At 60.5% G+C, this 57,408-nt stretch carries 52 protein-coding genes and 1 pseudogene (2 of these 53 running past the window's edge); 34 read left to right on the plus strand and 19 right to left on the minus strand.

The genetic code is table 11. From position 1 onward, the window contains the following. The 4 genes from HU762_RS08425 to gap all read right to left on the minus strand — a co-directional run. Positions 1–2,305 carry the 5' portion of a TonB-dependent receptor gene (locus HU762_RS08425; RefSeq protein WP_186635301.1) on the minus strand. The gene continues 287 nt to the left of window position 1, outside the view, so the window shows 2,305 of its 2,592 coding nt (coding positions 1–2,305); it begins with the start codon at positions 2,303–2,305; the stop codon falls past the left edge of the window. Between the two features lie 119 nt (positions 2,306–2,424). Then, the gene (locus tag HU762_RS08430; protein WP_186635303.1) at positions 2,425–3,387 is read right to left on the minus strand and encodes a FecR domain-containing protein; all 963 of its coding nucleotides are present in this window, start codon (positions 3,385–3,387) and stop codon (positions 2,425–2,427) included. 115 nt (positions 3,388–3,502) lie between these two features. Further along, a complete protein-coding gene (locus HU762_RS08435; RefSeq protein ID WP_186635306.1) occupies positions 3,503–4,021 on the minus strand; it encodes a sigma-70 family RNA polymerase sigma factor in 519 nt (172 codons plus the stop codon). 132 nt (positions 4,022–4,153) lie between these two features. Further along, entirely contained in the window at positions 4,154–5,155 is a 1,002-nt protein-coding gene (gene gap / locus HU762_RS08440; RefSeq protein ID WP_186635309.1) for a type I glyceraldehyde-3-phosphate dehydrogenase, read from the minus strand. 230 nt (positions 5,156–5,385) lie between these two features. Here gap and edd point away from each other — a divergent pair, with 230 nt between their 5' ends. From edd to HU762_RS08495, 11 genes are all read left to right on the plus strand, one after another. Beyond that, positions 5,386–7,212, plus strand: a complete 1,827-nt coding sequence (gene edd, locus HU762_RS08445; protein WP_186635312.1) for a phosphogluconate dehydratase — start codon at positions 5,386–5,388, stop codon at positions 7,210–7,212. Then, a complete protein-coding gene (locus HU762_RS08450; RefSeq protein ID WP_186635314.1) occupies positions 7,209–8,174 on the plus strand; it encodes a glucokinase in 966 nt (321 codons plus the stop codon). The genes edd and HU762_RS08450 overlap by 4 nt, the downstream gene beginning before the upstream one ends. Positions 8,175–8,283: 109 nt before the next feature. Next, positions 8,284–9,015 (plus strand): response regulator transcription factor, encoded by a 732-nt coding sequence (locus HU762_RS08455; protein WP_186635317.1) that lies wholly within the window; start codon positions 8,284–8,286, stop codon positions 9,013–9,015. Next, positions 9,005–10,474, plus strand: a complete 1,470-nt coding sequence (locus HU762_RS08460) for an ATP-binding protein (protein WP_186613585.1) — start codon at positions 9,005–9,007, stop codon at positions 10,472–10,474. Before HU762_RS08455 ends, HU762_RS08460 begins: the two co-directional genes overlap by 11 nt. A gap of 153 nt (positions 10,475–10,627) precedes the next feature. Next, entirely contained in the window at positions 10,628–11,887 is a 1,260-nt protein-coding gene (locus HU762_RS08465) for an AGE family epimerase/isomerase (protein WP_186635321.1), read from the plus strand. Positions 11,888–12,003: 116 nt separating this feature from the next. Further along, positions 12,004–13,305, plus strand: coding sequence for an ABC transporter substrate-binding protein (locus HU762_RS08470; RefSeq protein WP_186635324.1), 1,302 nt, complete (start codon positions 12,004–12,006; stop codon positions 13,303–13,305). Positions 13,306–13,398: 93 nt separating this feature from the next. Beyond that, the gene (locus HU762_RS08475) at positions 13,399–14,307 is read left to right on the plus strand and encodes a sugar ABC transporter permease (protein WP_030139360.1); all 909 of its coding nucleotides are present in this window, start codon (positions 13,399–13,401) and stop codon (positions 14,305–14,307) included. Continuing rightward, the gene (locus HU762_RS08480) at positions 14,300–15,145 is read left to right on the plus strand and encodes a carbohydrate ABC transporter permease (protein WP_186635327.1); all 846 of its coding nucleotides are present in this window, start codon (positions 14,300–14,302) and stop codon (positions 15,143–15,145) included. Before HU762_RS08475 ends, HU762_RS08480 begins: the two co-directional genes overlap by 8 nt. 2 nt (positions 15,146–15,147) lie before the next feature. After that, positions 15,148–16,308: a sn-glycerol-3-phosphate ABC transporter ATP-binding protein UgpC gene (gene ugpC / locus HU762_RS08485; protein ID WP_186613579.1), complete on the plus strand. Its 1,161-nt coding sequence runs from the start codon at positions 15,148–15,150 to the stop codon at positions 16,306–16,308. A 130-nt stretch (positions 16,309–16,438) separates the two neighbouring features. Further along, positions 16,439–17,785, plus strand: coding sequence for a carbohydrate porin (locus HU762_RS08490; protein ID WP_186635330.1), 1,347 nt, complete (start codon positions 16,439–16,441; stop codon positions 17,783–17,785). A 282-nt stretch (positions 17,786–18,067) separates the two neighbouring features. Next, positions 18,068–18,922 (plus strand): D-hexose-6-phosphate mutarotase, encoded by an 855-nt coding sequence (locus tag HU762_RS08495; RefSeq protein ID WP_186635332.1) that lies wholly within the window; start codon positions 18,068–18,070, stop codon positions 18,920–18,922. A 46-nt stretch (positions 18,923–18,968) separates the two neighbouring features. Here HU762_RS08495 and HU762_RS08500 read toward each other — a convergent pair whose 3' ends face one another. Continuing rightward, positions 18,969–19,829 carry a MurR/RpiR family transcriptional regulator gene (locus HU762_RS08500; RefSeq protein WP_171061416.1) on the minus strand — a complete coding sequence of 287 codons (861 nt, stop codon included), beginning with the start codon at positions 19,827–19,829 and terminating at the stop codon, positions 18,969–18,971. A 196-nt stretch (positions 19,830–20,025) separates the two neighbouring features. On the opposite strand from HU762_RS08500, the gene zwf reads away from it, so the two are divergent. The 3 genes from zwf to HU762_RS08515 are packed head-to-tail and all read left to right on the plus strand — an operon-like array spanning position 20,026 to position 22,881. Beyond that, entirely contained in the window at positions 20,026–21,498 is a 1,473-nt protein-coding gene (gene zwf / locus HU762_RS08505) for a glucose-6-phosphate dehydrogenase (protein ID WP_186613573.1), read from the plus strand. Next, on the plus strand, positions 21,485–22,198 hold the full coding sequence (pgl, locus tag HU762_RS08510) for a 6-phosphogluconolactonase (RefSeq protein WP_186635335.1): 714 nt from the start codon (positions 21,485–21,487) through the stop codon (positions 22,196–22,198). Before zwf ends, pgl begins: the two co-directional genes overlap by 14 nt. A 17-nt stretch (positions 22,199–22,215) precedes the next feature. After that, the gene (locus HU762_RS08515; protein WP_186635338.1) at positions 22,216–22,881 is read left to right on the plus strand and encodes a bifunctional 4-hydroxy-2-oxoglutarate aldolase/2-dehydro-3-deoxy-phosphogluconate aldolase; all 666 of its coding nucleotides are present in this window, start codon (positions 22,216–22,218) and stop codon (positions 22,879–22,881) included. Positions 22,882–22,969: 88 nt separating this feature from the next. Here HU762_RS08515 and HU762_RS08520 read toward each other — a convergent pair. Both HU762_RS08520 and HU762_RS08525 read right to left on the minus strand, forming a co-directional pair. Further along, positions 22,970–24,158 (minus strand): annotated as a pseudogene (locus tag HU762_RS08520) (aminotransferase class V-fold PLP-dependent enzyme). A gap of 24 nt (positions 24,159–24,182) precedes the next feature. Next, a complete protein-coding gene (locus HU762_RS08525) occupies positions 24,183–24,419 on the minus strand; it encodes a DUF3820 family protein (protein WP_053119117.1) in 237 nt (78 codons plus the stop codon). Positions 24,420–24,623: 204 nt separating this feature from the next. Here HU762_RS08525 and HU762_RS08530 point away from each other — a divergent pair, with 204 nt between their 5' ends. From HU762_RS08530 to HU762_RS08545, 4 genes are all read left to right on the plus strand, one after another. Further along, positions 24,624–25,091, plus strand: coding sequence for a PA2169 family four-helix-bundle protein (locus HU762_RS08530; protein WP_186635342.1), 468 nt, complete (start codon positions 24,624–24,626; stop codon positions 25,089–25,091). Between the two features lie 195 nt (positions 25,092–25,286). Continuing rightward, positions 25,287–27,287, plus strand: coding sequence for an FUSC family protein (locus HU762_RS08535; RefSeq protein ID WP_186635345.1), 2,001 nt, complete (start codon positions 25,287–25,289; stop codon positions 27,285–27,287). Continuing rightward, positions 27,274–27,480, plus strand: coding sequence for a DUF1656 domain-containing protein (locus HU762_RS08540; protein WP_186635348.1), 207 nt, complete (start codon positions 27,274–27,276; stop codon positions 27,478–27,480). Before HU762_RS08535 ends, HU762_RS08540 begins: the two co-directional genes overlap by 14 nt. A gap of 10 nt (positions 27,481–27,490) precedes the next feature. Continuing rightward, positions 27,491–28,354: an HlyD family secretion protein gene (locus HU762_RS08545; RefSeq protein WP_186635351.1), complete on the plus strand. Its 864-nt coding sequence runs from the start codon at positions 27,491–27,493 to the stop codon at positions 28,352–28,354. A 184-nt stretch (positions 28,355–28,538) separates the two neighbouring features. On the opposite strand, the gene HU762_RS08550 is transcribed toward HU762_RS08545, so the two are convergent. Together HU762_RS08550 and HU762_RS08555 are read right to left on the minus strand one after the other, a co-directional pair. Continuing rightward, the gene (locus HU762_RS08550; protein WP_186635354.1) at positions 28,539–29,009 is read right to left on the minus strand and encodes a MaoC family dehydratase; all 471 of its coding nucleotides are present in this window, start codon (positions 29,007–29,009) and stop codon (positions 28,539–28,541) included. Positions 29,010–29,047: 38 nt separating this feature from the next. Next, positions 29,048–29,992 carry an alpha/beta hydrolase gene (locus HU762_RS08555; protein ID WP_186635359.1) on the minus strand — a complete coding sequence of 315 codons (945 nt, stop codon included), beginning with the start codon at positions 29,990–29,992 and terminating at the stop codon, positions 29,048–29,050. A 224-nt stretch (positions 29,993–30,216) separates the two neighbouring features. On the opposite strand from HU762_RS08555, the gene fadD2 reads away from it, so the two are divergent. After that, positions 30,217–31,905 carry a long-chain-fatty-acid--CoA ligase FadD2 gene (gene fadD2 / locus HU762_RS08560; protein WP_186635362.1) on the plus strand — a complete coding sequence of 563 codons (1,689 nt, stop codon included), beginning with the start codon at positions 30,217–30,219 and terminating at the stop codon, positions 31,903–31,905. A 303-nt stretch (positions 31,906–32,208) separates the two neighbouring features. Next, positions 32,209–33,900, plus strand: a complete 1,692-nt coding sequence (gene fadD1, locus HU762_RS08565; protein ID WP_186635365.1) for a long-chain-fatty-acid--CoA ligase FadD1 — start codon at positions 32,209–32,211, stop codon at positions 33,898–33,900. An 84-nt stretch (positions 33,901–33,984) separates the two neighbouring features. Here fadD1 and HU762_RS08570 read toward each other — a convergent pair whose 3' ends face one another. Further along, a complete protein-coding gene (locus HU762_RS08570; RefSeq protein ID WP_186613553.1) occupies positions 33,985–34,362 on the minus strand; it encodes a hypothetical protein in 378 nt (125 codons plus the stop codon). 195 nt (positions 34,363–34,557) lie between these two features. Between HU762_RS08570 and HU762_RS08575 the strand changes: the two genes are divergently transcribed. From HU762_RS08575 to def, 3 genes are all read left to right on the plus strand, one after another. Beyond that, the gene (locus HU762_RS08575) at positions 34,558–34,749 is read left to right on the plus strand and encodes a CsbD family protein (RefSeq protein ID WP_186635368.1); all 192 of its coding nucleotides are present in this window, start codon (positions 34,558–34,560) and stop codon (positions 34,747–34,749) included. Positions 34,750–34,924: 175 nt separating this feature from the next. After that, entirely contained in the window at positions 34,925–35,878 is a 954-nt protein-coding gene (locus HU762_RS08580; RefSeq protein WP_186635371.1) for a YihY/virulence factor BrkB family protein, read from the plus strand. Then, positions 35,875–36,414 (plus strand): peptide deformylase, encoded by a 540-nt coding sequence (gene def, locus HU762_RS08585; protein ID WP_186613547.1) that lies wholly within the window; start codon positions 35,875–35,877, stop codon positions 36,412–36,414. The genes HU762_RS08580 and def overlap by 4 nt, the downstream gene beginning before the upstream one ends. Before the next feature lie 3 nt (positions 36,415–36,417). Here the strand turns inward: def and HU762_RS08590 are convergent, their stop codons facing one another. Next, a complete protein-coding gene (locus tag HU762_RS08590; RefSeq protein WP_186635374.1) occupies positions 36,418–36,837 on the minus strand; it encodes a GNAT family N-acetyltransferase in 420 nt (139 codons plus the stop codon). A gap of 315 nt (positions 36,838–37,152) precedes the next feature. Next, positions 37,153–38,184: a LacI family DNA-binding transcriptional regulator gene (locus HU762_RS08595; RefSeq protein WP_186635375.1), complete on the minus strand. Its 1,032-nt coding sequence runs from the start codon at positions 38,182–38,184 to the stop codon at positions 37,153–37,155. A gap of 215 nt (positions 38,185–38,399) precedes the next feature. On the opposite strand from HU762_RS08595, the gene HU762_RS08600 reads away from it, so the two are divergent. Beyond that, positions 38,400–38,933 (plus strand): gluconokinase, encoded by a 534-nt coding sequence (locus tag HU762_RS08600; RefSeq protein WP_186635378.1) that lies wholly within the window; start codon positions 38,400–38,402, stop codon positions 38,931–38,933. A 92-nt stretch (positions 38,934–39,025) separates the two neighbouring features. Beyond that, positions 39,026–40,378: a GntP family permease gene (locus tag HU762_RS08605; RefSeq protein WP_186635381.1), complete on the plus strand. Its 1,353-nt coding sequence runs from the start codon at positions 39,026–39,028 to the stop codon at positions 40,376–40,378. Positions 40,379–40,444: 66 nt separating this feature from the next. On the opposite strand, the gene alaC is transcribed toward HU762_RS08605, so the two are convergent. Then, positions 40,445–41,659 carry an alanine transaminase gene (gene alaC, locus HU762_RS08610; RefSeq protein WP_186635384.1) on the minus strand — a complete coding sequence of 405 codons (1,215 nt, stop codon included), beginning with the start codon at positions 41,657–41,659 and terminating at the stop codon, positions 40,445–40,447. A 207-nt stretch (positions 41,660–41,866) separates the two neighbouring features. On the opposite strand from alaC, the gene HU762_RS08615 reads away from it, so the two are divergent. Together HU762_RS08615 and HU762_RS08620 are read left to right on the plus strand one after the other, a co-directional pair. Continuing rightward, on the plus strand, positions 41,867–42,529 hold the full coding sequence (locus HU762_RS08615; RefSeq protein ID WP_186635387.1) for a LysE family translocator: 663 nt from the start codon (positions 41,867–41,869) through the stop codon (positions 42,527–42,529). Between the two features lie 79 nt (positions 42,530–42,608). Beyond that, on the plus strand, positions 42,609–43,097 hold the full coding sequence (locus tag HU762_RS08620; RefSeq protein WP_186635390.1) for a GyrI-like domain-containing protein: 489 nt from the start codon (positions 42,609–42,611) through the stop codon (positions 43,095–43,097). Here HU762_RS08620 and HU762_RS08625 read toward each other — a convergent pair. Next, positions 43,084–43,599 (minus strand): GNAT family N-acetyltransferase, encoded by a 516-nt coding sequence (locus HU762_RS08625; RefSeq protein WP_186635393.1) that lies wholly within the window; start codon positions 43,597–43,599, stop codon positions 43,084–43,086. The two genes, HU762_RS08620 and HU762_RS08625, sit on opposite strands and share 14 nt — an antisense overlap. Before the next feature lie 141 nt (positions 43,600–43,740). Between HU762_RS08625 and HU762_RS08630 the strand changes: the two genes are divergently transcribed. From HU762_RS08630 to HU762_RS08640, 3 genes are all read left to right on the plus strand, one after another. Then, a complete protein-coding gene (locus HU762_RS08630) occupies positions 43,741–44,175 on the plus strand; it encodes a nuclear transport factor 2 family protein (protein WP_186635396.1) in 435 nt (144 codons plus the stop codon). Positions 44,176–44,231: 56 nt separating this feature from the next. Next, a complete protein-coding gene (locus HU762_RS08635) occupies positions 44,232–44,576 on the plus strand; it encodes a YciI family protein (protein WP_186635399.1) in 345 nt (114 codons plus the stop codon). A gap of 104 nt (positions 44,577–44,680) precedes the next feature. Next, on the plus strand, positions 44,681–45,916 hold the full coding sequence (locus HU762_RS08640) for an RNA polymerase sigma factor (RefSeq protein WP_186635402.1): 1,236 nt from the start codon (positions 44,681–44,683) through the stop codon (positions 45,914–45,916). Positions 45,917–46,006: 90 nt separating this feature from the next. Here the strand turns inward: HU762_RS08640 and HU762_RS08645 are convergent, their stop codons facing one another. From HU762_RS08645 to HU762_RS08660, 4 genes are all read right to left on the minus strand, one after another. Further along, a complete protein-coding gene (locus tag HU762_RS08645; RefSeq protein WP_186635405.1) occupies positions 46,007–47,350 on the minus strand; it encodes an imelysin family protein in 1,344 nt (447 codons plus the stop codon). Between the two features lie 206 nt (positions 47,351–47,556). After that, positions 47,557–49,608 carry a bifunctional diguanylate cyclase/phosphodiesterase gene (locus tag HU762_RS08650; RefSeq protein ID WP_186635408.1) on the minus strand — a complete coding sequence of 684 codons (2,052 nt, stop codon included), beginning with the start codon at positions 49,606–49,608 and terminating at the stop codon, positions 47,557–47,559. Between the two features lie 310 nt (positions 49,609–49,918). Continuing rightward, on the minus strand, positions 49,919–50,515 hold the full coding sequence (locus tag HU762_RS08655; protein WP_186635411.1) for a Fe-Mn family superoxide dismutase: 597 nt from the start codon (positions 50,513–50,515) through the stop codon (positions 49,919–49,921). Between the two features lie 174 nt (positions 50,516–50,689). After that, the gene (locus HU762_RS08660) at positions 50,690–51,292 is read right to left on the minus strand and encodes a LysE/ArgO family amino acid transporter (RefSeq protein WP_186635414.1); all 603 of its coding nucleotides are present in this window, start codon (positions 51,290–51,292) and stop codon (positions 50,690–50,692) included. A gap of 90 nt (positions 51,293–51,382) precedes the next feature. Between HU762_RS08660 and HU762_RS08665 the strand changes: the two genes are divergently transcribed. The 4 genes from HU762_RS08665 to HU762_RS08680 all read left to right on the plus strand — a co-directional run bounded on the left by HU762_RS08665 (position 51,383) and on the right by HU762_RS08680 (position 55,293). Then, a complete protein-coding gene (locus HU762_RS08665) occupies positions 51,383–52,282 on the plus strand; it encodes a LysR family transcriptional regulator ArgP (RefSeq protein WP_186635507.1) in 900 nt (299 codons plus the stop codon). Between the two features lie 57 nt (positions 52,283–52,339). Then, entirely contained in the window at positions 52,340–53,332 is a 993-nt protein-coding gene (locus HU762_RS08670; RefSeq protein WP_186635417.1) for an NAD(P)-dependent oxidoreductase, read from the plus strand. Between the two features lie 107 nt (positions 53,333–53,439). Continuing rightward, the gene (locus tag HU762_RS08675; RefSeq protein WP_186635420.1) at positions 53,440–54,321 is read left to right on the plus strand and encodes an ATPase; all 882 of its coding nucleotides are present in this window, start codon (positions 53,440–53,442) and stop codon (positions 54,319–54,321) included. Positions 54,322–54,453: 132 nt separating this feature from the next. Continuing rightward, positions 54,454–55,293 carry a cache domain-containing protein gene (locus HU762_RS08680; RefSeq protein WP_186635423.1) on the plus strand — a complete coding sequence of 280 codons (840 nt, stop codon included), beginning with the start codon at positions 54,454–54,456 and terminating at the stop codon, positions 55,291–55,293. A gap of 86 nt (positions 55,294–55,379) precedes the next feature. Here HU762_RS08680 and rapA read toward each other — a convergent pair whose 3' ends face one another. Beyond that, positions 55,380–57,408, minus strand: partial view of an RNA polymerase-associated protein RapA gene (gene rapA / locus HU762_RS08685; RefSeq protein WP_186635426.1) — the 3' portion only. The gene runs 818 nt beyond the window's last position; 2,029 of the gene's 2,847 nt are visible here — the last part of the coding sequence; the start codon falls outside the window, past its right edge; its stop codon occupies positions 55,380–55,382.

Consider the following 57,408-nt stretch of genomic DNA (forward strand, 5'->3'; position numbering starts at 1 on the left):
TCTTCACCAAGGTCCAGCTGAGCAAAGTGCCGAACTGCTCCTGGTCGTAGCCAAGGCCGAACACGCCGGTGAGCGGGTTGATGCTGTTGAGCGGTTCGCCGGTGTCGTTGTTGCGGCCATGGAGATAGCTGACCGAACCTTGGGTGTAGAGGCCCTGTGGTGCGCCGAACACGTCCAGGTCCAGGCGTCCCTTGGCCTCGACGCCCTTGATGGTGGCGTGCTTGATGTTGTTGCTCTGGAAAGTCAACTGGTCGGCGCCAGGGGTAATGGCGTCTTCGTTGATGAAGTCGCGGTACTTGTTGTAGAACACCGCCACGTCGAACGAGCCCGAATCGAAACGACCGCGCAGGCCGGTCTCATAGCCTTGGCTTTTTTCCGGTTCCAGATCGGGATTGGGCTTCACGCTGTAGCCCACCCCAGCGTTATCGAAACGACCGTACAAGGCCTTGGCGGTCGGGGTGCGGAACCCCTCGGCATACTGGCCGTACCAGGTGTATTGATCGGTGAGGGCATAGGTCAGGCCGAATTTGGGCGAGACGCGATGCCAGGTCTTGTTGTCGTCGCTGACCGTGCCGCCAGCGGTAGGGGCCACGGTGCGGAGGAACTCATCGGTCAGGTGCGGCTTGAGCCGGGTGTAGTCGTAGCGCAGCGCTGGCGTGAAGGTCCATTTGTCCCAGCTGATCTGGTCCTGGGCGAACAGGCTGTAGGTGTTGATCGTCGGGTCCGGGAAGTCACTGGCTTTTGCCAATACGTCTCGTGTGCTGATTGCGCCAACGGCGGGACAACCCACGCCGACCGCCAGGCACACGCCGTTGCCGCTGCGCGAACCGGTGACCTTTTGTTGCTTGAGGGTAGTGCCGTAGGTCAGCGCGTGATCGGTGTCGGCAATTCTGAAAGCCTTGTCCAACTGCGCGTCGAAGACCCACTGCTTTTCTTCATAGAGTGTTTCCCGGGTGCGCAATACCTGGCGGGTGATCGGGAAATAGAACTCGGCGGTGCTCTGGTCGGTCTTGGCGACCTGATGGTTCAGGCTCCACTTGATGCTATCGGCGAACAGGCTATCCAAGGCGAAGCTGTGTTCCAGGCCGAAACGCTCGCGGGTAATGGTGTCGTTGCCGGTGCGCCATTGGTACATGCCGCCGGGCAGGATCGACCCGGGAATGGCCGGTTGGCCGTTGGCGTAGGGGCCGCCGTAGGCGCTCTTCAGGTCGGTATCGCGATCATCCTTGTACTTCTCATAGACCAGGGACAGGCGCGCATCATCGCTGTAGTTCCAGCCGAGTTTGGCCAGCACGTTATGGGCGCGCACGTCTTCCGGGTTGGCCGCGGTGCGGCCCAGGCCGGTGCCGTTGTTACTGCCGTAGGATTCGGTTTCGTGACCGTCGCGCTGGCTGTAGTGGAGCAGCCCATCAAACGGTCCGCTGCGACCGGCGACGGTGCCGGATTTAAGCCAGCTTTCATCGACGGAGCTGTAGCCGGTCTTGAGCCGGGCGCCGACGTCCTTGCCGGGCTTGATGATGTCGTCCGGGTCGAGCGTGTAATAACTGACGACGCCGCCAATGGCATTGCTGCCGTACAGCACCGAGGCCGGCCCGCGCAGGATCTCCACGCGCTTGATGATTTCCGGGTCGACATAATTGCGCTGGGTCTTGGCGTAGGGACCGTTGAAAAAACCGCCGGGGACTTCCACGCCATCGATCTGGGTCAGGATCCGATTGCCGTCGATGCCACGGATGTTGTAGCCGCTGATGCCGCCACGCTGGCCCGCGCCGCCCACTGACACGCCGGGCTCGTAGCGCACCAGGTCCTTGATGGTGTTGACGTTGTTGCGGTCCAGCTCCTGGCGATCATGAATCGAAACGGTGCTCGGCACGCTGGTGATGTCCTGTTCCTGGCGGGTGGCGCTGATGGTCACCTGCTGCAGGTCCAACACGTTGCCGGCGCTGCGCTTTTCCAGAACGATGTTGTTATTGCCCAGCTTGCGGTAGCTCAGGTTGGTCCCCACCAACAGGCGCTCCAGGGCTTTTTCCGGTGGCAGCGAGCCATTGACGCCTGGCGACGCGACCCCTTCGGCCAATTCGGCGGGCAGCCCAACCTGCCAGCCCGTGACGGCGGTAAAGGCATTCAAGGCCGAGACCAGCGGCTGCCGGGCAATCGAAAACGTGTAGTCGCCCATGTTGCGGGCCGGCGGTTGCTCGGCGTTGGCGGCGAGGGCGGCCGGTGCTATGCCGGCCATCAAGATGGCGGCGGTCAGCAGTGACAGCGTGCTAGGGGCAAGGAATCGGCAAGTAAAGCGAGAGGACATCGATAGTGCTCCGTGTCGCATCTGTTATAGGTGCAGATCGGCATCGCGAGATGCGAATCAATTGCATTGGCTATAACGAGACGAACCAGCGAAGCCTATCGAGTAAAAATAATTCTCATTTAGTTCAAGATCACCAGCGCTGGAAATTCCCTCAGGCGCGCGGAGGTTATGTGGGCCAGGGAGCGCACCACATCGAGGGGTTGATCGAGGCGGTAGTTGCCGGTGACCGCGACGTTGGCCAGCCGGTCGTTGCTGGTGATGATCCAACCGGGGTAGTAGCGCCGCAATTCGGCAAGGACCTGGCTCAGCGGCCGATTCTCGAACACCAGTCGTCCTTGGACCCAGGCCAGGTCGGTGCCGACGTCGAGCCGTGCCGGGCGGTCGAAACCGTTGGGGCCGATGCGGATGCTCTCGCCGGCCGAGAGCCGGACATGGGTGTCATAACGGGTTGCCCTCAGGTCGATATCGCCGCGTTGCACCTGGACCTGCGCGACGCCATCCAGGTAACGCACCGCGAATGTGGTATCGCTGACGCTGGCGGTGACCGGGCCGGCGTCCAGCTCCAGCGGCAGGGTGCGGCTGGCTGGCACTTCGAAAAACGCCTCGCCCTTGTACAGCCGGGCCACGTGCCGGTGTTCGTCGAAGGAACTGGAAAAAGCCGAATTGGTGTTGAGCAGGACCTTGGAACCGTCTTCCAGTTGCAGGCGTTGGCGTTCGCCAACCACGGTCAGGTGATCGGCCTGGAATTGCAGCGGCAGGTCGCTGAAATTGAACAATCCCAATAACAGCACGGCTGCCGTGGCTAATGGTTTCCAATGGCTGCGCAGGCGCGACAGTGCGCTGACCTTGGGGCGGTCCTGCAGCTGCCGGGCGCTTTCGATGATTTGCGGGCCGTTCCAGATCGCCTGGGCCCGGGCGAACGCTTCGCCGTGGCGCGGGTCGGCCGCCAGCCAGGCCTGGAACTGTCGGCGCTGTTCCTCGCTGGGGTTATCGAGCAGGATCAGCCAGTCCAGCGCCTGGTCCATGGCATGGGCGGTGTGCCGTGCCTCGGCGGTTTCAGGGGGGCGATGGTTGTCCGTCACGGTGTTTCCTCTGCAGTGTCTATGCACGGCTGTTTCGTTTCTGGCGACCAAGACTAGCAGGCTCGCCAGCCAACACAATTGGACGAAGGTGCTGGCTGCGGATGTCTCTGCAGGCTCACTCGGTGTCCAGGCGTTCGGCCACGCCCATGCAGATCGCCATGATCAATTTCAGTTCCTTTTGCACGGTACTCAACGACACGCCCAAGCGCTCGGCGATGTCCTGGTAGCTGTGGCCGTGCAGGCGGCTGAGGATAAAAATCTGCTGCTGGCGCGAGCTCAGCGATTGCAAGCGCACATTCAGTCGCTCAAGCATTTGCTCGGCGTGGGCGGCGTCTTCGGCGCTGCTTTGGGGCGCGACGACACTATTCACTACGTCCAACGGAACGTCGTCGAGCACGGTTCGCGACTGGATCCGCCGCGCGCGCAAATGGTCCAACGCCAAGTTGCGGGCGGTCTGGAAGACAAAGGGCTCAAGATGATCGACCGTGCGTTCGGCCAACGCGCGGGTGACGCGCAGATAGGTTTCCTGCAGCAGGTCTTCGGCGGTGCTCGGGTTGTTGACCATGCGCTCGAGGGTGCGCAGCAACGGTGTGCGCTGGGCAAGAAAGACGTGGTGAAAGCGCGATTGACTCACGGTAGGGCCCGATCCGATTTGAGTAGATGATAATGCTTATCATCTGCGCGGATGGTCAAGCCCTGATTTCCTGCGGCAGAGCCGTTGTGGGAGCGCGCTCCCACGATTGGCTCGCCTTGACGTCGCGCTGAGTTACTCGGCGTTACACAACGCCAGGCAGTTATCAAGCATGCGGTTGGAGAAACCCCATTCGTTGTCATACCAGGCCAATACCTTGAGCAGCTTGCCGCTGGCCTTGGTGTGGTTGGCGTCGAAGATCGACGACAGCGGGTTGTGGTTGAAATCGCTGGAGACCAGCGGCAGGGTGTTGTAGCCGAGGATTTTCGAATGCTGGCTGGCATGGCGCAGCAGTTCGTTGACTTCTTCGGCCGACGCTTCGCGCTTGAGCTGTACGGTCAGGTCCACCAGGGACACATTGATCACCGGTACACGCACGGCCATGCCGGTCAGTTTGCCAGCCAGTTCCGGCAGCACCAGGCCCACCGCTTCGGCGGCGCCGGTCTTGCTCGGGATCATGTTCTGGGTGGCCGAGCGGGCGCGGTACGGATCGCTGTGATAGACGTCGGTCAGGTTCTGGTCGTTGGTGTAGGCATGGATCGTGGTCATCAGGCCGCTTTCGATGCCCAGCTCGCGGTGCAGCACTTGGGCCACCGGGGCCAGGCAGTTGGTGGTGCACGAAGCGTTGGAAATGATCTGGTGGGACTGGCGCAGGATATCGTGGTTAACGCCATACACCACGGTGGCATCGGCGCCCTTGGCCGGGGCCGAGATGATTACCTTGCGCGCGCCGGCGTTGATATGCGCGGCGGCCTTGGCACGGTCGGTGAACAGCCCGGTGCACTCGAACACCACGTCGATTTTCTCGGCGGCCCAAGGCAGTTCGGCCGGGTTGCGGATGGCGCTGACCGAGATGCGGTCGCCATTGACCGTCAGGCTCTCATGGTCGTGCTGTACGTCAGCATCGAAGGTGCCATGGACGGTGTCGAACTTGAGCAGGTGAGCATTGATTGCACTGTCGCCCAGGTCGTTGATGGCGACGATCTGCAAGTCGCGACGGTAGCCTTGGGTATACAGTGCACGGAGGACGTTGCGGCCGATGCGGCCAAAACCATTGATTGCAATTCGAAGAGTCATTAACTGCGCCGCCGTCGATTTGTTGTTGGAATTACAAGATTATTCGCATAAAAATAGAAAACAAGCCTTTTTAGTGGCAATATTTTGTTTTATCTACAACGAGTGACCTGAATCAACTGGTCCGATTGGTCAGAAACCGTTTGTCGCCCGGTCTTTCCTGCGGTGCGCAAGGGGCTTTGAACCAGCATAGACAATCAGGTCGCCATACCCGTTAGCCTGGAGTTCTACACATGCATCCCCGCGTACTTGAGGTCACCGAACGGCTCATCGCCCGCAGTCGCGCTACACGCGAGGCTTACCTTGAACTGATTCGCGGTGCAGCCAGCGACGGTCCGATGCGCGGCAAGTTGCAGTGCGCCAACTTCGCCCACGGCGTGGCCGGTTGCGGCACCGAAGACAAGCATCACTTGCGGATGATGAACGCCGCCAACATCGCCATTGTGTCGTCCTATAACGACATGCTTTCGGCGCACCAGCCCTACGAAACCTTCCCTGAACAAATCAAGAAAGCCCTGCGCGAGATCGGCTCGGTCGGCCAGTTCGCCGGCGGCACGCCCGCCATGTGCGACGGCGTGACCCAGGGCGAGGCGGGGATGGAACTGAGCCTGCCGAGCCGTGAAGTGATCGCGCTGTCCACGGCGGTGGCGTTGTCTCACAACATGTTCGATGGCGCGCTGATGCTCGGTATCTGCGACAAGATCGTCCCGGGCCTGATGATGGGCGCGCTGCGCTTCGGTCACTTGCCGACGATCTTCGTGCCAGGCGGGCCGATGGTGTCGGGCATTTCCAACAAGGAAAAAGCCGACGTACGCCAGCGCTACGCCGAAGGCAAGGCCACCCGCGAAGAGCTGCTGGAATCGGAGATGAAGTCCTACCACAGCCCCGGCACTTGCACCTTCTACGGCACCGCCAACACCAACCAGTTGCTGATGGAAGTCATGGGCCTGCACCTGCCGGGCGCTTCGTTCGTCAACCCGAACACGCCGCTGCGCGATGCCCTGACCCGCGAAGCGGCGTTCCAGGTGACGCGCCTGACCAAGCAGAGCGGTAATTTCATGCCCATCGGCGAAATCGTCGACGAGCGTTCGCTGGTCAACTCCATCGTCGCGCTCCACGCCACCGGCGGTTCCACCAACCACACCTTGCACATGCCGGCCATCGCCATGGCGGCGGGCATCCAGTTGACCTGGCAGGACATGGCCGATCTCTCCGAGGTGGTGCCGACCCTGAGCCACGTCTACCCGAACGGCAAGGCTGACATCAACCACTTCCAGGCGGCGGGCGGCATGTCGTTCCTGATCCGCGAACTGCTGGAAGCCGGTCTGCTTCATGAGAACGTCAACACCGTGCTCGGTCATGGCTTGAGTCGCTACACCCAGGAACCGTTCCTGGAAGACGGCGAGCTGGTGTGGCGCGACGGCCCGACCGAAAGTCTCGACGAAAACATCCTGCGCCCGGTGGCCCGTGCTTTCTCGCCGGAAGGCGGGTTGCGGGTGATGGAAGGCAACCTGGGCCGTGGCGTGATGAAGGTTTCGGCCGTGGCCCTGGAAAATCAGGTCGTCGAAGCCCCGGCCATGGTCTTCCAGGATCAACAGGACCTGGCCGATGCGTTCAAGGCCGGTTTGCTGGAGAAGGATTTTGTCGCGGTGATGCGCTTCCAGGGCCCGCGCTCCAATGGCATGCCGGAACTGCACAAGATGACGCCGTTCCTCGGCGTGCTGCAGGATCGCGGCTTCAAAGTGGCACTGGTGACCGACGGGCGCATGTCCGGCGCGTCGGGGAAAATCCCGGCGGCAATCCATGTCAGCCCCGAAGCGTATGTCGGTGGTGCGTTGGCTCGGGTGCGGGAGGGCGATATCATCCGCGTCGATGGCGTCAAAGGCACCTTGGAATTGAAGGTGGACGCCGATGAGTTCGCCGCGCGCGAGCCGGCCAAAGGCCTGTTGGGCAACAACATCGGCACCGGTCGCGAGCTGTTCGGTTTCATGCGCATGGCCTTCAGCTCGGCGGAGCAGGGCGCCAGCGCGTTCACTTCTGCCCTGGAGACGCTTAATTGAAACTGGCTTTGGTCGGTGACATCGGTGGGACCAACGCACGTTTCGCGTTGTGGAAGAACCACAACCTGGAAAACATCCAGGTGCTGGCGACGGCGGATTACGCCTGCCCGGAAGATGCCATCAAGGTGTATTTGAGCGGCATGGGCATGGCGCCGGGGGCGATTGGCTCGGTGTGCCTGTCGGTGGCCGGCCCAGTGAGCGGCGATGAGTTTCGCTTCACCAACAATCATTGGCGACTGAGCAACCTGGCCTTCTGCAAGACCTTGCAGGTGGACATGCTTATGCTGGTCAACGACTTCTCCGCCATGGCCCTGGGCATGACCTGTTTGCGTCCCGATGAATATCGGGTCGTCTGCCAGGGCACGCCCGAGCCGATGCGCCCGGCGGTGGTGATTGGTCCGGGCACCGGGCTGGGCGTCGGTACGCTGCTGGACCTGGGCGAGGGCCGTTTCGCGGCGTTGCCGGGAGAGGGCGGTCATGTCGACCTGCCAATGAGCAGTCCGCGCGAGACTCAACTCTGGCAACACATCTACAACGAGATCGGCCACGTCAGCGCCGAAACGGCCCTGAGCGGCAGTGGCCTGCCTCGCGTCTATCGGGCGATCTGCGCGGTGGACGGCCATGTGCCGGTGCTCGATACCCCCGAGTCGATCACCGCAGCTGGCCTCGCCGGCGACCCCATCGCGCTGGAAGTCCTGGAGCAATTCTGCCGCTGGCTGGGGCGCGTGGCGGGCAACAACGTGTTGACGGTCGGTGGGCGTGGCGGCGTTTACATTGTTGGCGGGGTAGTCCCTCGGTTCGCCGATTTCTTCCTCGAAAGCGGCTTCGCCAAATGCTTCGCCGACAAAGGTTGTATGAGCGATTATTTCAACGGTATTCCGGTCTGGCTGGTGACCGCGCCGTACTCTGGGCTGATGGGCGCGGGCGTGGCGTTGGAGCAATCGGCGTCGGCCTTCGTCTGAAATAGGCTACCTGTGGGAGCGGGCTCGCTCGCCTCGCAGGTTGTGGTGTTTGCAGGTTCCGTCCATCAGGCATAATCCGCCCCAACCTAAACAGCAAGGACGATGCCCCGTGAGTTCAGTGAACAAATCGATTTTGTTGGTCGACGACGACCAAGAGATTCGCGAGCTGCTGGACACTTACCTCAGCCGTGCGGGGTTCCAGGTGCGCACCACGCCTGATGGCGCCGGGTTTCGCCAGGCCTTGAACGAGGCACCGAGCGACCTGGTGATCCTCGACGTGATGCTGCCGGATGAAGACGGCTTCAGCCTCTGCCGCTGGGTTCGCCAGCACCCGCGCCAGGCGCACGTGCCGATCATCATGCTCACCGCCAGTTCCGACGAGGCCGACCGGGTCATTGGGTTGGAGTTGGGTGCCGATGATTACCTGGGTAAACCTTTCAGCCCCCGTGAATTGCAGGCGCGCATCAAGGCGCTGCTGCGCAGGGCGCAGTTCGGCCAGGAACGCACCGGCGGCGAGGTGCTGGCTTTTGACGAGTGGCGCCTGGACATGGTCAGCCACCGGCTGTTCCACGCCGATGGCGAAGAAGTGATTCTGTCTGGCGCCGACTTTGCCCTGCTCAAACTGTTTCTCGACCATCCCCAGGAAATCCTCGACCGCGACACCATCGGCAACGCCACCCGGGGACGTGAACTCATGCCGCTGGACCGGATTGTCGACATGGCGGTGAGTCGCCTGCGCCAGCGCTTGCGCGACACTGATAAGCCGCCGCGATTGATCCGTACGGTGCGCGGCAGCGGTTATCAACTGGCGGCCACTGTGGTTGCCAGCAATGGTCATTGACGGGATCAAAAAACTGGCAAGGCGAGTGCCCGTGCCGCGCTCGCTGTTGGGGCGCATGCTGCTGCTGACCTTGTTGGTGGTGCTGTTCGCCCAGACGTTGTCCAGCCTGATCTGGGTTTCGCAACTGCGCGCGACCCAGCTCGAAGGCCTGGTCACCAGCGCGCGCAGCCTGGCTCACTCGATGACCGCCACCGTCAGCTACCTGCGTTCGCTGCCGGTGGCGTATCGTCCCTTGGTGCTGGACCAGTTGCGCAGCATGGGCGGTACGCGATTCGTCGTCACGCTCAACGACAAACCCCTGGGCATGGACGTGCTGCCGGTCACGCCGCGCAAGCTGGCAGTGCTCAAGGCCGTGGACGAAGTGCTGCGTCGTTCCCTGGGCAACAACGCCGACATTTCCGTCAAGTTCGTCAGCCCCGAGGACCTGCGGATTTTCAACGGCGGACTCAAGCTCGATGAGTTGCCCCGCTCTTGGGCCCATTACGCCTTGACCCTTGAACCGGTAAACCCGCCGGTGCTGGTCACGCAGATCCAGATGGCACCGGGCGAATGGCTGTACATCGCCTCGCTGCTGCCCGAACCCTATACCAGCCTCGAAGAACAGGACCTGCCCAAGCAACAGGTCGGTTTCATCGTGCTCACCAGTAGCTTGTTGTTGCTGTTCATCGGCTTGCTGGTGCATTGGCAGAGCCGGCCGCTCAAGCGCTTGGCGCGGGCGGCGCGGGACATGTCCCTGGGCGCCGAAGTGGAGCCCGTGGCCGAGGGCGGCGGCAGTGAAGTGGTGGAAGTGGGGCGCGCCTTCAACGCCATGCGCGAGCGCATCAGCCGCTACCTGACCGAGCGCAGCCAGTTGTTCAGCGCGATTTCCCACGACTTGCGCACACCGATCACCCGGCTGCGACTGCGGGTGGAGCTGCTGGAGGACGAAAACCTGCAAGCCAAGTTCGGCCGTGACCTGGACGAGTTGGAGCTGCTGGTCAAGGGCGCGCTGCAATGCGTCAAGGACACCGATATCCATGAAAACATCGAGCCAGTGGACCTCAACCATGTGCTCGATTGCCTGGTGGAGCCTTATCTCGCGCCCAACGGCAACGGCCGGGTTACACAGGATGGTCGGGCGCTGGCCCCGTATCCCGGCAAGCCGCTGGCCCTCAAGCGTTGTATCGGCAACCTGATCGACAACGCCTTGAAATACGGGCAGAAGGCCCATCTGCACATCGACGACGACGAAACGGCGTTCGTCCTGCACGTTGACGATGAAGGCCCGGGCGTGCCGGAGCAGCGCCTGGAGCAAGTCTTCGAGCCGCACTTTCGCTTGGCCGGGCAACAGCAGGGATATGGCCTGGGGCTGGGCATCGCACGCAATATTGCCCACAGCCATGGCGGCGAAGTGAGCCTGCAAAACCTGCGCGAGGGTGGGTTGCGGGTGACGTTGCAATTGCCGCGCAGCCAGGATTAGCCGGGCTGTGTCGACTGATCGTTCCTGCGCAGAGCGTGGGAACGTTCATTATCAATGTCACGGATCGGTGACATAACTCGTCCCTTTCGTTACCTGTCGCTTGCCTTCCCTTGTTTAGACTCCCCGGGTCAGAACAACAAAAAAGGGACCTCGATGGATACCTTCCAACCGGCGTTCAGCAGTTGGCTGAATGCACCTGCCCACCAGCAATGGCTCGCCGCCGAAGGCTTGCGCCTGTTGGCGTTCGCCAAGGCCTCGAAACTGCCCGACGGTTTCGGCAATCTGGATGAGCTGGGTCGCCTGCCGGCCAATGCGCGGGCCGAGACCATGAACACCGCGCGCATGACCCACAGCTTCGCCATGGCCCACATCCAGGGCCTGCCAGGGTTCGCCGAGCTGGTGGATCATGGCGTCCAGGCGCTTATGGGGCCGCTACGTGATGCGGAATATGGCGGCTGGTTTGCCACGACCCATCCCGATGAGGACGGCACCGGCAAAGCCGCTTACCTGCATGCATTCGTTGCCTTGGCCGCCAGCTCCGCGGTGGTGGCCCAGCGTCCCGGTGCCGAGGCATTGCTCAAGGAGGCGATACGGGTCATCGACGAGCATTTCTGGAGCGAAGAAGAGGGCGCCCTGCGCGAATCCTTCAACCGCGACTGGAGCGAGGAAGAAGCCTATCGCGGCGCCAACAGCAACATGCACGCCACCGAAGCCTTTCTCGCCTTGGCCGATGCCACCGACGACCCGCGCTGGCTGGCCCGTGCGCTGCACATCGTCGAACGGGTGATCCATGTCCATGCCGCCGCCAACGACCACATGGTCGTGGAACATTTCGACCGCGACTGGCAACCGTTGCGTGAGTACAACCACGACAACCCAGCCGACGGTTTCCGCCCATATGGCACCACGCCGGGCCATGGTTTCGAATGGGCGCGGCTGCTGCTGCACCTTGAAGCCGCGCGGGTTCGGATCGGCATGCTGACGCCGGGCTGGCTGGTCCAGGATGCGCAAAAACTCTTCGAGCAAAACTGCCGCCATGGTTGGCAGATCGATGGTGCGCCGGGCATTGTCTACACCTTGGACTGGGACAACCGTGCCGTGGTCCGCCATCGCTTGCACTGGGTGCATGCCGAAGCGGCAGCGGCGGCCAGTGCCTTGCTCAAGCGCACCGACGAGGTCCAATACGAGACCTGGTACCGGCGCTTTTGGGAATTTTGTGACAAACATTTCATCGACCGCTGCAACGGCAGCTGGCACCACGAGCTCGACCCGCAAAACCGCCCCAGTGCCGACATCTGGCCGGGCAAACCGGATCTTTATCACGCCTGGCAGGCGGTGCTGATACCTCGCCTCCCGCTGGCGCCCAGCATGGCGTCGGCCCTGGCACGGTTATCCGAGCCTGCGCCTGTGTAACCATGTCGTGACATACACGCGTCCCTTCGTTACCTGCGAAGGGATATCCCCTGATTAGAATCCATGCAGCGCAAGCACCAGACTTGCATGCATAACAACAAGAAAGGTACTTCTAGATGAATGCGATTTCTCGCCTCGCTACTGTCATTTCTCTTGCTTCCTTGCTTCCCGTCGCAGCATTCCCTGTCAGCGCCCTTGCCGCCGAATCGAAAGGTTCCGTGGAAGTCGTCCATTGGTGGACATCGGGTGGTGAGAAAGCCGCGGTCGATGTGCTCAAGGCCCAAGTAGAAAAAGACGGCTTTACCTGGAAGGACGGCGCTGTCGCCGGCGGTGGCGGCTCCACTGCCATGACCGTGCTCAAGAGCCGCGCCGTGGCCGGCAACCCTCCGGGCGTAGCCCAGATCAAGGGTCCTGACATCCAGGAATGGGCGACTACCGGCCTGCTCGACACCGACGTCCTGAAAGATGTCGCCAAGGAAGAAAAGTGGGACAGCCTGCTCGACAAGAAAGTCTCGGACACCGTGAAGTACGAAGGTGACTACGTGGCCGTGCCGGTGAACATCCACCGCGTCAACTGGCTGTGGATCAACCCGGAAGTCTTCAAGAAAGCCGGCATCACCAAGAACCCGACCACCCTTGAAGAATTCTACGCAGCCGGTGACAAGCTCAAGGCCGCGGGCTTCATTCCCCTGGCCCACGGTGGCCAACCTTGGCAGGACAGCACCGTGTTCGAAGCCGTGGTGCTTTCGGTCATGGGTGCCGATGGCTACAAGAAGGCACTGGTCGACCTGGACAACAAGGCACTGACCGGTCCTGAAATGGTCAAGGCGCTGACCGAGCTGAAGAAAGTCGCGACCTACATGGACCCTGATGGCAAGGGCCAGGACTGGAACCTGGAAGCGGCCAAGGTCATCAATGGCAAGGCCGGCATGCAGATCATGGGTGACTGGGCCAAGAGTGAATGGACCGCCGCGAAGAAAGTCGCCGGCAAGGACTACGAATGCGTAGCCTTCCCGGGTACTGACAAGGCCTTCACCTACAACATCGACTCCCTGGCGGTGTTCAAGCAGAAAGACCAAGGCACCGCCGCCGGCCAGAAAGATATTGCCAAGGTCGTGCTGGGTGAAAACTTCCAGAAAGTCTTCAGCATCAACAAAGGCTCGATCCCGGTGCGCAACGACATGCTGGGCGACATGGCCAAGTACGGTTTCGACTCCTGCGCCCAGACCGCTGCCAAGGACTTCCTGGCGGACGCCAAGTCCGGCGGCCTGCAACCAAGCATGGCGCACAACATGGCGACCACGCTGGCGGTACAGGGCGCGTTCTTTGACGTGGTGACGAACTACATCAACGACCCGAAAGCCGACCCTGCCGATGCCGCCAAGAAGCTTGGCGCAGCGGTTCAGTCGGCCAAGTAAAGCGGCTACAAGCGACGAGCTGCAAGCAGGCACTTTGCTGGGCTTGCAGCTTGCAGCTGCCCTTAGTCCTTATTCTCTGTTTTGGATTTCCCCATGAGTTCTGTTGCTGTATTCAGCAAGGCCTCGCCGTTCGATGCATTGCAGCGCTGGCTACCAAAACTGGTGCTGGCGCCGAGCATGTTCATCGTGCTGGTGGGCTTCTATGGCTACATCTTGTGGACGTTCGTCCTGTCGTTCACCACGTCGACTTTCCTGCCGACTTACAAGTGGGCGGGCCTGGCGCAATACGCGCGGCTGTGGGACAACGACCGCTGGTGGGTAGCGAGCAAGAACCTCGCGGTCTTCGGCGGCATGTTCATCGGGATCACCCTGGTGATTGGGGTGCTGCTGGCGGTGTTTCTTGACCAGCGTATCCGTCGCGAAGGCTTTATCCGCACCATTTACCTGTACCCGATGGCGCTCTCGATGATCGTCACCGGTACCGCTTGGAAGTGGTTGCTCAACCCGGGCATGGGCCTGGACAAATTGTTGCGCGACTGGGGTTGGGAAGGCTTCCGCCTGGACTGGCTGATCGACCCTGATCGTGTGGTGTACTGCCTGGTGATCGCAGCGGTCTGGCAGGCCTCGGGTTTCATCATGGCGATGTTCCTGGCCGGCCTGCGGGGCGTCGATCAATCGATCATCCGCGCCGCGCAGATCGACGGTGCGAGCATGCCGCGCATCTACTGGAAAGTGGTGCTGCCAAGCCTGCGTCCGGTGTTCTTCAGCGCCGTAATGATCCTGGCGCACATCGCGATCAAGAGCTTCGACCTGGTAGCGGCCATGACGGCCGGTGGACCGGGTTACTCCTCGGACCTGCCAGCCATGTTCATGTATTCCTTCACATTCAGTCGCGGCCAGATGGGCATGGGCTCGGCCAGTGCCATCCTGATGCTCGGTGCGATTCTCGCCATCATCGTGCCTTATCTGTATTCCGAGCTGAGGGCCAAGCGTCATGACTAGTCTCGCTGCCAAACCCTCCATCAGCCTGAGCCGCATCGCGATCTACGCGGTGCTGATCGTCGCGGTATTGCTTTACCTGGTGCCGCTGGTGGTCATGCTGTTGACCAGCTTCAAGACTCCGGAAGACATCAGCACCGGCAACCTGTTGAGCTGGCCGACCGTGGTCAGTGGTATTGGCTGGGTCAAGGCCTGGGCCACGGTCAATGGCTATTTCTGGAACTCGATCAAGATCACCGTTCCGGCCGTGTTGATCTCCACCGCCATCGGCGCGCTGAACGGCTATGTGTTGTCGATGTGGCGTTTCCGTGGCTCGCAGCTGTTCTTCGGCCTGTTGCTGTTCGGTTGCTTCCTGCCGTTCCAGACCGTGCTGCTGCCGGCCTCGTTCACCCTCGGCAAGATGGGCCTGGCCAGCACCACTACTGGCCTGGTGTTTGTCCACGTGGTCTACGGGCTGGCGTTTACCACGCTGTTTTTCCGTAACTACTACGTGAGCATCCCGGACGCGCTGGTGAAGGCCGCACGCCTGGATGGTGCGGGCTTCTTCACGATCTTCCGCCGGATCATCCTGCCGATGTCGACGCCAATCATCATGGTCTGCCTGATCTGGCAATTCACCCAGATATGGAATGACTTCCTGTTTGGCGTGGTGTTCTCCAGCGGCGACTCCCAGCCCATCACGGTGGCGCTGAACAACCTGGTCAACACCAGCACCGGGGCCAAGGAATATAACGTGGATATGGCGGCGGCGATGATCGCCGGGTTGCCGACCCTGCTGGTCTATGTGATCGCAGGCAAGTATTTCGTGCGCGGCCTCACGGCTGGCGCGGTCAAGGGGTAATCATGGCTACGCTTGAACTTCGCAATGTAAACAAGACCTATGGCGCGGGCCTGCCCGACACCTTGAAAGACATCCAATTGTCGATCAAGGAAGGTGAGTTCCTGATCCTGGTCGGCCCTTCGGGCTGCGGCAAATCCACACTGATGAACTGCATCGCCGGCCTCGAGACTATCACCGGCGGCGCGATCATGATCGGCGACCAGGATGTCAGCGGCATGAGCCCCAAGGATCGTGACATCGCCATGGTGTTCCAGTCCTACGCGCTGTATCCGACCATGAGCGTGCGCGAGAACATCGAGTTCGGCCTGAAGATTCGCAAGATGAAACAGGCGGACATCAACGAAGAAGTCGCGCGTGTTGCCAAGCTGTTGCAGATCGAACACCTGCTGAACCGCAAGCCCGGCCAGCTCTCCGGCGGCCAGCAGCAGCGCGTTGCCATGGGCCGGGCCCTGGCGCGGCGGCCGAAGATCTATCTGTTCGACGAACCGCTGTCCAACCTCGACGCCAAGCTGCGGGTCGAGATGCGCACCGAAATGAAACTGATGCACCAGCGCCTGAAAACCACCACGGTCTACGTCACTCACGACCAGATCGAAGCCATGACCCTGGGCGATAAGGTGGCGGTAATGAAGGACGGCATCATCCAGCAGTTCGGCACGCCAAAAGACATCTACAACAACCCGGCCAACCTGTTCGTGGCGAGTTTCATCGGTTCTCCACCGATGAACTTCATTCCCCTGCGCCTGCAACGCAAGGACGGTCGCCTGCTGGCTTTGCTCGACAGCGGTCAGGCCCGTTGCGAGTTGCCGATGGGCATGCAAGACGCCGGCCTCGAAGATCGCGAAGTGATCCTGGGCCTGCGCCCGGAGCAGATCGTGTTGGCCGGAAACGAGCCGAACGGTTTGCCGACCATTCGGGCAGAAGTCCAGGTCACCGAGCCCACCGGTCCGGACACCCTGGTGTTCGTCAACCTCAACGACACCAAGGTCTGCTGCCGCCTCGCACCGGACGTTGCGCCAGCGCCGGGCGAAACCCTGACGCTGCAATTCGACCCGTCGAAAGTGCTGCTGTTCGACGCCAAGTCTGGCGAGCGCCTGGGCGTGGCCGGCCAGCCGCAAGCGCAAGCCCGAACCGACAATGTCGCGCAGTTCAAAGGCCGATGAGTAATAGAAGACGGAGCGGGCTTGCTCGCTCTCGACAGGAGTCTGCGGCGAGTGGGGGACCTCCCGTCGCAATCGTTGTAAACCGCGTTAGATAAAAACAGTTAATAACAATAAAGACGAGGATGTAGGGATGAAGAAGAAGAACAATGCCCAGCTTATCTGCCAGTTGTCAGCCGTTGCGGCGATGATGCTGGCCGGTAGCGCCCATGCGGCCGACGCGTTCAGCGCCGACTCGAAGTGGATGACGGGCGACTGGGGCGGTGAACGGACCAAGCTGATCGAGCAGGGTATCGACATCAAGGCTGACTTCGTCGGTGAGATGGGTGCCAACCTCGACGGCGGCTACAACGATGACAAGACCGCGCGTTGGTCCCAACAGTTTGGCTTGGGCGTAGCCCTCGACCTGGAAAAACTGCTGGGCTGGAATGAAACGGAAGCCAAGATCCAATTCACTCGCCGTGATGGTCGCAACATCTCCAACGACCGTATCGGTGACCCGCGTGCCGGCACCCTCAGCTCCTCCCAGGAAGTCTGGGGTCGCGGGCAGACTACCCGTCTGACCCAGTTGTGGATCAAGCAGAAATACTTCGACAGCAAGCTGGATGTCAAAGCCGGTTACTACGGCGTGGGCGAAGACTTCAACACCTTCCCTTGCGAGTTCCAGAACCTGGCCTTCTGCGGTTCCCAGGCAGGCAACTGGGCCACCGGCATCTGGTACAACTGGCCAATCATGCAGGCAGCGATCCGGTTCAAATACAACATTACGCCTGAGCTGTATGCGCAAATCGGCGCCTACAACCAGAACCCTTCGCAGCTGGAAAACAACAACCGCTACAAGCTCAGCGGCAGCGGCACCCAGGGCACCTTGATTCCGGTCGAATTGGTCTGGTCGCCGAAGATCAACAACTTGCCGGGCGAGTACCGTGTGGGCTACTACAAAAGCACCGCCAAGGCTGATGACGTCCGCGAAGACGACAATGGCAATGACGCTGCGACCACCGGCAACGCCTACCGTAGCCACAGCAGCAAGGACGGCTACTGGTTCGTCCTGCAGCAGCAGCTCACCGCGCACAATGGTGACGCTACGCGCGGCCTGAACATCGCGGCCAACGCCACCTTCCATGACAAGGAAACCAACGTCGTCGACAATTACCAGTCGCTGATGTTTGTGTACAAGGGGCCGTTCGATGCGCGTCCTAAAGATGACGTCGGGATCGGTTTCTCGCGCATCCATGTCAACGAAGACGTGAAGAAAAACGCCGAGCTGACCAACGTTGCCAATGGTGTAAGCGACTACGACAATCCGCTGTTCTCGCCGTTGCGCAGCACTGAATACAACTACGAAATCAACTACGGCTTCCATGTCACCAACTGGCTGACCGTGCGTCCTAACTTGCAATACGTGACTCACCCAGGCGGTGTCAACGAAGTCGATGACGCGCTGGTGGCCGGTCTGAAAATTCAGTCGGTGTTCTAACGCTGTTGCGATAAGCTCCTCTCTATGTGCGCATATTTGCGGACAGCCAAGGCTGTCCGCTTTTTTTTGCGGAGTGCGTTTGGTTGCGCGCAGAACCTGTGGCGAGGGAGCTTGCTCCCGCTGGGTTGCGAAGCGACCCGAAAGCCATTCACTGCGGTGCTTCAGCCAGACCGCATTTGTCCGGTTTACGACTGCTTCGCAGCCGAGCGGGAGCAAGCTCCCTCGCCACAAAAGAAGAGTCGTACACAGTTGAGTATCGAATGATTTCCAGGACTGCGGCCCATGCATGAGCATCCGCTACAACGCTTTTTCAGATCCTTGCGCGAGCGTCCGGTATTTGCCTGGGAGCGCTATCAGCAGCGCGATGTATTGGTGATCGATCACCCGTTGTGCCAGGCGGTGTTCAGTCGCCAGGGTGCGCAGTTGTTGCACTTTCAGCCGCGCGGCCAGAAACCCTGGCTGTGGTGCGCGGCCAAGTGGCCACAAGTCGGCGCCATACGGGGTGGCGTCCCGGTGTGCTGGCCTTGGTATGGCCGTCACCCGAGCGAAAATGCCTGGCCGTCCCATGGTTGGGCGCGTCTGATCGACTGGAAGCTGCTGGAGAGCAGCAGCGATCACGATGGCGTGCACTTGCACTGGCAGTTGCAGCTGTGCGACTGGCAAGTCGATCTGTATGCCGACTTGGGCGAGGGCATGGAGCTGCGCTTGAGCACCGAGCATCACGACAGCCTGCCTTGCCAGTTGAGCCAAGCCTTGCATGCCTATTGGCGTATTGGTGACGTCGGCGAGGTAGCGCTGTCTGGGCTCGAAGGCGCGCACGGTTACGACCAGTTGAACCGTGCGGTTTGCCAACAGGAAGGCGAGTTGCGGGTCGACGGTGGCTGTCAGCGGGTGTTCCAGCATGAGGGAGAATTGCAACTCAAGGATCACGCCTGGCAGCGCGAGTTGTGCATCGATACCGGTGATAGCGCCGACACGGTGGTGTGGCACCCCGGTGCCAGGCCATTGCTGGGGGTGAGCTGGGATGAAGTCAGTGAGTTCGTTTGCGTCGAAGCGGCCAGTGGCGGCACCGAGAGCCTATGCCTGGCACCCGGGGAGCAGGCGCATTTGAGTTTGCAGGCGCGGGCGGGAGTTTAGCTCTGGATGACCTTTCCCACGCTCTGCGTGAGAAAGGTCAGGATGGTCAGTTGAACTCATCCCCCACCGGATACCGGCTGGCGTTCAGGCTTTCCTTGATCTTGCGCAGGTGCGGCTGGAAATCCACGCCTCGGCGCAAGGTCATGCCGGTGGCCAGCACGTCCAGTACGGTGAGTTGGATGATGCGCGAAGTCATAGGCATGTAGATATCGGTGTCTTCCGGCAGCGGAATGTTCAGGCTCAAGGTGCTCGCCTTGGCCAACGGCGAGCCCTCGGCGGTCAGGCCGAGCACCGAAGCGCCGTTCTCTCGGGCGATGCGTGCTACTTCCACCAACTCGCGGGTACGCCCGGTGTAGGAGATGATCACGAACAGCTCACCGGTATGCGCCACCGACGCGATCATGCGCTGCATCAGCACATCGGCGTGGGCGGTCACCGCCAGGTTGAAGCGAAAAAATTTGTGCTGGGCATCCAGCGCCACGGGGGCCGAGGCGCCGAGGCCGAAGAAGTGGATCTGGCGGGCCTGGATCAGCAGATCCACCGCGCGGCTGATCAAATTGGGATCAAGGGCCTGGCAGGCGCTGTCCAATGAGGCAATGGCACTGCCGAAGATTTTCCGGGTGTAGGCTTCGGGGTTGTCATCGGCTTCGACGGCGCGGCTGACGTACGCCGCGCCGCTGGCCAGGCTCTGGGCCAGTTGCAGTTTGAGTTCCGGGTAGCCGCTGACACCGAACGAGCGGCAGAAGCGGTTGACGGTCGGCTCGCTGACCGAAGCCGCCTGGGCGAGGGCGGCGATGCTGAAGCGGGTAGCCTGCTGTGGGTTGAGCAGGATTACTTCGGCCACCTTGCGTTCGGCCTTGTTCAGGTCTTCCAGGCGACTCTGGATTTGCTCCAGTAGATTTCGCACGCGGTCCATACAAGATTCCTAAAGAGACGGGTCTTTGATACGACCCTTTGCGGTGGCCTATCCTACTGATGGCTCCGACGGACCACCACTCGGAATCGGTATTTTTGGAAAATGTTGTGGTTATTACTACATTTTTCCTTGAGTGATACCTTAAAAAAAGGTATTTGTAGCTTAACTTGATAAAAGAACAAACATCATGCATTCGATTACGGTTGAACCGTGCACTTTTGCCTTGTTCGGCGCGCTGGGCGACCTGGCGTTGCGCAAGCTGTTTCCTGCCCTTTATCAGCTCGATGGCGCCGGCCTGCTGCACGAGGACACGCGAATCTTCGCGCTGGCCCGTGAACCCGGCAGCGAGCAGCAGCACTTGGCATTCATCACCACGGAGCTGCGCCGTTATGTTGGCGATAAAGACCTCGACGAAGCCGTGATCGAACGCTTCCTGGGGCGGTTGACTTACCTGCATGTGGATTTTCTCAAGGCCGACGACTACGTCGCGCTCGCTGAGCAGGTCGGCCAGACCCCACAACAGGTCATCGCCTATTTCGCCACCCCGGCGGCGGTCTACGGTGCTATCTGCGAAAACCTGGCGAAAGTCGGCTTGAGCGAAAACACCCGCGTCGTGCTGGAAAAACCCATCGGCTCGGACCTGGAATCGTCGCGCAAGGTCAACGACGCCGTGGCGCAATTCTTCCCGGAAAACCGCACCTATCGTATCGACCATTACCTGGGCAAAGAGACGGTCCAGAACCTGATCGCGCTGCGGTTCGCCAACAGCCTGTTCGAAACCCAGTGGAACCAGAATTACATTTCCCACGTGGAAATCACGGTGGCCGAGAAGGTCGGTATCGAAGGCCGTTGGGGTTATTTCGACAAGGCCGGCCAGCTGCGCGACATGATCCAGAATCACCTGCTCCAGTTGCTGTGCCTGATCGCCATGGACCCGCCGGCCGACCTGTCCGCTGACAGCATCCGTGACGAGAAGGTCAAGGTGCTCAAGGCACTGGCGCCGATCAGTCCGGAAGGCTTGACCACCCAAGTGGTGCGCGGCCAGTACATTGCCGGCCACAGCGAGGGCAAGGCGGTCCCGGGTTACCTGGAAGAACCCAATTCCAATACCCAGAGCGACACCGAGACGTTCGTCGCCCTGCGCGCCGACATCCGTAATTGGCGTTGGGCTGGGGTGCCGTTTTACCTGCGCACCGGCAAGCGCATGCCGCAGAAGCTGTCGCAGATTGTCATTCACTTCAAGGAACCGTCCCACTACATCTTCGCCCCCGAGCAGCGCCTGCAGATCAGCAACAAGCTGATCATCCGCCTGCAACCGGACGAGGGGATTTCCTTGCGGGTGATGACCAAGGAGCAAGGCCTGGACAAGGGCATGCAATTGCGCAGCGGTCCATTGCAACTCAACTTCTCCGACACCTATCGCAGCGCACGGATTCCCGATGCCTACGAGCGGTTGTTGCTGGAAGTCATGAACGGCAATCAGAACCTGTTTGTCCGTAAAGATGAAATTGAAGCCGCGTGGACGTGGTGTGACCAGTTGATCGCCGGATGGAAGAAGTCTGGCGATGCGCCCAAGCCGTATGCCGCTGGGTCATGGGGGCCGATGAGCTCCATTGCACTGATCACGCGGGATGGGAGGTCATGGTATGGCGATATCTGAATTGAAACTGCCCCAGGGCGTCACTGCCCTGGCGTTCAAGAGCCCGGTGCTGTTGGCTGAAAGCCTGGCGCTGAACGTTGCCGAGCAACTGCGTGCCGCGATCGACGGCAATGGCACGGCGACCCTGGTGGTCTCGGGCGGTCGCAGCCCGGTGGCGTTTTTCCAGCACCTGTCCAAGCAAGCGCTGGATTGGTCGAAAGTGGTGGTGAGCCTGGCGGACGAGCGCTGGGTGCCGGTTGAACATGCCGACAGCAATGCCGGCCTGCTCAAGCGGTATCTGCTCCAGGGCGCGGCGGCCAAGGCGCAATTCCTGAGCCTGTACAACGCCAGCGCGAACCTGGAAGCGGCGGCCGAACAGGCCGATCGCCTGCTGGCCGAGTTGCCGCCTATCGACGTGCTGGTGTTGGGCATGGGCGATGACGGGCACACCGCCTCGTTGTTCCCCGACAGCCCGAACCTGGCCAAGGCCCTGGATGAACAAGGACCTCGCCGTTGCTGGCCGATGCTCGCACCGACCGTGCCGCACCAGCGCCTGACCATGAGTCGCGCCTTGCTGGCTTCGGCGAAACACAAGGTGCTGGCGATTTCCGGTCAATCGAAATTGACCACCCTGAACGCCGCGGTGGCCGGTGACGACGTCGCCGCAATGCCGATCCGCGCGTTTCTGCAACCTACGTTAGAGATTTACTGGTGCCCATGAACCAAGGATCAGCCGCTATGAAAAACCCATCTCCTACCGTTTCCATGGCGGACAAAGTGACGCTGATCGACAGCCTCTGCGCCAAGGCGCGGATCCTGCCGGTGATAACCATCGCCCGTGAACAAGACATCCTGCCATTGGCCGATGCCTTGGCCGCCGGTGGCCTGACGGCACTGGAAGTGACCTTGCGTTCGCAGTACGGCCTCAAGGCCATCCAGGTGTTGCGCGAGCAGCGCCCGGAGTTGGTGACTGGCGCTGGCACGGTGCTCGACCGCCATATGCTTGCTGCCGCTGAGGCGGCCGGTTCGCAATTCATCGTGACCCCGGGCATCACCCGAGATTTGCTGGAAGCGAGCGTCCAGAGCCCGATCCCATTGTTGCCGGGGATCAGTAACGCCTCGGGCATCATGGAAGGCTACGGCTTGGGCTATCGCCGCTTCAAGTTGTTCCCGGCCGAAGTCAGCGGCGGCGTTGCCGCCATCAAGGCCTTGGGCGGACCGTTTGGCGAAGTGAAATTCTGCCCGACCGGCGGCGTGAGCCCGGCCAACATCAAAAGCTACATGGCGTTGAAAAACGTGATGTGCGTGGGCGGCAGTTGGATGCTCGATCCGGAGTGGATCAAGAACGGCGACTGGGGCCGTATCCAGGAATGCACCGCCGAGGCGCTGGCGTTGCTGGACTGATTGTTTACCGAACTTCGTTGGGTGTTCTACGGCTTTACGGTGCGCTTGGTCGGCGCGCCGTTTTTTTTTGCCTGTATTTTCGCCACAACTAGATTCGGCTCAGGTCGGTCAGCGCTCGGGTCAAACGCTCGATATCACGGCCCAAGGTAATCAACCCCGGCGTAATGCGAATGCACGGCCCAACGCTGGTCTTGCGCACCACGGTAAAAATCCCATAGTCGTCGAGCAGTCGATCGGCCATGGCCTGCTGGTCACTTTGGGCGGTAAACCGCATCGAGGTGATGCCGCAATAAAGACGACGGTCGTCCGGCGTCATGACTTCGATGCCAGGCACATCGCGCACCGCGCTCACCCACATATCCCGCAAGTAGCACAGCCGTGCACCTTTGGCTGATGCGCCACCCAACGCACGGTGTTCTTCAAACACCAGTGGCAGCGTCAGCAGGGCCGGGATGTTGGGCGTGCTGTGTGGCGTGCGTGAGCGTATGTCGGTGGCGGGATAGGTGGCTTCGTCCATGTCCGGGTCGATGTCGGCCAGCCGCTGCGGCGCGATATAGAGAAAGCCCAGGGCCAAGGGGCCGCCAATCCACTTTTGCAAGTTGAACCCGGCGAATTGAATACCGAGTTTCTTCAAGTCGAATTCGATCTGACCCAAGGCGTGAGGCGCCATCAAGAATGATGTCGACATCGAATTCCCGAGCCGCCTCGGCAATGGCCTGGACCGGCATCACCAAGCCGGTCAGGTGGTTGACATAGGTCAGTGGCATCAACTTGAGGCGGGGATAACGAATGAAGGCTTCTCGATACGTGCCGACCAGGCTGTCGAAACTGGCGGGGTGCGGGTGGACCAGCTCAATGACCTCTGCCCCGCGTTGGCGGGCCAGCCAGCGCATCGCACTCTTGACCGACTCGTATTCGACATCGCTTATCAAGACCTGGTCGCCAGGCTTGAGACCGTTGTAATTACGAATCAGCGTTTGCAAGGCGTCCACGGCGCTGGTGGCCAGCGCCACGGTAGACGGGGGGACATGGATCAGTTTCGCCACTTGTAGACGAATCGCCTCGCCATGTTCCCGATCAAAATGCTGGCGCACGTACAACGAGTTGCCGCGGTTGACGAATTCGATGTTGCGTTGGTACTCCTCGACCACGGTGCGCGACATCCGCCCGAAGTAGCCATTTTCAAGATTGAGCGGCCCGCCGGCATCGACATCGTACCGATCGACAAAGGTTTCCCAGAAGCGTTCATCGTGGGCGCGTAGCGTATTTTCGGGCATGGCAGGCTCAATCAATGGCAGCGGTCAGTGGCGAGGTTTAGGCAAGCCATGTTTAGCCCGCAGCGGGTCCAGCAGGTCTGACAACCCGTTGTGGTCGATCTCCTGCATCAGTGCCAGCAAACCGCCCAGTTCCCCCTTGGGGAAACCCTCCCGGGCGAACCAGTTCAAGTACTGACCAGGCAGGTCGGCAAGGATTCGACCCTTGTATTTACCGAAGGGCATTTGGCGCGTTACCAGCAGTTCGAGCTTTTCCGGATTCATGGCAATTGTCTTGTTCAGGACCATCGGCAAAATACAGGCATTCTGCATGCAGGCCAAATGACAGATCATGCAAATAACGCGGATACAGATTTTTTCCGTGTAAATAACTGATTGAATTTAAACGTATTTTTTATAATTAAAGGCTGGCACGACCGATGCAATATTCCTTGCAGGTTTTTATTCACCAAGCAAAGGAACTGAAAAATGACTGACATCAATAAAGAATCCATCTCTGTCTTGAACGACCTGATCGAGACTAGCAAGGATGGCCAGGAAGGATTCAAGACCTGCGCTGAAGACATCAAGCATCCAGAACTCAAGACGCTGTTCGTCCAGCGCTCCGCCGATTGCGCAACCGCAGCGGCCGAACTGCAAGCCGCGGTTCGTGCCCTGGGCGGTGATCCGGAAACCTCTACCAGCGTCTCCGGTGACCTGCATCGTCGCTGGGTGGACGTGAAAGCCATGTTCACTGGCAAGGACGAAGAAGCGGTGCTCAACGAAGCCGAACGCGGCGAGGATCACGCACTGAAGGCCTACAAGGAAGCCATCGAGAAGATCAACAAGCACAACCTGGTGGGCATTCGTGATCTGGTGGAACGCCAGTACCACGGCGTGCAACGCAACCATGACCAAGTCAAGGCCCTGCGTAACCAGGCGCGTGCCCAGAGCTAAACACGCTGTCAACGCCGATAAGAACGCCAGCCTGCCTGGCGTTTTTTTATGGGAGGCGATCAGTGGAAATACGCGCAATAGTGTTTGTCGAATCCGTCAACAAACAACTCTGGACTCAGTTAGATAGCTAGCTAATAATTGCATCACTTCTAACGCAATCTATTGTTACAACGTCCTCAGAAAAGAGTTTTCCGCGTGCCCATCACCTTCCAGGCCCTGTTCGCTCCCGACCGCCTCGCTGTGCAGTTCGCCATCAAAACCGTCCTCGGTGGTGGCCTGGCGCTGTGGCTGGCGTTGCGCTGGGGTTTGGAGCAGCCGTCCTGGGCTTTGATGACGGCGTTCATCGTCGCCCAGCCGCTGTCCGGAATGGTAGTGCAAAAGGGCTTGGCGCGGTTGGTCGGGACTTTGGTGGGAACGATCATGTCGGTCGTGTTCATGGGGCTGTTTGCCCAGGCACCGTGGTTGTTTTTGCTGGCGCTGGCGTTGTGGCTCGGCGTGTGCACAGCCTGTTCGACGCTGTTGCGCAGCGCCTGGTCGTATTCTTTCGTGCTGGCCGGCTACACGGTGGCGATCATCGCCTTGCCGGCCATTTCCCATCCGCTTGGCGTGTTCGATCAGGCCGTGGCCCGTTGCACCGAGATCAGCCTGGGCATCACCTGCGCCACGGCCGCCAGTGCGTTGCTCTGGCCGTTGCGGGTCGAACGGCAACTGGCGGATCAGGCTCGCGCTGCCTGGCAGAGCGGCATGCAGGCGGCCCGTGCGACATTGGCCGGCGATGCCCAGGCCCGCAAAGGTTTGCTGGAGATTCTTGGCAAGATCGTCGCGGTGGACGCCCAGCGTGAACACGCTTGGTTCGAAGGCAGCCTGGGTCGCCAGCGCGCCCGGGCCATCAGCGGTTTGAGCCAGAAGTTGTTGATGCTGCTGCGTATAGCCCGTTCGGTACGTCGGCAGTGGAAACAGCTTGAGCCAGCGGAAGCTGAAGTGCTCCAGCCCTGGATGACGGAGGTGCAGCAGGCCTTGGACGCGGACAGCGCGACGCTACAGGCGTTGCGCCCCCGGGTTCTGGACGCGTCTCACGATCCACGCATCAGCTCGGCGCAAAGTTACTGCCTGGCTCGTTTGGCCTTGTTGCTCGACACTGCCCTGGCCGCTTGCGCTGCGCTGTCGGCAGTGCAGGAGGGCAGGGAGGCGGCGGACCCGCCGCGAACCCTGGCGCCGCACCGGGATGTGTCCTTGGCCATGGTATTCGGCGCCCGTAGCGCCTTGGCGTTCCTGACGGTGTCGTGTTTCTGGTTGGCGACGGCCTGGCCCGCCGCGTCGGGTGCACTGCTGCTCACCTGCGTGGTCTGCAGCCTGTTCGCCAGTCGCGAAAATGGCGCGCAGATCGGCATGAGCTTTTTGCGCGGCATTCTGTTGGCAGTGCCGACAGCGTTTGTGATCGGTGAAATCCTCCTGCCGCAATGGAGCAGTTTCGCGATGCTTTGCATGGCCATGGGCGTGCCGTTGTTCTTCGGGGCGCTGGGCATGGCCAAGCCGCCGCTCTACGCCACGGCCACTTCGTTCTGCCTGCACTTTGTGGTGTTGGTGTCGCCGCTCAACGCCATGAAATATGACGTCTCGACGTTCTTCAATAACGCCCAGGCCATAATGATTGGCGTAGGTGCGGCGGTGTTGGCGTTCAAGCTGTTGATTCTGCGCAACCCGGCCTGGCACAGCCGTCGGCTGCTGGCCGCGACGCTGGACGATCTGGTGCGCCTGACCCATCGCAACCTGCGCGGGGCCGAGAGCTGGTTCGGCGGACGCATGGCCGACCGTTTGTTGCAACTGGCGCGGCATTATCCCGAACTGCCGGTGCCGGCGCGCAGTCGTTGGGATGACGGTTTGTTGGGCCTGGACATTGGCGATGAGTTGCTGCACCTGCGCTTGAGCCTGGCCGTCGCCCAAGTGCCCGAGGCCCCGGCCCAGCGCCGCTATTTCGAAACCCTGGAGCAGGCGCTGGAACGCGGTCCGTCCGGCGGCCAGGCCGAGGCATTGGCCCAGGCGAGCGACGAGTATCTGCAGGTGCTGTCGCAGCAGCCCTCCAGCGATGCGCTGAAGTTGGCGCAAGGCGCGGTCGTGCAGTTGCAGAACAGCTGGCGCGCCTGGTGCCGTCAGCACGAATCTCAGCGTGGGGAGCATAGCCATGGGCTTGCGTGAGTGGTCGATCGGCGGGGTCTTGCTCAGCCCGTTCCTGATTTATGTGGTGCTGGCCTTGCTGGTGACGGGGGCGCTGCGCCTGTTGCTCAGCCTGGTGCTGGCCGGGCGGTGGATCTGGCATGAGGCGTTGTTCGACTGCGCCCTGTATGTCTGTGTCCTGACTGTCATTACCCTGGTCCTCGGACCGTTATAAGGAGTTGAACATGCGTACTTCCGTACGTGTTGCCGTCACGCTGAGTGTGGTGGCCGTGGCGATCTTCGCCGGGTTTCATTTGTGGCAGTACTACATGCTCACGCCCTGGACCCGGGATGCGCGGATCCGTGCCGACGTGGTGGTGATCGCGCCCGACGTATCGGGTTGGGTGCGCGAGCTCAAGGCCGTGGATAACCAGCAGGTCAAGGCCGGCGACGTATTGCTCAATATCGATCGCGAGCGTTTCGAGGCCGCAGTGGAGAAAGCCAGGGCGGTGGTCCAGACTCGCCAGCAGCAACTGAGCCTGCGCGAACACGAAGCCAGTCGCCGCGCCGCATTGGGTCCACAGGCCATCAGCGCCGAGTTGCGCGAAAACGCCCAGATCAACGCAGGGATTGCCCGTGGTGAACTGCGCGAGGCCCAGGCCGAGGCCAAGGTTGCCGAGCTGAACCTGGCGCGCAGCCAGGTCATGGCCCCACGTAGCGGTCACATCACCAACCTGCGCCTGGCCGAAGGCAACTATGTGAACGCCGGGCAGCCGGTCATGGCGCTGGTGGATGACTCAACGTTCTACGTGCAGGCCTATTTCGAAGAAACCAAACTGCCGAGGATCCGCGTCGGCGATCCGGTCAAAATCTGGTTGATGAGCGCCGGTCATGCGCTCGAAGGTCATGTGGAAAGCATCAGCCGAGGCATCACCGACCGCAATACCAACCCCGATGCGCAACTGCTGGCCGAGGTCGAGCCGACATTCAACTGGGTGCGCCTGGCCCAGCGGATTCCGGTACGGATCAAGCTGGACAAGGTGCCGGAAGGGGTGAGCCTGAGCGCGGGGATGACGGCGAGTGTGCAGGTGCGGGAAGCCCAGCAATAGCCGCAACACTGCAGTCATTTGTGGCGAGGGGATTTAGCGAAACGTCGCACCGCCCCGCTGGGCTGCGCAGCAGCCCCCTGTGCCCAGGCTGGCACACCGCAGTGGTCTTGAGGTATTGGGGGCGCTTCGCGCCCCAGCGGGGATAAATCCCCTCGCCACATTTCATTCCCATAGATCGCGGTAGTCAGCCAACAGTAATCGGCGGCAACGTCGGCAATGTCACGGTCTGCTGTTTACGCGGGGCGAGAATCTCGGCCTCGCCGTCCACCACCAGTTCATCGCGCTGATTGAACACACGGGTGGCGATGCGCACGCGAAATTTTGGCAGCTTCTCCAGGATCTCCAGGCGCACGGTCAAGGTGTCGCCGATCTTTACCGGTTTCTGGAAACTCATCTGCTGGCCAATATAAATGGTGCCCGGCCCAGGCAACTCGCACGCGACCGCCGCGCTGATCAGTGCACCGCTGAACATGCCATGGGCGATGCGCTCCTTGAACATGCTGGCTGCGGCAAATTCGGCGTCCAGGTGCACCGGGTTGTGATCGCCCGACATCGCGGCGAACAACTGGATGTCGCGCTCTTCGACGGTCTTGCTGTAGCTGGCAGTCTGACCGACTTCGAGGGCTTCGTAAGGGATGTTGGTAACCTGGGTCATGTCTGGATCCTGGACGGGTAAAGGAAAACGCGGCAAAGCTACTCGCTGCGTGGCGGCCGCTTGTGACTCAAGGCCTGGGCAATCCAGGCCAGCACATCGGCGGTCACTTCATCGCGGTTGGTTTCATTGAACAGTTCGTGCCGGGCCTGCGGGTAAATCGTCAATTGCATATGTTGGTTGCCGGCGTCGCGCAAGGCGTCGGCCAGATCCTTCAGACGCTTGCCCTCGCTCACCGGATCACATTCGCCGCCAATTACCAGCAGCGGCAGGCCTGGATCGATCTGCGCGAGATTGGACGCTTTGCTGATCTGCTGCAACCCACCCAGCAGGTCGACCCACAGCTGATTGGTGCAACGAAAGCCGCATAGCGGGTCTCGGACGTATTTGTCCACCTCGGCCGGGTCGCGGCTGAGCCAGTCGAAAGGCGTACGCACGGGTTTGAATTTTTTGTTGAAGCTGCCGAATGACAACCACTCGATCAGCGCGCTACGCCCCGTTGCTCCCTGACGTCGACGCTCGAAGCGGGCGATCAGGCGCGCCGCACGGTAAAGCGCCACGGGTTGGAAGTTCGAACCGCTGAGAATCGCCCCGTGCAGGCTGGCGCTGTGGTGCAGCAGGTAAGCTTGGGCGATGTAGCTGCCCATGCTGTGGCCCAGCAGCAGTATGGGGATATCCGGATGCTGCTGGCCGATGTGGTGGTTAAGGCTCGCCAGGTCGCCGACGACCTTGGCCCAGCCGTCCTCGTTCGCGAAATGACCGAGGATGGCTTCTTCACCCGTCTTGCCGTGGCCACGCAGGTCCAGCGCATAGACGCCATAACCTTCGGCGCACAGCGCTTGCGCCAGGCGCCCATAGCGGGCGCTGTGTTCGGCCATGCCGTGGGCCAGCATGATGACCGCCGATGGGGCGGTTTCGGGCAACCACTGATTGACGAACAGGCGGTTGTGGTCGGTCGCGGTCAGCCAGAACGTTTGGTGGATCATGGCGGTTCCTTTGCACAAATCAGACGCAGCGTTGCTGCATTGTATAGCGCATCCGCTGCGTCTCGCCTGATCAGCTCTCGGCGAGGCAGGAAGATTCACATAATCTATGACGCAAGTTGCCATATTTGCCTGATTGGCCATAGCTGCTAGTGTCCCATGAGCTCCGCCTGTGAAAGCGATACGCAAGCGGTCCCGGATACGTTCAGGTAAAGAGGATAAAAACAATGCAGCCTGATTTCTGGAATGACAAACGCCCGGCCGGCGTGCCTTCGGACATCGAACACGGTGTCTACAAGTCGGTCGTTGAGGTGTTCGAGCGTTCCTGCAAGAAATTTGCCGACCGTCCGGCGTTCAGCAACATGGGGGTGACGCTCACTTACGCCGAGCTCGAGCGCTACAGCGCGGCCTTTGCCGGTTACCTGCAGGCCCATACCGACCTGGCACCGGGCGATCGCATCGCGGTACAGATGCCCAACGTCCTGCAATACCCGATCGCCGTCTTCGGTGCGCTGCGCGCCGGACTGGTGGTGGTCAACACCAACCCGTTGTATACCCCGCGGGAAATGCGCCACCAGTTCAAGGACTCCGGCGCCCGGGCGCTGGTGTACCTGAATATGTTCGGCCAGAAAGTCCAGGAAGTGCTGCCTGACACCGACCTGCAATACCTGATCGAGGCGAAGATGGGCGACCTGATGCCCACCGCCAAGGGCTGGTTGGTGAATACGGTGGTGAGCAAGGTCAAGAAAATGGTCCCGGACTATTCGCTGCCCCAAGCCGTTTCTTTCAAGACCGCCCTGCGCCTGGGGCGTGGCCAAGGCATCAAGCCGTTGAACGTGAGCCTCGCCGACATCGCCGTGTTGCAATACACCGGCGGCACTACCGGGCTGGCGAAAGGCGCGATGCTGACCCACGGCAACCTGGTCGCCAACATGCAACAGGCCCGGGCCTGCCTGGGGCAGATCGGCGACGACGGCCAGCCGTTGTTGCGCGAAGGCCAGGAAGTCATGATCGCGCCGCTGCCGCTGTACCACATCTATGCATTCACGGCGAACTGCATGTGCATGATGGTCACGGGCAACCACAACGTGTTGATCACCAATCCACGAGACATCGGCGGCTTCATCAAGGAGCTGAAGAACTGGCGGTTTTCCCTGTTGTTGGGGCTCAACACGTTGTTCGTGGCGCTGATGGATCACCCGGATTTCAAGACGCTGGATTTCTCCAATCTCAAGGTCACCAACTCAGGCGGTACCGCGTTGGTCAAGGCCACCGCCGAGCGTTGGAAACAGCTCACCGGTTGCAGTATTACCGAAGGGTACGGGCTGACCGAAACCTCGCCAGTGGCCAGTGCCAACCCTTACGGCGGCAAGTCGCGCCTGGGTACGGTGGGTTTGCCGGTGCCGGGGACGCTGATGAAAGTCATCAGCGATGACGGTATCGAGCTGCCTCTTGGTGAGCGCGGAGAACTGTGCATCAAGGGCCCGCAGATCATGAAGGGCTACTGGAACAAGCCTGAAGCTACCGCTGAGGTGCTGGACAGCGAAGGCTGGTTCAAGTCCGGCGATATCGCGGTGATCGACCCCGATGGATTTGTGCGTATCGTCGACCGCAAGAAGGACATGATCATCGTCTCGGGTTTCAACGTGTACCCCAACGAGATCGAGGACGTGGTGATGGCGCACCCGAAAGTCGCCAGCTGCGCCGTCATCGGCGTGCCGGACGAACGTTCGGGGGAGGCGGTGAAACTGTTCGTGGTGGCGCGTGAGTCGGGCGTCAGCCTTGAAGAGCTCAAGGCGTACTGCAAGGAGAACTTCACGGGGTACAAGATACCCAAGCACATCGTGCTACGAGAGTCGCTGCCAATGACGCCGGTGGGCAAGATCTTGCGACGGGAGCTGCGCGACATCGCCTGAAGCCAGAGAGGTCCAGTAAAAACCCTGTGGGAGCACGCGTGCTCCCACAGTGCTTTATGTATTTGAGGTAATTACACAGGGCTTAGAATTTTTACTCTAAAAATGACTATTGCATATTCTTGAGTCAGATTTGTGACCGTAGGGGCCGTTTTTGGCTCTAGGCGACCCTTGGCAAAGCTGCTACTCTCGGCGCGCTTTTGTGACTTCTCGGCCTTTATCCAGCCAGATTCACCAACAGACACACACCAATAATAATCGCATCAAATGCGGTGAGAATTCGCGTTGCTGAGGAGTGGGGCTTCCATGATCGAAGACTTTTGGAAGGATAAATACCCAGCTGGGATTGCTGCCGACATCAATCCAGATGAGTATCCGAATATTCAGGCGGTGTTGAAGCAATCCTGCCAACGCTTCGCCGACAAGCCGGCATTCAGCAACCTTGGCAAGACGATCACCTACGGTGAGCTGTACGAGTTGTCCGGTGCCTTTGCCGCTTACTTGCAACAGCATACCGATTTGCAGCCGGGCGATCGAATCGCCGTGCAACTTCCCAACGTCCTCCAATACCCAGTGGCCGTGTTCGGTGCGATTCGTGCCGGGCTGATCGTGGTCAATACCAACCCGCTCTACACTGCGCGGGAAATGGAACATCAATTCAATGATTCCGGTGCCAAGGCGCTGGTGTGCCTGGCAAACATGGCGCACCTGGCCGAGCACGTGGTGCCCAAGACGGGCGTCAAGCACGTCATCGTGACCGAAGTCGCCGATCTTCTGCCGCCGCTCAAGCGTATGCTGATCAACAGCGTCATCAAGTACGTCAAGAAGATGGTCCCGGCTTATCACTTGCCCAAGGCCATCAAGTTCAACGATGTGCTGAGCAAGGGCCATGGCCAGCCCGTGACCGAAGCCAACCCTGCCAGCGATGAAGTGGCCGTGCTGCAATACACCGGCGGCACCACTGGCGTGGCGAAGGGCGCGATGCTTACCCACCGCAACCTGGTGGCGAACATGCTGCAGTGCAAGGCGCTGATGGGCTCCAACCTCAATGAAGGCTGCGAAGTGCTAATCACGCCGCTGCCGCTTTATCACATCTACGCATTCACCTTCCATTGCATGGCGATGATGCTGATCGGCAACCACAACATCCTGATCAGCAACCCGCGCGACCTGTCGGCGATGGTCAAGGAACTGTCGAAGTGGAAGTTCAGCGGTTTCGTTGGCCTCAACACGTTGTTCGTGGCGCTGTGCAACAACGAAGCTTTCCGCAAGCTGGACTTCTCGGCGCTGAAGGTGACTTTGTCTGGCGGCATGGCCTTGCAATTGGCCGCGGCGGAGCGTTGGAAAGCGGTCACCGGTTGCCCGATCTGCGAAGGCTACGGCATGACCGAGACGAGCCCGGTCGCCACAGTCAACCCGATCCAGCACATCCAGGTTGGCACGATCGGTATTCCGGTGCCGTCGACGCTGTGCAAGGTCATCAATGACGCGGGCGTCGAGCTGCCATTGGGTGAAATCGGCGAGTTGTGTGTGAAAGGTCCACAGGTCATGAAGGGCTATTGGCAGCGCCAGGACGCCACCGACGAGATGCTCGACAGCGATGGCTGGCTCAAGACCGGCGACATCGCGGTGATCCAGCCGGACGGCTACATGCGCATTGTCGATCGCAAGAAAGACATGATCCTGATCTCCGGCTTCAACGTGTACCCCAACGAATTGGAAGATGTGTTGGCGACCCTGCCGGGTGTGCTGCAATGCGCGGCCATCGGGGTGCCGGATGAGAAATCCGGCGAGGCGATCAAGATATTCATCGTCGCGCGCCCGGGTGTCACCCTGACCAAGGAGCAGGTGATGGAGCACATGCGCGCCAACGTCACGGGTTACAAAGTGCCCAAGACCGTGGAATTCCGCGATGCGTTGCCTACCACCAACGTGGGCAAGATCCTGCGTCGCGAATTGCGGGATGAAGAGTTGAGGAAGTTGGGGTTGAAGAAGTAAGACCGCCGCCAACAAAACGCCCCGCCAAGTGCGGGGCTTTTTATTGCGGGAAAATTTCTACAGCCAGGCGCCCCTGGCCTTGGGTTACAACCGAAATTGCGCAAAATCCAGGTTGGTGCCACCCGGGCGCATGTCTTGGAGGTAGGAATCCTTGTCGGCACTGAGTTCCAGGCTCAGGGCTGCCTTGCGTTTGCCTTGGTTGCGCACTTCGAGGTTTTCCATTTTTTCGCGAAGGAACACGGTCGGTACCTTCAGATGCAACAACTCGTCGGTGGCCGGCGTGTGCAGCAGCAGGTGAATCCATTCGTATTGCCCAATGGCCAGCCGGGCCACTGGAATGTCGAACCAGAAGATGTTGCGGTTGCGGTTCAGTTCGCTGAAATGGCAGTTATTGACGCCTAGGACGGCGCCGCCCAGTTCTTGATTCCTGCGGGCGATGGCCTGCTTTTTATCGAGTTTCATAACGTTCCTACGGGATTGGAGCTTCGGGCCGCAGCCTGAATACGTGGAGCATTCTCGGGGGTGGATCGACAAACATAAAGCGCAACCTGCATCTGACGATGAAATGCGCCGCTGAAAAAATGAAACTCCCTGCAAACGGCCCCGGTCAACCCATATGTAATGACTTTTCGTACAGTTATTCACAGGAGAGACATCATGGGTAGCACGAGCGATAAAGTGAAGGGCGTTGCCAACGAAGCCGTCGGCAACATCAAGCAAGGCGTCGGCAAGGCCACCGACAATGACCGTATGCGCGCCGAGGGCGTGGTCCAGGAGAAAAAAGGTGAGGCCCAGCAAACCGTGGGCAAGGCCAAGGATGCGGTCAAGAAAGGCGTTAACGAGGCGTAACCGGCCTGTTAAAAAACGATTGGAACGGCCATCCGCGGGTGGCCGTTATCATGTCGGCTCGAACTTGCACCGGGGAAAATTGTTCCAAAGTCGCCAAACAGGTTACTTTTGTCTTGGATAGCAACTCCGTGAGTCGCCAGGCGACCTTCCTTTTTTGCGGCGAAAGGAGACGCACATGATGTTCTCGGCCTTGAAAGGCTTACCCCTGCACCGCGTGATGATACGCACGGTGAATGAATTTCTCGACGACGAGATGTCGACGTACGCCTCCGCTCTGGCTTACCAGATGCTGTTTTCGCTGTTCCCCTTCATTCTGTTTCTGATCGCGCTGATCGGTTTCCTGCACCTGCCGGACTTCTTCTCCTGGTTGCGCCTGCAATCGGAGCTGGTGCTTCCGCCCCAGGCCCTGGAACAGGTCAACCCGGTGATCGACCAGCTCCAGCAATCCAAGGGTGGGTTGCTTTCGATCGGTATCGTGATCGCGTTGTGGACTGCCTCGGCCGGTGTGCGGCTGATGATGAGCGCGATGAACGCAGCCTACGATGTGGTCGAGGGGCGTCCGGCCTGGAAGCGCTTCCCGCTGTCGATTTTCTACACCATCGGCATCGCGGGCATGTTGCTGGCCGCCGCAGCGCTGATGGTGCTGGGGCCGCAGGTGATGGGCTGGATTGCCGCCCAGGTCGGGCTGGAGGAGTTTATCGTCACCGTCTGGACCCTCGTGCGCTGGCCGATCATCGTCTTTCTGCTGATGGTGGCCGTGGCGCTGATCTATTACGTGATGCCCGACGTCAAGCAGGAGTTTCGCTTCATCACGCCAGGCTCGGTGTTGGCCGTGGTGGTCTGGATCATCGCTTCCCTGGGCTTCGCGTTCTACGTCAAGACCTTCGCCGACTACAACGCCATGTATGGCAGTATCGGCGCGATCATCGTCTTGTTGCTGTATTTCTATATTTCTTCAGCGGTGCTGTTACTCGGTGCGGAGATGAATGCAGTGATCGAGCACATGTCCGCCGAGGGCAAGGACAAAGGCGAAAAACACCCAGACGAGCATAGCGAAAAACAGCATGTGTCCGGCCTTGGTCGCGACCATTCCATCCCTCTCACTCATACTGACGAAGCCCGACCATGATCCGCGAAATCCTGAAGATGGGCGATGAACGCCTGCTGCGCATCGCGCCGCCGGTGCCGGAGGAGATGTTCGACACGCCCGAGTTGTGGCAACTGATCGATGACATGTTCCAGACCATGGAGAGCGTTGGCGGCGTAGGCCTGGCGGCGCCGCAAATCGGTGTCGACCTGCAATTGGTGATCTTCGGCTTCGAGCACAGCGAGCGTTATCCCGACGCCGAGGCCGTGCCGCAGACTATCTTGATCAACCCGCTGATCACGCCGCTGAGTCCGCTGATGGAAGAGGGTTACGAAGGCTGTCTGTCGGTACCGGGCCTGCGCGGTGCGGTGGATCGCTACCAGCACATCCGCTACGAAGGTTTCGACCCCAAGGGCGAAGCCATCGTGCGCACGGCTTCAGGTTTCCACGCCCGGGTGGTCCAGCACGAATGCGATCACCTGATCGGTCGCTTGTACCCATCGCGCATCACCGATTTCAGCAAGTTCGGATTTACTGAAGTGATGTTTCCGGACCTTGACCCAGCGGCCGACGATTGATCGTCAGGGTTTTGCAGGTTCCAACCCCATTGCAATCATCGGCTTGCTGCGCGCGTATCGGCTCAAACGCTCAGCCATTGCGTAAGGCAGTTCGGGGTTGAAGCGGAACCCGCGCCGCTCATAAAAGCCGCGCAGATCCGGATGGCAGAATAACCACACTGGCTCGTCCATGCCGTTCACCGCCTCTCTGATCAACCGCGCCGCGATGCCCTGCGCGCGGTACGCCGGGTCAACGAACAACCCCGTCAGCCAATGCCCACCAGACACCGGTCGCAGGCACAACGCCGCGATGATCTCATCGCGGCGCGCCACCCAGAGCTGCGCGTCACGCACGGCTTTCATCGAAGATTGGTGGGCACGATAGAACTTGTTCATCAGCGGCCACAGCGGTTCTTCGAGCTGTGTGTAATGGATTTGTGGCATGGCAGGGGACGTTGGCGATGAGAGGAGGGCGATTATAAAAGAACGCCGGTGCAGCGATAGGTGTATACCTGGCTTACATCCCGTATGACTGGAGTACGTATCATGGCCAAAGGCATGGATTCAAAAAAAGCGGCAAAGAAAAAACCGGCGAAGACCGCCGATGAAAAGCGCGCCGACAAAAAAACCAAGAAGGTCAACCTGTTCGGCCATTGAACCGGCAACGCCTGGCTTTGCCTCGGGAGGAGCTGGGGCTGTAGCCCCAGCTTCACACTCGCGGTTCGTCGGCATGGATCGACCGCTTCATGTCGGAACCGCTCAGGTACTTTCGCGAACCTTGAGTTCGAATCCCAGGTCAACCACCGGCTGGGTAATACGATTGCCAGCCATCAAGGTGAGCATCTGTTCAGCGGCGCGGCGGCCAATCGCTTCCCTTGGAGTGCTGATGCTGCTCAAGCGCGGCACCATATGGGCCGAGGCGGGCAGATCGTTGAAGCCCAGGATCGATACCTGTTCGGGGACCTTGATGCCACAGCGCAACGCCTCGAGCAGGGCGCCGTGGGCCAGATCGTCGTTACCGAAGAAAATCGCGTCGACGTCCGGGTGGCTGGCGAGCAATTGCAGGAACAGTTCTGCGCCCAAGCCCACCGACGACGGACGCGGCGTCAGTATTTCCAGGTCCGGGTCGTAGAGTTCGGCTTTCTGCAGCGCACGGCGGAAACCCTCGCCGCGCAGCAGCGTGCGTTGGTCCAGCTGGGCGCCGATATAGGCCAGGCGCTTGCGACCTCGGGAAATCAAATGCTCGGCGGCGGTCTCGCCGGCCTTGAGCTGGGAAAAACCGACGCAGTTCAGGCCGGCGCCTGGGTCCAATTCCATCATGTACACGCAGGGAATATTGCTGGCCTCGATCATGCGCCGGGCGCTTTCGGTACGGTCGAATCCGGTCAGCAGCAAGCCTCGAGGCTGGTACGCCATGTAGTTGCGCAGCAGGTCTTCTTCTTCATCCCGGGAATAGTGGTAGTTGCCAATCACCACTTCGAAGCCTTTGGGCCGCAGCACGCGATGAATGGCTTCCAGGGTGTCAATGAACAGGAGGTTGGACAACGACGGCACCAGCACCACCACCGAATGGCTCTGGGCCGAGGCCAGTGCGCGGGCGGCGGGGTTGACGACGTAGTTGAGTTCCAGGGCAGCCTGGCGGACCTTGTCCACCAATTCGGCGGCCACGGTGCTGACGCCACGCAGGGCACGGGAGGCGGTGATCGGACTGACACCGGCCAGGCGTGCGACTTCGTTGAGCGTGGGGCGACCGGTGGTGCGAGTATTCTTATCGTTTTTAGGGGCGGTCATCAGGGTGGCTTGCCAAACAAAAATCAAGGCACTAAGGTAGCGCTGTCTCGGCGCGGCTGCAAATGCGCGAGCAGGGTTTGCCTGATCCCTGTGCGCAAGTGTCGTGGACGTACATGCTGCAACCACAAAAATGACAAGAAGGCGTCGGCAACTTCTGCTTTTGCTGCGGTGTCATAACTGGCAAAGGTAGCGCTGTCTGCGCGCTGAGGTGTTACATGAATAATCCAATCACCGCCCTGGTCATCATGGGCGTTGCCGGTTGCGGCAAAACTTGCGTCAGCCAGGCCCTGTGCCAACTGAGCGACGCCACCGCCATTGAAGGCGACACGTTCCACCCTGCGGCCAACATCCAGAAGATGAGCGCCGGTATTCCCTTGAACGATGACGACCGTGCCGGCTGGCTCGACAGCCTGTGCGACGAGTTGCGCCGTGTCGACGCCACGGGCGAGCGCCCAGTGCTGACCTGCTCGGCCCTCAAGCACAGTTATCGCGAGCGTCTGCGCAGCGCCTTGCCAGGCCTGGGCTTCGTATTCCTTGAATTGACTCCAGAAGTGGCCGCTGATCGGGTTTCCCATCGTCCCGGCCATTTCATGCCGTCGACCCTGATTGACAGCCAGTTCGCCACTCTTGAATCCCCTGTCGGCGAGCCCCTGACCCTGGCTCTGGATGCGTCCAGCCACAGCGTTGATGAACTGGCCCGCCAGGCTTACGTCTGGTGGTTGGCCCACGGTTTGAAGCTTGCCGGCTGAGCTTCAGAAAATTTGCGTCAGAAAGATAGCGCTGTCCCGACGGCTTGAAAATAACTGCGTCAATAACAACAACAAATCAGGAGACACCTCCCATGTTCGGCATGTCCCACGAGACGTTCCTACTGCTTGATGCAGTGGTCACGGTGATCGGACTCATCGTCCTTATCACCAAGTTCAAATTCCACCCGTTCATCGCACTGACCATCGCCGCCGCGTTCCTCGGCCTGACGTCGGGCATGCCGACCGGCACCATCATCAAGGCGTTCCAGGACGGCTTCGGTGGCGTGCTTGGTTTTGTCGGCATCATCCTCGCGCTGGGCACGATGCTCGGCAAGATGATGGCCGAGTCGGGCGGGGCCGATCAGATCGCCCAGACCCTGATCCGCGCCTTCGGCAAGGACAAGGTGCAGTGGGCCATGATGTTCGCTGCGTTCCTGGTGGGCATCCCGCTGTTCTTCGAGATCGGCTTCGTGTTGCTGATCCCGCTGGTGTTCATCGTGGCGCGCCGCACCGGCGTGTCGATCATCAAGATCGGTATCCCGCTGCTGGCCGGCCTTTCCGCCGTCCACGGCCTGGTGCCACCGCACCCGGGCCCGCTGCTGGCGATCGGCATCTTTGGCGCTGATATCGGCAAGACCATTCTCTATGGCCTGATCGTCGCGCTGCCGACCGCTATCATTGCCGGGCCGATCTTCGGTACCTTCATTGCCAAGCACATCCCCGGTCATCCGAACCAGGAACTGGTGGATCAACTGGCGCGCGAGACGAACGCCGCCGAGCTGCCAAGCTTCAGCATCACCTTGATCACCGTGTTGTCGCCGGTGTTCCTGATGTTGCTCAAGACCTTCGCTGACGTGGCGCTGCCGGACGGCAACCTGTTCCGCGTCTGGATGGACATGATTGGCCACCCGATCTCGGCGTTGCTGCTGGCGTTGCTGCTGTCGTTGTACACCTTCGGCTACAAGCAGGGCATCGGCTCCAGCCAGATGCTCAAATGGCTGGACGCAAGCCTGGCTCCGACGGCCGCGATCATCCTGATCATCGGTGCCGGTGGCGGCTTCAAGCAGATGCTCGTGACCAGCGGCGTGGGCGATGTGATCGGCCATATGGCGGTCAGCGCGCAGATCTCGCCGATCCTGCTGGCCTGGCTGGTGGCGGCGGTGATTCGAATTGCGACGGGTTCGGCGACGGTGGCAACCATTACCGGTGCCGGGATCGTCGTGCCGGTGGTGGGGATGATGCCGGGTGTGAACCGTGAGCTGCTGGTGCTGGCGACCGGTGCCGGCTCGTTGATCCTGTCTCACGTCAACGACGCAGGCTTCTGGCTCGTCAAGCAGTACTTCAATATGACCGTGGCCGAAACCTTCAAGACCTGGACCGCGATGGAAACCATCCTGTCCGTGGTGGCGCTGATCTTTATCCTGCTGTTGTCGCTGGTGATCTAAGCAGCGACTGACAATCTGTGGCGAGGGAGCTTGCTCCCTCGCCACATCAGCGGTTGTGATTGGCTGTCAGGCTTGTTTGCCAGCCAAGCCATCCGCCCGGAACATCCCACGGATCCCGCGCACCGCCTGGCGAATCCGGTCCTGGTTTTCGATCAGCGCAAAGCGCACGTGATCATCCCCATATTCCCCGAACCCCACCCCCGGCGAGACGCAAACCTTGGCCTCGGCCAACAGCTTCTTGGCGAATTCCAGCGAGCCGAGGTGGGCATAGGCCTCGGGGATCTTGGCCCAGACGTACATCGACGCCTTGGGGATTTCCACCATCCAGCCCAGCTCATGCAGGCCCTTGACCAGCACATTACGGCGCTGGCGGTACTGCTCGGCGATGTCGCGCACGCATTGCTGATCACCTTCAAGGGCGGCGATGGCGGCAACTTGAAGCGGGGTGAAGGTGCCGTAGTCGTGGTAACTCTTGATCCGAGCCAGGGCGTTGACCAGTTCCGGGTTGCCGACCATGAAGCCGATGCGCCAGCCGGCCATGTTGTAGCTCTTGGACAGGGTGAAGAACTCCACCGCAATGTCTTTCGCACCCGGCACCTGCATGATCGAAGGGGCTTTCCAGCCGTCATAGACGATGTCGGCGTAGGCCAGGTCGTGGATCACCAGCACGTCGTATTGCTTGGCCAGGGCGATGACCCGCTCGAAGAAATCCAGCTCCACGCACTGCGCGGTCGGGTTGGATGGGAAGCCCAGGATCATCATCTTCGGCTTGGGAATCGAGCCGCGAATGGCCCGCTCCAGTTCGTCGAAGAAATCCACGCCAGGCACCAGCGGCACCGAACGCACCTGGGCGCCGGCGATCACTGCGCCGTAGATGTGGATCGGATAACTGGGGTTGGGCACCAGCACCGTGTCGCCCTGGTCCAGGGTCGCCAGCATCAAGTGCGCCAAGCCTTCCTTGGAACCGATGGTGACGATGGCTTCGGTTTCCGGGTCGATGTCCACCTCGTAGCGGTCCTTGTACCAGCGCGAAATGGCGCGGCGCAGGCGCGGGATGCCTTTGGAGGTGGAGTAGCCGTGGGTGTCTTCACGCTGGGCGACCGTGACCAGTTTTTCCACGATGTGCGGGGGCGTGGCGCCGTCGGGGTTACCCATGCTCAAGTCGATGATGTCTTCGCCGCGCCGACGCGCAGCCATCTTCAGCTCGGCAGTGATATTGAATACATACGGGGGGAGTCGATCGATGCGCGCAAAGCGGCGCGGCGAACCTTGTTCGGCCATTGTTGCCTCGAAATACGTGAGCGCCCGGAACCGTCCGAGCGACGTCGGCCACTGCGGTGGCCTGGGGCGCAAGATAATAGGGCCGGTGTCAAATTGTCCAGTAGCGGCGCCGAACTATTTTCGACGACACTGTGGCGCTGCTGTGGCGCCATCGAGGCGTCCCGTCGACCGTTGAACACGTCATACCCAATCCTGATGGAACGAATCATGGAATTTTCCAGCGGCTTCCTGCTGAGTCTTTCGCTGTGCCTGGACATCGGCGTGGCCAATATCGCGATGATCACCCTGGCGATGCAGCGCGGCTATTTCCAGGGGTTCGCCCTGGGCCTGGGCACCTGCGTGGGGGATCTGGTCTACGCGGTCCTGGCGCTGGCGGGGATGACCGTGCTGCTGCAATACGAAACGGTGCGCTGGGTGCTGTGGATCGGCGGCTCGGTGCTGCTGTTGTATTTCGCCGCGAAAATGGTGCATTCGGCGATCTATCACAACGCGTTGCTGGCCGAGGCCGGCGAGGTCCGGGGCAACTCGCCACGCCAGGAGTTTTTCCGCGGGATCTTCCTGGCCATGTCATCCCCCAGCGCCATCCTCTGGTTTGCCGCGGTGGGCGGGACGCTCATCGCCCGCTCCGGGGGTGGAACGATGCTCAGTTCGGCGCTGTTCCTGGGCGGATTTCTCTGCGCCGGGCTGCTGTGGAGCGCGGGCTTGTGCCTGGCGGCGACCCAAGGTGGCAAATTGTTGGGCGACAAGTTGCTGCGCTACTCCTATTGGGCATCCGCGGCGATCTTCTGCTATTTCGCGGTCTATGTGATCGTTTCTGGTTACAACGAGTTTGTAGGAAAAACCGCCGCAGTCGTCCTGCCTGGACTTTGACAAGCGAAACGGTCTGGTAATCACGGTTTGGCTTCTATACTGCCAAGCCCGACTTCAAGTTTTCCGGAGTGTTGAAACAATGGAAACACAAAAACGCGTTAACGCAATCGAGCCGCGCTTTGAACAGGGACGCTTTCAGCTCATCGCCGGTTTCGGCGCGCGTTTTACCCAGGACACTGCCCAGGACATCCCGCTGCTCTGGGAAAAATTCCTGCCTTGGCTCGGCAAGGTGCCAGGTCAGAAAGACGAAGTGACCTACGGTGTGTGTTGCAACCCGGACGGCAAGGGTGGCTTCGAATACATCGCCGGCGTGGAAATCAGTCGGCTCGACGACCTGCCGGAGCAATACCGCTGGATCGAAATCCAGCCCGGGCCCTATGCTGTGTTCCAGCACAAAGGGCCACTAAAAAGCCTTCCGGACACCTTCCAATACATTTGGAAAGAATGGCTGCCAACGTCCGGCCACCAAGCGGCGGATGAGCCTGAGTTCGAGCGCTACAGCGAGGATTTTAATCCCAGGACCGGTGAAGGCACCCTGGAAATCTGGATACCCCTCAAACCGAGCTGAGCGATGGATCCGTCTGGTCAAACACCAGCCGCATCCGCCGTTCATAACCGATACGGCCTTTATAGGCCTCGCCGCTGTCGACCCAGCCCAGTCGCGTGTACAGGCCAATCGCTGCTTCATTGTCGGCGTCGACTGACAGCTCCAGTCCATTTATTTCCGGCCACGCCGAGCGCGCCACCGTCGGCAATGCCTGCAAGCAGGCCTTGCCGTATCCCTTGCCCTGGGCTCGGAAGTCGACCTGCAAGGCATGCAGGGTGGCGCTGTGTTCATCGGCCCACGCGGGCAGCACGGGCGGGCGCTTGAGCAGCAAGAACGCGACGGGCACATCGCCAGCCAGCAATGCGAAACCCTTTACACCCGGTCCGGGCCTGGACAGCAGCGTATGCAGCGCACCGTGGATATCGCCGGAAAACTTGATCTGGTCAGGGTGGATTTCGATGGCTTCGACCTGTTGCTGTTGCGTCGGGGTCAGGTCTTCATAAGGTACGAGCTGAGCGGTCACGAGAACGTCCGTTGTTTGCCGACAGAATGGGTCTCGGATTCTAGCGAAAATTTTTCTTTGGTTTATTTTTGTTTGGCTGTCGATTCACCGTTTCTCCAGACGACTAAGGATGTCTCTAACAAAAACCTGCGGAGAATCATCATGAATACCCAAGCTACCGAAAGCGAAATCCAGACGCTGATCGACACCTATCGCCAGGCGGTCATGGCCAAGGACGTGGAAAAGGTCATGGCACTCTATGACGACAACATCGTCTCGTTCGACGCCATCCAGGCCCTGCAATTCAAGGGCAAGGTCGCCTACCGGGCCCATTGGGAGGCGTGCATGGAAATGTGCCCCGGCCCGCACAAGTTCGATTTCCATCAGGTCCAGATCACGCCGGCCGAGAACATCGCGTTCGCCCATTGGCTGGCCTATTGCGGCGGCACCAACGACAAAGGCGAAGAGCAGGCATGCTGGATGCGCGTGACAGCTTGCTACAAGCGTACGGCCGGCGCGTGGAAGATCGTCCATGAACATTGGTCGGCGCCATTCGACCCGATGGCGGGTACGGCGATATTCGACTCGCAGCCCTGATCGGCTACGGTTTCCTCCTGTCACCTTTGTCGATCGGTTCGATCACGGAGCTTTCCATGAAGTATTTATGCCTGGTGTATAGCAACGAACAGGCCCTGCACAACTCGCCCGACAGCCCTGAGGACGCAGAGTGCATGGCTTATGCCGAGTCGATCCAGGGCAGCGGCCGGATGGTTGCCGCCGAAGCCCTGGAGTCGGTGCAGACCGCCACCACGGTGCGCATGCGCGGCGGCAAGCTGTCGATCACCGACGGCCCGTTCGCCGAAACCAAGGAGCAACTGGCGGGCTTCTACCTGATTGATGCCAAGGACCTCAACGAGGCCATCCAGGTCGCCGGCAACATACCGGCGGCCCGGGTCGGCTGCGTTGAAGTCCGGCCGGTCCGTCAACTCAATCCCTGAACAGCAACCACGAACAGGACTGTGTCCATGAGTCTCAAACCCGCATCTTTGGAGTGGGTCGTCGGCCGGCTCGAAATGCTGATAGCCCAAGGCATGCCCGACTGATGCCGGGCGAGGCGGTCAAGGCACGGGTCGAGCAGGTTTATCGGCAGGACTCGCGGCGGATCCTGGCAACGCTGATTCGCTTGCTGGGCGACTTTGATCTTGCCGAAGAAGCCCTGCACGAAGCGTTCTTCATTGCGGTCGAGCGCTGGGAGCGCGACGGTGTGCCGGACAATCCGCGGGCGTGGCTCGTGTCCGCCGGACGTTTCAAGGCGATTGACAGCCTGCGCCGTCGGGCGCGCTTCGCGGCGTCCCAGCCGATGCTGGTTGCACAGCTCGAAGAGCTGGAGCAGGCCGATTGGAGTGGTGAGGACGTGGAAGACGATCGCCTTCGGCTGATTTTTACCTGTTGCCATCCGGCCCTGGCGGCTGATGCCCAGGTGCCGTTGACGCTGCGTGAAGTGTGCGACTTGACCACCGAAGAAATTGCCCGTGCCTTTCTCGCCGCGCCGGCGGCCATCGCCCAACGCATCGTTCGGGCCAAGGCGAAGATTCGCGACGCGAAGATTCCCTATCAAGTGCCATCGCGCACCGAACTCCCGGAACGACTCGACAGTGTGTTACGGGTGATTTACCTGGTGTTCAACGAGGGGTATTCGGCCTCGATGGGCGCCGAATTGACCCGTGAAGATCTCACCCGCGAAGCCATACGCCTCGCGCGTTTGCTGATGGAGTTGTTGCCGGAAGCTGAAGTCATGGGGTTGTTGGCGCTGATGCTGTTGCACGAATCGCGACGCCGGGCACGAAGCTCGGTGACGGGTGAACTGATTCTGCTGGACGAGCAGGACCGATCCCTGTGGGATCAAGGGATGATCGCCGAAGGCTGCGCCATGGTGGAGGCCGCGCTCAACACCCGGCGGTTCGGACCCTATTGTCTGCAAGCAGCGATTGCCGCCGTGCACGCTGAAGCGCCCACCGCGCAAGGAACCGACTGGCCGCAGATCGTTGGCCTCTACGATGTGTTGTTGCGCGCGATGCCATCGCCAGTCATCGAGCTCAACCGCGCGGCTGCCCTGGCCAAGCGCGATGGGCCGCAGGCAGGGTTAAGTCTGGTCGAGGGGATACTCGCAAGGGGTGAGTTGCTCGACTATCACCTGGCCCATTCGGCGCGGGCGGAATTCTGTCGGCAGTTGGGGCGGGTGGAGGAGGCGAGGGCGGCTTATGGACGGGCGCTTGAACTGACGCAGCAATTGCCGGAGCGACGGTTTATCGAAGCCAGGTTGGCCGGGTTGGATTAATAGTCCAAAGGCTCGCTGGCATTCCATTTCCGGCCGACCTCAACAAAAAAGGCGACCCGAAGGTCGCCTTTCTCATTCGCCCAACGTTGATCAGAACTCGTGATCAGCGCTGTCCGGGTTCAGGTCGCTGATGCCCAGCTTGCCTGCGGCTTGTTCGATCGAACCGGTCTGCTTGACCAGGGCGGCGATGGCGTCGCGCACGATCTGGTTGCCCGCGGTGTTGCCGGCGGCGATCAACTGATCGTAGTGCTCACCCTTGTTGGCGTGATCGACCATGACCTGGATCTTGGCTTCGGTGTCGGCGAGGTCGGCCTTGAGCGCGGTGTCAGCGGCCGGATCGGCCTTGGCTACCAGCGACGACAGGCTGGCGCCGGTCATCTTGGTGCCGTCTACGCGGGAGTATTCGCCCAGGTAAACGTTACGGACACCCTTGGCATCGTAGAAATGCGAGTAGTGGGTGTTGTCGCTGAAGCAGTCCTGCTCGTCTTCTGGCGAGTTGGCTTCCAGGGACACCTTCATGCGCTCGCCCGCCAGTTCGCCCAGGGACAGGCTGCCCATGCCGAACAGCATTTTGCGCAGGCCGGTTTCGGCCGGCTCGGCTTCCAGGGTGGCGCGGTAGTTGTCGGCCACGTTCGGCTTCCAGTTACCGACCATTTCCTGCAGGTCGTTGACCAGCAGCTGGGTCACGGACTTCAGATAGGCACGTCGACGGTCGTTGTGGCCACCGGTGGCGCCTGCGCCTTCCAGGTAATCCGAAGCTGGGCGATTGCCAGCACCAGGGCCGGTGCCGTTGAGGTCCTGGCCCCACAGCAGGAATTCGATGGCGTGGTAGCCCGTTGCGACGTTCGCCTCGGAACCGCCCAGCTCGTTCAGGCTGGCGAGTTTTTCCGGGGTAATGTCCTTGACATCGACCTTGTCTTCGCCGACCTGAACTTCGGTATTGGCGATGATGTTAGCGGTGGCGCCCGGGTTACCCAGGGCATGCTCGTAGGACTTGTCGACATAGTCGATCAGGCCCTCGTCCAGGGGCCATGCGTTCACTTGGCCTTCCCAGTCGTCGATGATGGTGTTGCCGAAGCGGAACACTTCGCTCTGCAGGTAAGGCACGCGGGCGGCGACCCAGGCAGCCTTGGCGGCTTTCAGGGTGTCGGCGTTCGGCTTGGCCAGGAACGCGTCGACGGCGGTTTGCAGGGTTTTCGCGGTGGATTCGGCATCGCTGTAGACGGCATAGACGATGTCGGCATAGTGCGCGACAACAGCCTTGGCGGCGGTTTCGTCGATCTTGCCAGCGGCAGCGGGGGCAGCCGGAGCAGCGGTACTGGCGGCCGGCGTTGGCGCTTGCGGCGCGGCGGCCTTGTCTTTGCCTTCGCCGCAACCGGCGAGGGAAATAGCGATGGCCAACAGACTGGCGGTAGCCAGAGGCATACGAATCATGGCGAACATCCTGCTTCGGTGATGAATGGGACAGGCGCAAGGGTGCGCAAAAGCTGCGACATAATGCGAAAGATTTGCATTATGTGTAAAGGGCTGTGGCTGTAAATATTTCTTATTTAATGATGCAGATCGCCGCGTGTGGGCGGCGTCTGTAGGGATTGTCTCGTTGCCAACTCCTGGAACGGAGCAATGGCAGCGCAAAAGAATCAGACGATGGAGGCCTTGGTGCGCTCCGCCTGCTTCAGATAAAGGCCCAGTTCCCGTGCCGGCAGGGGTTTGCTGTAGTAATACCCCTGACCTTCATGGCAGCCCTCGGAGATGATGTAGGCCTCTTGCTCGATCGTCTCGACGCCTTCGGCAATGACCTGCATCCCCAGGCTTTTGCCTAGCTGGATGATGGCCCGGACGATGGTGGCGTCGTCTTCGTCGTCGAGCAGGTCCTGGACGAAGCTCTTGTCGATCTTGATCTTGTCCAGCGGCAGGCTCTTGAGGTAACTCAACGAGGAATAGCCGGTTCCGAAGTCATCGATGGCAATCAGCGCACCGGAACGGCGCAGGCTCAGCAGGTGCTGGGCAGCGGTGGTGATGTCTTCCATCAGGCCGGTCTCGGTGACTTCCAGCTCCAGGCTGCGAGGCGGCAAGCGATACATCTGCAGGAAGTTGTTCACCACCCGCGGCAATTCGGCGTGGTGCAATTGAACGGTGGACAGGTTGACCGCCATGCGCAAGTCGACGAAGCCTTGGTCGTGCCATTCGCGCAATTGCTTGCAGGCCTGGTCCAGTACCCATTCGCCAATGGCAATGATGGTGCCGTTCTGCTCGGCCAGGGGAATGAACAGGTCTGGCGGCACGAGACCGTGTTCCGGATGATGCCAGCGGATCAAGGCTTCGGTGCCCACCACGCGCAAATCGCGATAACTGATCTGTGGCTGGTACACCAGGCTGAATTGCCCGCGGGCCAGCGCCTCGCGCAGGTCCTTTTCCAGTTCGCGACGGCGGCGCATCTCGCTGTCGACGCTGGCGATGTAGAACTGGTAGCGATTGCGCGAGCGGGTCTTGGCCAGCGTCATGGTCTGCTCGGCCTTTTGCAGCAGCTTCTCGGTGCTGTCGCCATCCTCGGGAAACAGGGTGATACCGATGGTTGCCCGTAGGCGGATCTCCTGATCATCCAGCGCGAACGGCGCTTCCAGGTCATCCAGAATGCTCTGGGCCAGTTCGGCGGCCTCGTAAGGTTGCTCGATATCGGCCTGGACCAGGGCGAACTGGTCACCGCCCAACCGGGCCAACGCACCGAGGCGTCCGCTGTGAGCCCGCAGCCGATCAGCCAGGGCCAGCAGCAACTGGTCGCCGGTCTGGTAGCTGAACTGTTCGTTGATGCTCTTGAAATCATCCAGCCCCACGCAGAGCACCGCCACGCGACGTTGCAGGCGTCCGGCATCTACCAGGATCTTGTCGAGTTGTTGTTGCAGCTGCTGGCGATTGGGCAAGCCAGTCAGGAAGTCGTACTGCGCCATGCGCAACAAGCTGTTCTCGGCTTCGTGGCGTAGATGGGTGTTGCGCTCGATGGAGGCCAGGAGCTGATTGGCGGTATTGATCCACAGGCCCAGCTCGTTTTTCTCATGGCCTCGCAGCTGCGGGATCTTGTGTGCGCTGGGGCGGTCAGGGTTGATTTCGGTCAGGTGCTGGATAATCCGCGACAACGGCTTGGTCAGCAGCCAGTGATAGACCAGGTACAGCACCAGCCCCATGGCGAGGGCGCGCAGCATCCCGGAAATGAAGATGATCACGGAGCTGACAATGAAGCCCTGGCCGTAGGTCGCGGTATCGAGCGTGATGCTCAGGTCGCCGTAATATTCGCTGTAGGGACCGCGGCCCACCAGTTGTGTGGTGAAGGTTCGTTCCTGGCCAAGGATCAGGTCGGTCAGCCAGCGGCTTTCGGAGCGCTGCAAGGGCCGGGTTTTTTCGGCAAGCATGGTTTCGCGAGGGTGGCCGATGGAGGCCATGCGCACGGCCTCGTCCTGGAACAGCCCTTCGATCACCTGCATGCCCATCTCCCGATCCAGGCTGTAGACCGCCTGGGTAGAAGGGTCGCGGAACATATCAAGGATGCGCTGGGCGTCGACAGCTACGGCCCGGTTGGTTTTGTAGGCGTCGAACACGATCTGGGCACAGCTCAAGATCATGCCAACGATCAACGCCGAGAGGAGCACGACCCGGAGCAACTTCACAGACAAGCTGTTTTTAAGTTCCAGCTTCAAAGATGGATTCCTTGTTTCGTGCGGATAGCGTCAAGTTGCCATGAGTATTGGCAATCCTGTGATGTCAGTCAAAGGGACAATCAAACACAAGGGTTTTCGCCTGAAGCCTGGCCGTTATACGGTGTCTACAGAGTTATTACTCTACGACCATTGTTTCGGTTGGAAGGGCCTGCAACTTGAGGCCTGGCGGGATTTTTTATTGGGTTTCAGACGCGAGGTCATGTGCCTGCTGCAGGGGATTGTGGATGCAAGCTTAAAAAAAAGGCGCTTTGCCCTCTCGGGAAAAGCGCCTTTTTCCTGGCATCAAAGCTTAGGCAGTAAAGGCTTTGCCTTCGAACTGCTCAGCCACGAACTTCCAGTTGACCAGGTTCCAGAACGCTTCGACGTATTTCGGGCGAACGTTGCGGTAGTCGATGTAGTAGGCGTGTTCCCAGACGTCGCAGGTCAGCAGCGGGGTGTCGCCGCTGGTCAGCGGGTTGCCGGCGCCGATGGTGCTGGCCAGGGCCAGGGAACCGTCAGCCTTTTTCACCAGCCAGCCCCAGCCGGAACCGAAGGTGCCGATGGACGTCTTGCTGAATTCTTCCTTGAACTTGTCGAACGAACCGAAGGCAGCGTTGATGGCTTCAGCCAGTGCGCCGGTTGGTTGACCGCCGGCGTTTGGCGCCAGGCAGTTCCAGTAGAAGGTGTGGTTCCAGACCTGAGCGGCGTTGTTGAAGATACCGCCCGAGGAAGTCTTGACGATTTCTTCCAGGGTCTTGCCTTCGAACTCGGTGCCAGGCACCAGGTTGTTCAGGTTCACGACATAGGTGTTGTGGTGCTTGTCGTGGTGGTATTCCAGAGTCTCTTTGGAGATGTGCGGCTGCAGTGCATCGTGAGGATAGGGCAGCGGCGGCAATTCGAAAGCCATGGTGATTCTCCTAATCAGGTCAGTTGCGGTGAGCGCAAGGCCGATCACGGGCGGCCAGACTAGCGCCGGGGAGTTTGTACTCTTTGCGGCGCAGGAGTCGGATCATAGCACCGGGGGTGCGGCATAACCACGCAACAACTGTGTGGAATAGAGGTTCCAGAGCGGTTTGGAATATCAGCCGAAGACGATCAACTGCACCGCCACGGTGAACATCATCAGTGCCACCAGCAGGTCGAGAATTCGCCAGGTAGCGGGTCGGGCCAGCCAAGGGGCCAGCCACGCGGCGCCCAGCGCCAAGGTGGAAAACCAAAGCAGCGAGGCGCTAGCCGCGCCCACCACATAAGCACCGGGGACGCTTTGCTGGGCGCCGAGGGAGCCAATCAGCAACACCGTGTCCAGATAAACATGGGGGTTGAGCAGCGTGACCGCCAAGGCGCTGAGCAGCACGGTTCGCAATGAGCGCGTGACGTGTTTTTCACTGCGCTGCAGGCTCTGTTTCGAACACGCCCGACGCAGCGCCTGGCTGCCGTACCAGAGCAGGAACGCCGCGCCGCCCCATCGTGCGATCGAAAGCAGCAGCGGGCTTTGAGCCAGCAGCGTCGCCAACCCGAACACGCCGGCGGCGACCAATAGCGCATCGCAAATGATGCACACCGCGGCCACTGGCAGGTGATGCTCACGCCGCAGGCTCTGAGCCAGCACAAACGCGTTTTGGGCGCCAATCGCCATGATCAATCCAAGCGCTACCAGCAGCCCGTTGACGTAACTTTGCCACATGAATTCTTCCCCTTGATTGTTCGCAATGCTGGTCATTCTCCGGTGCGGGGGCGTATAAGAAAAACCAATGTTGCTGATTGCCCATTAGGAATACTGATGTTCGATTACAAACTGCTTTCTGCCTTGGCAGCCGTCGTCGAGCAGGCCGGTTTCGAGCGTGCCGCGCAGGTGCTGGGATTGTCGCAGTCGGCCATCTCCCAGCGAATAAAACTGCTGGAAGCACGGGTCGGCCAGCCCGTCCTGGTGCGCGTCACGCCGCCGGCGCCTACCGAAATCGGCCGCCGATTACTCAACCATGTGCAACAGGTCCGGCTACTGGAGCGTGACCTGCAAAGCCTGGTGCCGGCGCTGGATGAGGAAGGGGTGCCGGAGCGCCTGCGGATTGCATTGAACGCCGACAGCCTGGCCACGTGGTGGGCCGGTGCCGTGGGGGCTTTTTGTGCAGAACAGCATCTGCTGCTCGACCTGGTGGTGGAAGACCAGACCGTGGGACTCAAGCGAATGCGCGCCGGCGAAGTAGCGGCGTGTGTCTGCGCAAGCGAACGCCCGGTGGCCGGGGCCCGCAGCGTATTGCTGGGGGCGATGCGCTATCGTGCGCTTGCCTGTCCTGCGTTCATCACCCGACATTTCCCCGAAGGGGTGCGCGCCGATCAGCTGGCGCGCACGCCGGCCCTGGTATTCGGCCCGGACGATTTCCTGCAACACCGATACCTGGCGTCCCTCGGCGTCGAAGGCGGTTTCGAGCACCATTTGTGTCCTTCGTCCGAAGGCTTCATTCGCCTCATCGAGGCGGGGCTGGGATGGGGCCTGGTGCCTGAGCTGCAAGTGCGCGAGCAGTTGGAGCGAGGCGAGTTGGTGGAATTGCTGGCAGATAAGCCGATCGACGTTCCGCTGTACTGGCATCATTGGCGCAATGGCGGACAGTTGCTCGGTTTGCTGACCGAACAATTGATCGCAGCGACAAGCAGCACGCTGCAAGCAGTGAATTGAAGTCGTATGGCTTGCAGCTCTTGGCTTGTAGCTCGAAACTGATTTTAGGAGCACTACATGAAAATTCTGGTCACCGGCGCAAGTGGCTTCATTGGCGGACGCTTTGCGCGTTTTGCCTTGGAGCAAGGCCTGGATGTTCGGGTCAACGGCCGCCGGGCCGAAAGCGTTGAGCATCTGGTCCGGCGCGGCGCCGAGTTCATCGAGGGCGACCTGATCGACCCGATGCTGGCCCGTGATCTGTGTCGCGATATCGATGCCGTGGTGCATTGCGCCGGTTCGGTGGGCGTCTGGGGACGCTATCAGGATTTCCACCAGGGCAACGTCCAACTCACCGAAAACATCGTCGAGGCTTGCCTGAAGCAGAAGGTCCGGCGATTGGTGCATCTCTCATCGCCGTCCATTTATTTCGACGGTCGTGACCACCTCGGGTTGACCGAAGAGCAAGTGCCCAAACGCTTCAAGCATCCCTATGCCGCCACCAAATACCTGGCCGAGCAGAAAGTCTTCGGCGCCCAGGAGTTCGGCCTGGAAGTGTTGGCCCTGCGGCCGCGTTTCGTCACTGGGGCCGGCGACATGAGCGTCTTCCCGCGACTGCTCAAGATGCAGCGCAAGGGGCGACTGGCCATAGTCGGCAACGGATTGAACAAGGTCGATTTCACCAGCGTACAGAACCTCAACGAAGCGCTGCTCAGCAGCTTGCTGGCCATCGATTCAGCCTTGGGCAAGGCCTACAACATCAGCAACGGAGCGCCGGTCCCGCTGTGGGACGTGGTCAATTACGTAATGCGACAAATGGAGGTCCCACAGGTCAGGCGTTACCGCTCCTACGGGCTGGCCTACAGCGTCGCGGCCATGAATGAAGGTTTCTGCGCGCTGTGGCCCGGTCGCCCCGAGCCGACGCTGTCGCGCCTGGGCATGCAGGTCATGAACAGGAATTTCACCTTGGACATCGGTCGGGCGCGGCATTATCTCGATTATGATCCGCAGGTCAGTTTGTGGGCCGCCCTCGATGAATTTTGCGCTTGGTGGCGCGTCCAAGATGCCCGCTGATCGGTCCGTCATGAACCGAGTGCTCAGTTCGGGGTCAATGGGTGCGGCGGGTGAGGGGGTTATACTCGCTGCACCGAGCCATTACCGGTTTTCCAAAGGTTGAACCCATGCCCATGCGTAACGATGCCGACGACGACTTCGATGATGTACCGAGCCTGCGGATGCGGGCCGACATTCCCGATGACGATGACTTCCCGACCAACCGCGAGCCCCGCGTGCAAGCGCGTCCGGCACCCGCTGCGGCGGCCAAGGTCAAGGCTCCCAGCACTGGGCCGTTGTGGGCATTGGTCGGCGCCCTGCTGTGTGCCCTGGCATTCCTGGCTTGGTGGAGTTTCCAGCAGATCTCCTTGATGGAACAACAGCTGGTGGCCACTCAGGAAAGCTTCGCGCGGATCAGCGAGGATGCGGCGGGACGCTTGCAGGATATTTCCGGCAAAGTGGTCGCTGGGCAGTCCAACGTGATGAGCGACAGTGAAGCGTTGAAATTGCAGATCAAACAGTTGGATAACAAGCTGCAGGACCAGGCACGGCAATTCGAAGGCAAGCTGCAAGAACAATACAAACTCCTGCAAGGCGCGTTCGGTCCATCTGCCGACCTGGATAAGCAGCTGGCCCAGATGATTGCCCAGGACTCCGAACAGCAGAACGCCTACACCCAGCTGCAAGCAGCCAATACCCAGCTTCAGGCCCAGGTCAAAACGTTGGCGGCTGAGGTATCAGCCTTGAAGAACCAGGGCGAGGGCGGCGCGCTGGATGCCCAGCTCAAGAGCATCGGTGCCGACATCACCGCTTTGAAAAGAGCCACCTCGAGCTCGGCCATCGAACGCCTGGAACAGGACATGGTCGTGCTCAAGAGCCAACAGGAGAATCGTTCGGGCGGCTCTGCTGCGGAGTTCGATGCCTTCCGTGGTCAGGTCACGCGTAACATCAATACCCTGCAATCGCAGATCCAGTACCTGCAACAGCAACTGAGCAACCGGGCCCAGTGACGCTCTGGAACCTGTGGAAGCCAGCTCGCTTCCACAGGTTTGTGCTTGCCCTCGCAACAATCCCCTGAATACTCCCACATCACCCCGCGCCGTCTACGCTCTTGGAACATCAACAAGAACGAGGGCGCGCGCATGGGATTGATTCGAAAGATGGCCAGGCTGACGGCGTTGCTGTTTCTGGTAACACAGGTCCAGGCCGCCGCTCCGGACGACGGCCAGGCAGCCCGGGCACTGCTGGAAAAGGCCCTGGTTTACTATGACGACTACGGCGACTATGCGTTCGCCGCCTTCAGCCGCCAAGGCGAGTTCGTCGACAAGGACCGCTACGTGTTTGTGGTCGACACCCAAGGCGTGATGCTCGCCAGCGGCGGTCCCTCGTCAGCATTGATCGGGCGAGACGTTTCCGAGGTGTTGGGGCCGGATTTGCGCAAGGCTTTCAAGGACGCACTGAAAACCCCTGAAGCCAGCGGTATCCAGCAGGCTGAGTACCGTTGGCAGAACTGGGCCGACGGCAAGGTCGAGCGCAAGCATGTGTACTTTCAGCGGGTCGGTGAGCGAATCCTCGCGGTCGGCTATTACCTGCCACGGGCCTCAGCCGAACAGGCCAGGGCGCTGCTGGACAAGGCGTCGGCCGACTTGTTGAAAAACCAGAAAGCGACGCTGACGGCGATCAACTCCCTCAAGGGCGGCTATCTTCAGGATGACCTGTATGTCTTTGTCGTCGACCTTGATACGCGACGCTATGTCGGTCATGGCACCAACCTGCGCTTGATCAATACTGATTTCGCCAAGGTCAAGGATCCGGCTGGCAAGCCTGTGGGCGAGCCGATATTGGCCATGATTGGTAAGCAGGATGCGGGGGAGTATGAGTATCGCTGGAAGAATCCGGTGACGGGGAAGGTCGAGAACAAGCATGCCTATTTGAAGAAGGCGGGGCATCTGCTGGTTGCGGTGGGGTATTACAGTCCTTGAGGTGGTTTCTGGGTTTTGGGTTCTGGGTTTCTGGGTGTATATCCGTTACCGAAGAAACGGATATACACACGCAAAAACCGCTGAAATCAGCCCGCCACCAACACCCGAATCGCCTCCAACCGCAACGCAGCCTTCTCCAGCATCGCCAGCCCTTGCTCGCGCTGCTGACGCAAAGCCTCCAGCTCGCTATCGCGCACGGTAGGGTTCACCGCTTGCAGCGCGGTCAGACGTGCCAGCTCCTCTTCGGTATCGGCTGCAAGGCGGCGTTGAGCCTCGGCCACGCGCTCGGCATGGCGCGGGATGATCTTCTCTTCGCCAGCATTGATCCGTGGTGACAGCTGATCACGCTGGGCCTGGATGAACTTGTTGGCGCTGGCGCGGGGCACGCTTTCGAGCTGGTCGTTCAGGGTTTCGAACGAGACCCGGGCCGCCAAGTCGTTGCCGTTGGCATCCAGCAGGCAGCGCAGGGCGGCCGGTGGCAGGTAGCGGCCCAGTTGCAGCGAGCGCGGGGCAACCACTTCGCTGACGTAGAGCAGTTCCAGCAACACGGTGCCGGGCTTGAGTGCCTTGTTCTTGATCAGCGCCACGGCGGTGTTGCCCATGGAGCCGGACAGCACCAGGTCCATGCCGCCTTGCACCATCGGGTGCTCCCAGGTGATGAATTGCATGTCTTCGCGAGACAGCGCCTGGTTGCGGTCGTAAGTGATGGTCACGCCTTCGTCGTCGCCCAGCGGGAAACTGGCGTCGAGCATTTTTTCGCTCGGCTTGAGGATCAGCGCGTTGTCGGAATGGTCCTCGCTGTCGATGCCGAAGGCGTCGAACAGGGTTTCCATGTAGATCGGCAGGGCGAACTGGTCGTCCTGTTCGAATATGGCTTCCACCAATGCGTCACCTTCTCCCGCACCGCCGGAATTGAGCTCCAGCAGACGATCACGGCCGGTATGCAGTTCGGCTTCCAGGCGTTCACGCTCGGCGCGCGCCTCGTCGATCAGCGTTTGCCACTCGCCGTCATCGGCTTCTTCCAACAAGGGCAGCAGGCGCGGGCCAAACTGGTGTTGCAAGGCGTTGCCGGTCGGGCAGGTGTTGAGGAACGCATTCAGCGCTTCGTGATACCACTGGAACAACCGCGCCTGCGGGCTGGTTTCCAAATAGGGCACGTGCAGCTCGATCGTGTGTTTCTGGCCGATCCGGTCCAGTCGGCCGATGCGTTGTTCCAGCAGGTCCGGGTGCGCCGGCAGGTCGAACAGGACCAGGTGATGGGCAAACTGGAAGTTGCGACCTTCGCTGCCGATTTCCGAGCAGATCAGCACCTGGGCACCAAACTCTTCGTCGGCGAAGTAGGCGGCCGCGCGGTCTCGCTCAAGGATGTTCATGCCCTCGTGGAACACCGTGGCCGGGATGCCGGAGCGCACGCGCAGGGCGTCTTCCAGGTCCATGGCGGTTTCGGCGTGCGCACAGATCACCAGGACTTTGGTGCGTTTGAGCATTTTCAACTGATCGATCAGCCACTCGACGCGCGGATCGAATTTCCACCAGCGCTCTTCTTCACTGGCGTCCGGCTGGGCCTGGAAGCTGACTTCCGGGTACAGCTCGGCGTGATCGCCCAATGGCAGTTCAAGGTATTCATCCGGGCACGGCAACGGATAGGCGTGCAGCTTGCGCTCCGGGAAGCCCTGTACAGCGGCGCGAGTATTGCGAAACAGCACGCGGCCGGTGCCGTGGCGATCCAGCAATTCGCGAACCAGGCGGGCGCTGGCTTCGATATCGCCATCGTTGACGGCGGTCAGCAGCGCTTCGCCTTCGTTACCCAGGAAACCATGGATGGTCTTGTGGGCTTCGGGCGACAGGCGACCTTTGTCCAACAGCTCCTGAACGGCCTCGGCCACCGGGCGATAGTTTTCGCTCTCGGCGCGGAAGGCCTTGAGGTCATGGAAACGGTTCGGGTCGAGCAGGCGCAGACGGGCGAAGTGGCTGTCTTGGCCCAATTGTTCTGGGGTTGCGGTCAGCAACAACACACCCGGGATCGTTTCGGCAAGCTGTTCGACTAGCGCGTATTGCGGGCTCACGTGGTCTTCATGCCAGACCAGGTGATGGGCTTCGTCGACGACCATCAAG

Source organism: Pseudomonas sp. SWRI92 (assembly GCF_014268685.1).
Lineage (GTDB): Bacteria > Pseudomonadota > Gammaproteobacteria > Pseudomonadales > Pseudomonadaceae > Aquipseudomonas > Aquipseudomonas marvdashtae.

Excerpts from the sequence above, each read along its gene's own strand:
- gap (WP_186635309.1), bottom strand. The coding sequence starts at position 5,155 with ATGACTCTTCGAATTGCAATCAATGGTTTTGGCCGCATCGGCCGCAAC.
- edd (WP_186635312.1), top strand. The coding sequence starts at position 5,386 with ATGCATCCCCGCGTACTTGAGGTCACCGAACGGCTCATCGCCCGCAGT.
- HU762_RS08460 (WP_186613585.1), top strand. The coding sequence starts at position 9,005 with ATGGTCATTGACGGGATCAAAAAACTGGCAAGGCGAGTGCCCGTGCCG.
- HU762_RS08465 (WP_186635321.1), top strand. The coding sequence starts at position 10,628 with ATGGATACCTTCCAACCGGCGTTCAGCAGTTGGCTGAATGCACCTGCC.
- HU762_RS08470 (WP_186635324.1), top strand. The coding sequence starts at position 12,004 with ATGAATGCGATTTCTCGCCTCGCTACTGTCATTTCTCTTGCTTCCTTG.
- HU762_RS08475 (WP_030139360.1), top strand. The coding sequence starts at position 13,399 with ATGAGTTCTGTTGCTGTATTCAGCAAGGCCTCGCCGTTCGATGCATTG.
- HU762_RS08480 (WP_186635327.1), top strand. The coding sequence starts at position 14,300 with ATGACTAGTCTCGCTGCCAAACCCTCCATCAGCCTGAGCCGCATCGCG.
- ugpC (WP_186613579.1), top strand. The coding sequence starts at position 15,148 with ATGGCTACGCTTGAACTTCGCAATGTAAACAAGACCTATGGCGCGGGC.
- HU762_RS08490 (WP_186635330.1), top strand. The coding sequence starts at position 16,439 with ATGAAGAAGAAGAACAATGCCCAGCTTATCTGCCAGTTGTCAGCCGTT.
- HU762_RS08495 (WP_186635332.1), top strand. The coding sequence starts at position 18,068 with ATGCATGAGCATCCGCTACAACGCTTTTTCAGATCCTTGCGCGAGCGT.
- zwf (WP_186613573.1), top strand. The coding sequence starts at position 20,026 with ATGCATTCGATTACGGTTGAACCGTGCACTTTTGCCTTGTTCGGCGCG.
- pgl (WP_186635335.1), top strand. The coding sequence starts at position 21,485 with ATGGCGATATCTGAATTGAAACTGCCCCAGGGCGTCACTGCCCTGGCG.
- HU762_RS08515 (WP_186635338.1), top strand. The coding sequence starts at position 22,216 with ATGAAAAACCCATCTCCTACCGTTTCCATGGCGGACAAAGTGACGCTG.
- HU762_RS08525 (WP_053119117.1), bottom strand. The coding sequence starts at position 24,419 with ATGAATCCGGAAAAGCTCGAACTGCTGGTAACGCGCCAAATGCCCTTC.
- HU762_RS08530 (WP_186635342.1), top strand. The coding sequence starts at position 24,624 with ATGACTGACATCAATAAAGAATCCATCTCTGTCTTGAACGACCTGATC.
- HU762_RS08540 (WP_186635348.1), top strand. The coding sequence starts at position 27,274 with ATGGGCTTGCGTGAGTGGTCGATCGGCGGGGTCTTGCTCAGCCCGTTC.
- HU762_RS08545 (WP_186635351.1), top strand. The coding sequence starts at position 27,491 with ATGCGTACTTCCGTACGTGTTGCCGTCACGCTGAGTGTGGTGGCCGTG.
- HU762_RS08550 (WP_186635354.1), bottom strand. The coding sequence starts at position 29,009 with ATGACCCAGGTTACCAACATCCCTTACGAAGCCCTCGAAGTCGGTCAG.
- HU762_RS08555 (WP_186635359.1), bottom strand. The coding sequence starts at position 29,992 with ATGATCCACCAAACGTTCTGGCTGACCGCGACCGACCACAACCGCCTG.
- fadD2 (WP_186635362.1), top strand. The coding sequence starts at position 30,217 with ATGCAGCCTGATTTCTGGAATGACAAACGCCCGGCCGGCGTGCCTTCG.
- fadD1 (WP_186635365.1), top strand. The coding sequence starts at position 32,209 with ATGATCGAAGACTTTTGGAAGGATAAATACCCAGCTGGGATTGCTGCC.
- HU762_RS08570 (WP_186613553.1), bottom strand. The coding sequence starts at position 34,362 with ATGAAACTCGATAAAAAGCAGGCCATCGCCCGCAGGAATCAAGAACTG.
- HU762_RS08575 (WP_186635368.1), top strand. The coding sequence starts at position 34,558 with ATGGGTAGCACGAGCGATAAAGTGAAGGGCGTTGCCAACGAAGCCGTC.
- HU762_RS08580 (WP_186635371.1), top strand. The coding sequence starts at position 34,925 with ATGATGTTCTCGGCCTTGAAAGGCTTACCCCTGCACCGCGTGATGATA.
- def (WP_186613547.1), top strand. The coding sequence starts at position 35,875 with ATGATCCGCGAAATCCTGAAGATGGGCGATGAACGCCTGCTGCGCATC.
- HU762_RS08590 (WP_186635374.1), bottom strand. The coding sequence starts at position 36,837 with ATGCCACAAATCCATTACACACAGCTCGAAGAACCGCTGTGGCCGCTG.
- HU762_RS08595 (WP_186635375.1), bottom strand. The coding sequence starts at position 38,184 with ATGACCGCCCCTAAAAACGATAAGAATACTCGCACCACCGGTCGCCCC.
- HU762_RS08600 (WP_186635378.1), top strand. The coding sequence starts at position 38,400 with ATGAATAATCCAATCACCGCCCTGGTCATCATGGGCGTTGCCGGTTGC.
- HU762_RS08605 (WP_186635381.1), top strand. The coding sequence starts at position 39,026 with ATGTTCGGCATGTCCCACGAGACGTTCCTACTGCTTGATGCAGTGGTC.
- alaC (WP_186635384.1), bottom strand. The coding sequence starts at position 41,659 with ATGGCCGAACAAGGTTCGCCGCGCCGCTTTGCGCGCATCGATCGACTC.
- HU762_RS08615 (WP_186635387.1), top strand. The coding sequence starts at position 41,867 with ATGGAATTTTCCAGCGGCTTCCTGCTGAGTCTTTCGCTGTGCCTGGAC.
- HU762_RS08620 (WP_186635390.1), top strand. The coding sequence starts at position 42,609 with ATGGAAACACAAAAACGCGTTAACGCAATCGAGCCGCGCTTTGAACAG.
- HU762_RS08630 (WP_186635396.1), top strand. The coding sequence starts at position 43,741 with ATGAATACCCAAGCTACCGAAAGCGAAATCCAGACGCTGATCGACACC.
- HU762_RS08635 (WP_186635399.1), top strand. The coding sequence starts at position 44,232 with ATGAAGTATTTATGCCTGGTGTATAGCAACGAACAGGCCCTGCACAAC.
- HU762_RS08640 (WP_186635402.1), top strand. The coding sequence starts at position 44,681 with ATGCCGGGCGAGGCGGTCAAGGCACGGGTCGAGCAGGTTTATCGGCAG.
- HU762_RS08645 (WP_186635405.1), bottom strand. The coding sequence starts at position 47,350 with ATGATTCGTATGCCTCTGGCTACCGCCAGTCTGTTGGCCATCGCTATT.
- HU762_RS08655 (WP_186635411.1), bottom strand. The coding sequence starts at position 50,515 with ATGGCTTTCGAATTGCCGCCGCTGCCCTATCCTCACGATGCACTGCAG.
- HU762_RS08660 (WP_186635414.1), bottom strand. The coding sequence starts at position 51,292 with ATGTGGCAAAGTTACGTCAACGGGCTGCTGGTAGCGCTTGGATTGATC.
- HU762_RS08670 (WP_186635417.1), top strand. The coding sequence starts at position 52,340 with ATGAAAATTCTGGTCACCGGCGCAAGTGGCTTCATTGGCGGACGCTTT.
- HU762_RS08675 (WP_186635420.1), top strand. The coding sequence starts at position 53,440 with ATGCCCATGCGTAACGATGCCGACGACGACTTCGATGATGTACCGAGC.
- HU762_RS08680 (WP_186635423.1), top strand. The coding sequence starts at position 54,454 with ATGGGATTGATTCGAAAGATGGCCAGGCTGACGGCGTTGCTGTTTCTG.